Consider the following 57,539-nt stretch of genomic DNA (forward strand, 5'->3'; position numbering starts at 1 on the left):
TTACGCCGAGCACGCCCTGCGGGCCGCCCTCGATGACAATCTCGCGAACGAACCGGCGATTATTACTATCAAAGAGTCCGGCGAGAGCACCGAGATCACCTGGCGTGAACTGCGCCGTCAAGTCGGATCCGTTGCCGCCTGGCTGCGCGATCAAGGCGTCGGTCAGGGCGACCGCGTCGTCGGCTACCTGCCGAACACTCACCACTCGCTCATCGCCTTCCTCGCCACCGCCTCTATCGGAGCCGTCTGGTCCGCCTGTGCCCAGGACTACGCCGCCGAAGGTGCCGCGACGAAGCTCGGCCAGCTCGAACCGACAGTGCTCTTCGCCGCCGACGGCTACCTGTGGAACGGTCAGGCCTTCGACCGCCGCGACCAAGTCGCGGACTTGGCCAACCGGATGCCGAGCCTGCGGGCCGTGGTCGGGATGGGCAACCTCGGCGAGGAATTCATCGATGAACAAGGTCAGATCACGAACCTCGCCACCTGGGATGATGTCGCCTCCGGGGATACGGAGCCCGAGTTCGCGCGCGTCGATTTCGATACCCCGCTGTGGGTGCTGTACTCCTCTGGCACGACGGGGATTCCCAAGGGGATCGTGCACAGCCACGGAGGCGTCGTCATCGATCACCTGCGCCTGCTGGGTCTCCACCTCGACATCCGGCCGGGTGACCGGTTCTTCTGGTACACGAATACGAACTGGATGATGTGGAACCTCGTCGCCTCGGCGCTGGTGGGCGGTGCGACCACGGTGTGCTTCGACGGCAGCCCTCTCTATCCGGGGCCGGGCAGGCTGTGGGAGATCGCCGCGGATACCAAGGCCAATGTGATCGGGGTCAGTCCTGGGATCTTCCTGGCCGGGATGAAGGCTGGGATTGAGCCCGGCAAGGAGTTCGACCTCTCCGCGCTGCGGACGATCGGCGCCACGGGTGCCCCGGTGCCCGCCCACTGTTTCCCGTGGGTGCGCGATGCTGTCGGCGAGCGCGTGCAGCTGGCCTCGACGAGCGGCGGCACGGACGTCGTCAGCGGCTTCGCCGGGTCCGCTCCGAACTGTCCGATATGGGCTGGTGAACTCTCACGGCCCGTCCTCGGCGTGGCGTTGGAGTCGTGGGACGATGACGCTCAGCCGCTGGTCGACGAGGTCGGGGAGATGGTCATCACCGAGCCGATGCCGTCGATGCCGGTGAAGTTCTGGAACGATCCCGACGGTGAGCGCTACCGGGAGACGTACTTCTCGATGTTCCCCGGGGTCTGGCGCCACGGCGACTGGATCACGATCACCGACCACGGCAGCGTGGTCATCTCCGGCCGCTCGGATGCCACCCTCAACCGACAGGGCGTGCGCCTGGGCAGCGCCGATATCTACGACGTCGTCGACGGCATCCCCGAGGTGGCCGAATCCTTGGTCATCGGCGCCGAGCAGCCGGACGGCGGGTACTGGATGCCGCTGTTCGTGGTGTTGGCGTCTGGGGTTTCGTTGGATGCTGGTCTGCGGTCAAGGATTGCTGGGGAGCTGCGGTCGAAGGCGTCTCCGCGGCATGTGCCCGATGACATCATCGCGGTCCCTGCTATTCCTCATACTCGCACGGGGAAGAAGCTTGAGGTGCCGGTGAAGCGGCTCATCCAGGGGCACTCTCTGGAGAAGGTGGCGAATCCGGATGCTGTGGATTCGTTTGAGGCGCTGGCGTACTTTGCGCGGTTTGCGGAGGTCGGCGAGGGCTGAGGCGGAGCCGGAATACCAGACCCGTGTGGTCCGACTGCAGAGGGCAGATCACCTCGGCAAGCGTGACGACAATGGGTCCTGCTCATTCATAGTCGATAAGCGGAATAGCAGAAGCGTGAGGCTTCAAAGCAACATTGTAGCGACGCGCGTGCCGAGTGTTAGTCTTCCAACTGGGCAGCGATATGCAGGGGCCGAGGCTCGGGCAGTTGATTGTTGAGCCCACGCTCGATCAACAGCCGAGTGGCTTCTCTTAATTCCGGTATGACGGCGGCCATATTCTCCGAGTCTCGAGGGTCAAGCATACGTGCCCACCCACGGCTCCAATTCACTTCCGTCGAATGTAGAGAACCCTGGTGAACGGTAGTCGAGCGCCACCCGTACACGCGATTGAGTCTTTGGGCAACGGAGTCTGACACTACAAGTCGAACAGTCTCCCTGTATCTTTTCGTCGCTCCCGGTAACGAGTTGCAGCATGTGCAAACCTCAGAAGTGAAAAGGGTGTTGCCAATCGCTTCGATGGCCGCAACATAGGCTACGGCGGACACGGATGGATGACGGGCAGAGACGTACTCCGCTTCGAGAAACATGTCGAGGGCGGCAGTGAGTTCCTCCCCTTCAGCTTGGTGGTAAGCATCATCAGTCCACCTTGGCACCGGATGCGCCTCCCACTTCTCCACAGGCGATGCTTCTTGGACGAGGCAGATTCCAGGTCGAACTTTGTGTTGAGGCGGCCCCTGATCGTATTGCGGCATCGGAGCGACCGCTATTTCATAGGGAACGCCCCAGGCAACAGCAAGCAATCCACACACGCGGCGTAGCTCTCGCCCTGCTTTGCTGACCGCGCTTTCCATTGACGACGCATTTGTACGACCCACCACCCAGATCGGTCGAGAAACTTGCATCTTGTAGCCCGATGACATCGAATTTCCGGAATCGTGATGATAAACAAGATCCGTGAAATCAGTGTCCGTAGCGCGCAACGTCATTGACCCTATGTGAAGAGTTCCCTCCAGACGGCACGGATAGCTGAGCATTCTCGGGGTTTGCACCAGTAACGCCGACCATTCGAAGTCAGCCGCAACCGCAACGACAAGTTGGACTGCTCGCTGCACTGCTTTCGACAAGGATTTGAGAAGGCCCCCGTCGATCGGGTCGTCGTCGACCGCATAAAACTGACTGCGAGTATCGTCCTGCTCCACTAACAGTCCGAGCCCGCTATTGAATTCTCGACCGGAATCGATGGTGCCAAGGTCGATGAACGTCCCTCCGAAATCACTGGAGCGACTACTCGAACAGATAGAGACATTCGGGTAGGTTTTCGACAGCTCGATCTGCAATTGGGCAATCCACCCATCGGCATGTTCAGTGAAGTTCAGCCGTGACGAGAACAGCTTGTGCTTGTGGGCGAAGACGGTCATGGATTGATTCTCAGCTAGTTCCACACCCGCTCGCAATGGAGCCGAACGATCGTGTCAGAAACGATAGCTGCAACTGCGGTAGTGTCGACCCCGCTTACACCGCCGCCCGGTAGATGGCCTAAATGTCCTAGTTGTGCAATTCCCCGGTTCCGCGAACCTACCGCTAACGACCGAGCCTGCACCCAATCCCACGACGGACGAACCCGACCCCGTACGCCACTGACGCGGATGTGCAGGGTCGGGCCGCCTCGGCGAGGGTGAGGGTTTGTTTCACTCTCCGTCGATGTGTTCGGCGCTGGTCTCCTTGGTGTTCTCGACGTTGGCGATGACTTCCTCCGATTTCAGGCGGGTCTTGATGCCGACGTAGAAGACGATGATGGTGAAGATGGCACAGATCAGCTCGCCCCATCCGAACGTGAGCACGCCGATGGCGCCCTCGCCATAGTTGCTCAGCAGGCTGAGCACGGCCAGGCCGCCGAGCCACAGGATCATCCACCAGCCGGATTTGAACTGCAGCGGCGGGATCTTGCTGCGGTCGCTGAACACATAGTGCAGTCCGAGGACCACGTAGCCGAGCACCATCGCCAGGAACAGTTTCCAGTTCGTGTCCCAACCGGTCCAGAACACGATGAGGTTCGCGGCAAGGAACCCGAGGAATGGCAGGATGTCTCCGCCGGGCAGGCGGAACGGGCGCTCCTGATCGGGCAGCTGACGGCGCAGGGCCGCCACCGTGACCGGGCCGGAGCCGAAGGAGATGACGGTGCCGGAGGTGATGAACCCGACCATCTTCGCCCACGACGGGAACGGGAAGAACAGGAAGCAGGCGACGATGAACGTCACCACCAGCCCGAACCACGGAATGCCCTTCTTGTTCAGCTTCGTCATGGCACTCGGGGCATTGCCCACGCGAGCTTGCGAATACGACAGTCGCGGGGTGAGCGCGGTGAAGATCAGGCCGGTGTCAGCCGGGGAGACGACGGCGTCGATGTAGAGGATGATCGCCAGCCACATCGCACCGAGCATGATCGCGATCTCTGCCCACGGTCCTGCCGAGTTCGAGAACGACAGTCCGCCCCAACCGTCCTTGAGCAGGTCGGTGGGGATGGCGCCGATGAATGCGACCTGCAGGAGGATGTAGATGATGCCGGTGAGCACGATCGAACCGATGACAGCGAAGGGCACATTCTTCTGCGGGTTCTTCGTCTCGCCGGCGAACTCCACGCCCTGACGGAACCCGAGGTAGGAGAACACGATGCCCGCCGCCGGCAGGGAGGCGAATATCGGTGCCAGGCCGTTCGGGGCGAAGCCGCCGAACTCAGCCATGTGGAAATGTCCGGGGTTGAACGCGAGGATCGCCAGGACGACGAACACGAGGACGATGACGGCGAGCTTCCACCACACGAGCACATTGTTGAACTGAGCGAAGAACTTCACTCCGAACATGTTGATGACGCAGAAGACCGCGACCATCGCGATGCTCACGAAGATGCCGGGAACGGTGAGGACGAGGACGCCCTCCTTCGTCTCCATCAGCCATGGCATATAGCTCGAGGCGTACTGCACGGCTGCGAGCACCTCGATGCCGACGGTTCCCGCCGCCGACAGCCACGTGATCCATCCGCTGGTGTAGCTGGCGAACGAACCGAAAGCATAGTGCGGGTAGCGCACGACACCGCCGGCGACGGGGAACATGACACCGAGCTCGGAGTAGTTCAGCGCCACGAAGATGATGAGGATCGCGCCGAGAGCCCACGACAGGATCGCGGCGGGGCCGGCCATGCTCGCGGCGTCGAAGGCACCGAAGAGCCACCCGGAGCCGATGATCGACCCGACTCCGGTGAAGAGCAGCCCGGTCTTGCCGATATCGCGTTTGAGTCCTTTGTCGTGGACGACTGTCACGCTCGTATGCGAGCCCGATGACAGGGGACTGTGTGAGGGCACCTTTGCCTCCCAGGGTTGACGTCAGATTCTCGGCGGCCAGTTTTCTCCTGTCGATTCGTGATGTCAATTACATAACCGGGTTATCTCTCGAGGTCATGGACGCAGACGACCACGAACACGGTTTTTCCGTGTGCGGGGTCGAATGGTGGACCTTTTCGGGTCACTATGTGAGGTTTGCGTTCCAGAGCACCGTCTCAGGCCGTCGATCGGGCCACCGGCAGTCGGTTCTGTGAGCGTGAACCTAAACACCACATGACCATAGGGTCGGCGCGGAACTGCGTACACGCAGACCAAAAGAGCAGTGCACGACGCGAAAGTGACAAAATGCCGGCTTCGCCGAGGGGGGGGGACAGTCAATACGCGTGTACATCAGTCGCGCAGAGCCATCGGACTAGTCCAAGGTGAACGTTCAACCGCACGTTTCCCATCGAGGAGCTTCCACACAAATCGCCGGCCTGGTTTCAAACCCGACAGTATATTTTGCCCACAGCCATTACCATGTTCATTCTCCGTGTGAGCACAGTCGGCACCAAGACTTATGCAGCGATTGGAGACATCTGGGCGAACGATCTCATGTGGCTTCATAGATACCAAGCCTCATGACTTCTCGACTTCCAGGCAACAGCTGCGATCGTCTACCGTCGCTGACTTTGGAATAGCTCATCTAGAATGAGTCAAGAGGGCAGGCTCCCATTACATCGGTCGAGAGTCTGCTGGACAGATGATCTTCAACTTCCAGGATTCCAGGTAATCACATGTCGAAACCCTCGCAGCCGCATATCAGGGCTGTCGAACGATCCGTCGCGATTCTGCAAGCTCTGGAAAGAACTCAGCGACCTCTACGTCTCAAAGAGATCAGCGAAGCGGTCAAGCTGCACAGTGCAACTGTGTCGCGGGTCCTGGCTACCCTACAGGCCTCGAACTATGTCGTCGAAGAGGATCAGCGCTACCGCCTCGGTGCGGCGGTACTTCGACTCACGCACGGCTACTTGGTCAATGACCCTCTTAGCCAGTTCGCCCGGCCTGTCATGCAGAGCCTGACCAGACTGACCGGGCTGACATCGACCCTGCACCTGCTCAGCGGACTAGAGCGACTACTCTCGGTTCGAGTCGATGGCTTCGAACCGATGCAGTACCAGCAGCCGATCGGACGCTGGCTGCCTCTGTTTATCGGATCGGGTAAGACAATTGCTGCTTTCATGCCAGCACAACAACAGAAAGAAGTGGCGGCACTCGGTCACGGTCATGAGACGACCTCGCAACATGTGCTGACAGCCGCAGAGATCCTCAAGGACTTTGAGAGAATTCGACAGGATCGCCATCTGGTCTCCATCGGTGAACGCGATATCAGCATCGCGTCCATCTCTGTGCCCCTTTTCACAGACGAGACTGTCGCTGGCTCCCTGTCATTGACGGGACCCAGCGACAGCACGACGCAGGAACAGTTAGAAAAGATTCTGCCTTCCCTAATCTCAGCTGGCCACGAGATCAGCCGAATGAAAAGTTACAGCTGAGGCCTGGCAACACCCGCGCGTCGCAGAATAGTCTCCGCCCGAGTCACGAACGGCCGATCGACGAACTGCCCATCGGACAGCATCACTGCCCCGCTCCCCTGCGCTGAGATTCTCTCGGCGGCCTCGACGACTCTGTGTGCCCAGTCGACCTCCTCACTGTCGGGACGGAATGCGTCTCGCACGGTCTCCAGTTGCATGGGATGCAGGACGGTCCGGCCGAAGAAGCCCATCCCCCGCAGTCTGATCGAATCCGCTCGCAGACCGTCGAGGTCCTTGATTCGCGGATAGACGGAGCCTGTGGGTGCCTCTTTTCCTGCGGCGGCCAACGCCATGACCAGGCGGATACGGATCTGGTCGAGAACAGTTTCACCTTCAAGGTTGAGCGCCGCCCGCAGGTCGTTATCGCCTAAGGACACACTCGACGTTTCGTCTGCCTGGCAAAGTTCCTCGAGCGCAGCCAGACCAAGTGGTGACTCCAGCAGGATCTGGATCTTCTTTCCCGCGCTGACTACGGATTCGATTCGCCGAAGATCGGTCAACGATTCGACCTTGGGGACGCGAATCCCTTCAACAGCAGGCAGCTCAGCGATCGCGGTCAGATCATCGATTCCCCAGTGCGAATCCAAAGCGTTCACACGCACATAGATCCGTGAAATTGCTACGCGGCTGTCCGGTGGCTCGCTCGCGGGACGCTCGCTCACCGACGACAGAAACTCGACAAGCTCGGCTCTGGCGCTGATCTTCCGATCGACGTGGACAGCATCTTCGAGGTCGAAGATGACGGCATCGGCACCACGGTGCAGAGCTTTGTCCAACTTGCCGCCGCTCGATGCCGGAGTATAGAGCCAGGTGCAGATCTCGCTCATGAGACCACTCCTCGCGATCGCAGATCAGCAATCGTCTCCGCGTCCACGCCGAGTCCGGACAACACCTCGTCTGTGTCCTGCCCATGACCTCGCCCTGTCCATTCGACACGGCCTGGCGTGTGCGACATGCGGAACGGAACATTGAGCATCTTCATCGAGCCGAGATCCTGGTCGTCTATATCGATGACGGACCCCAGCGCCCTGTACTGTTCGTCCTCGATGATGTCCCCAGCGTTGTAGACTAAGGAGGCCGCGGCGTGCGCCTCCCGGAATGCCGCCAATGCGTCATGTGACGATTTCGTTCTCACCCAGTTGGCGACGGCATCGTCGAGTTCATCGGCGTGCTCGACCCGGCCCTTGGCCGACTTGAACCACTCCTGCTCGACATATTCACCGTGCCCGACAAGTTCGATGACCCGTTCGGCGATCGACTGTGACGAGGTCGATACCGCCAGCCACCGACCGTCGGCCGTTTCGTAGAGATTGCGTGGAGCATTGTTTTCCGATCGATTGCCCAACCGTTTGGGCACCAGGCCCAACTGGTCGAAGACGCTCACCTGTGGGCCCAGTGCCGAGAGCATGGGTTCGATGAGTGACATATCGATGTGCTGCCCCTGGCCGTCAGACAGGCGCGAATGCACCGCCGTCATCGCAGCGAAGGCCCCCATGATTCCGGCTATGGAATCGGCTAGCGCCAAGGGCGGCAGGGTGGGTGGACCATCGGGTTGGCCTGTCATCGACGCGAACCCGCTCATCGCCTCGGCGAGGGTGCCAAATCCCGGCTCACTGGATTTGGGGCCGAACTGCCCGAACCCGGTGACGCTGATGACGATCAGGCCCGGATTGATCTCCGAGAGAGCCTCGTATCCCAGCCCCCATTTGGCCATGACACCGGGGCGAAAGTTCTCCACGATGATGTCGACGTCCGTGACGAGGCTGCGAATAAGATCTGCGCCGGCAGCCTCTTTGAGATTGACTGCGACAGTCTTCTTATTGCGTCCAAGGGTCTTCCACCACAGCCCGGTTCCGTCCTTTTGAAAACCGTGCCCGCGTGCCGCATCCGGCTGCTTCGGGTTCTCGATCTTGACAACCTCGGCCCCGTAGTCGCCCAGGAGAGTCGCACACATCGGGCCTGCGAATAGGGTCGACATGTCGAGCACCTTGAGGCCGCTAAGCGCACCTCGTGATGATTCGGCTTCCTTTGGTGAGCTGGTGGGTTGTTGCTTCAAGTCTGTCACTCCTCCTCGTCAGCGGATGTTGCTGACTTGTCCGTGTAGGTATAGATGAAAGCAAGGATCCCGCTGATCGAAGCTAGCACCACTGCAGGGGCGTTAAGCGTGCTCGACGCCCAGGTCACCAGGGTCGGGCTCGTTGCGAACAGACCGATGATCTGGGCGAACACGAGAACGAACCCGGTGATGAGAAACAGGCTGAATACGAAGACGAACAGCGACCGGATGAGGCGCGAGCTCAAAGCTGTGGGCTGAGTCATGAGACTTCTCCTAACCCTGCGTCGGCACGGGGAGAACCCCGATGCCCACCAGCACCGCGATGAGCAGCACCGGCAACAGGTAGTAGATGATCAGGGGGATGAATGTCGATTCCGGTTTCGCCTTGACGATGCCTGATGCGATGAAGATCGGCGCTGAGGCGGGTGGTGAGGACCCTTCTGTCGATGCCGCAACCAAGACCACCGTGATCGCAATGACCGGGTCGATGCCTACGGCGATCATCGACAGCATCGACACTTGCCCGATGGCGGAGACCGTGGCAGTTGACGACAGCGGACCCGCAATGAGGGCCACGAGGATGACGACAAGCGCGACGAGGACCCACTTCGGCACGTCCATGTTGCTGAGGGTGTTCTCGATGTCTCGCGCCAAACCGAGTTCAGTGAGCACCGAGCTCGCAGCGATGGCGAAGAAGAGCAGAACACCGATGGGGGCCAGTCGAGGGATCGAACCGGCGATCAGCTCGTAGAGTCCCCGCCCCGTCTTGGGGATCTTCTTCCACCCGATGAGCACGGCGAAGAGAATGATGAGAATCGGGATCCACGTGATGATCGAGATATCGCCCATGGCGTCTCCGACCTCTGTCGCATTCTCAAAGAAGGCGGCCAGGGGCCCGATGGTGACGGCGATCGGAATGAGTGCGCCGAGGTATATGAGGATCGGCACGCGACCCTGCTTCCAGGCTTGGCTCTTCGAGAGCACGTCGATGCCATCACTAGCCTTGATGTTGTCTCGCCACACGAAGTAGGTGATCAGCAGAAGGCGGTAGAAGACTTGGTAGAGACCGCTGACCAGCAGTGCGAGATAGACGGAGCCGGTCGATGCCAATCCCCCGGCGAAGCCGAGCATGATGACCATGGACGTACTCGGCGGAAGGGCGGCGCCCATCGCCGAGTTGCCCGCGACGACCGTCGCTGCCCGGGACGGCTTCCACCCCTCCTTGACCATCCACGGCCCGGTGATGGCACCGGTTGAGGCGGCGTTGCCCGAGTTCGATCCGGACAGAGCACCCATGACACTGGATGCGAGGGTGTCGACATAGGCAGGTCCACCACGGATCTTGCCGAACACTGAGTTCAGCAGGTCGAGGATCTTCTGCATAATTCCAAGCTGGTCGATCAGATACGTCATGAAGACGAATCCAAGTGCCGCGTAGACGACTTCGTTCTCCGTAGTCGAGGCGATGCCATCCCACGCGACGGTAAGCGCTTGTGGGCCGGCGAACAGACATGTGGCAATGAAGCCTATGATCATGGCTTCACTCATAGAGCGCTTAAAGGCAACGTTCCACACGATCAGAACCGCGATGAACACCAGCAGCGCAATCAACGCAATGGGCATATGTCTCCTTCGTCAAGCCCTACGGTTTGCATCTGGTGCAATTGACATTCGTACTATGCGATTTCAATGCACTAGAGGTACAGTACGTGGCAACGGTCACAAGCGCAAGAGCGAGTGCCGAACAGGGATTTCCCGACAACTTTCGCATCACTGCAACGGAGGAATAATGCGCGTATCTATTCTGGGTCTCGGAGAAGCAGGCCGAGTCTTCTCATCAGCTTTCGCGACAGCCGGGTGGAATGTCTCTGCCTTTGATCCGGCGGACACACCGACCCCGGAGAATGTCGCCCGATTCGACTCTGTAGGCCCGGCAGTCGCTGATGCCGACCTCATCCTCAGCCTCACAACTGCACGCTTCGCGGCCGGCGCCGCCGCGGATGCAGGTCCGCACCTGAAGGACGACGCGGTCTTCATTGACCTCAATGCCGCGTCGCCTGAGCGTAAGCGCAAGGTCGCCGCAGCCCTGGGCAACAAGACTCAGCTAGTCGACGGCGCCGTCCTCGGCTCTGTGATGAAATTCGGCCCGAACGTCACGGTGCTCCTCGCCGGCCCACAGGCACAGTGGGGCGCATCACTGCTGTCTCAGATCGGCGCCGAGTCGATTGCGATCGGTGAGGAGATCGGCTCGGCTTCGCAGCGGAAACTGGTCCGCAGCGTATTCGTCAAGAGCCTCGCCGCGTTGATCGCAGAGTCAATGGATGCCGCACGGGCCTTTGACGGCGAGCAGTGGATGAAGAAACAGATCGCGGAATGGCTCACCGACGGTGATTCGACTATCGATCGCCTCGACCACACGACACGCCTGCACGCCGGCAGGCGCAGCCATGAACTCGAGGACAGCCTCGGCGTGCTGGCTGAGCTCGGGGTCACCTCCACCGTCACCGAGGGCGCCCTGGCCACCCACCTGCGGTATGCGCGGTCGAACACCGCGGATATTGCAACTGCTCTAGCCGAGGTTCCAACTCCCGCCTTGGGCGATGCCAATGAGCGTCGTGGACTCATGCACTCCGCAATCAAACCAACCTGGACATCCCCACGCATCGCTGGGCGCGCATTCACAATCGAGACGAGAGCGGGCGACAACAAGGCGATCCACGACGCAATTGCCGACATCCGCCCGGGCGACATCGTCGTTATCGACGGTCGCGGCGAAACAGAACGCGCCCTAATCGGGGAACTGATCGCCGAGCGTCTCCGCGATGCCGGCGCCGTTGGAGTCGTTTTGGACGCAGCAGTTAGAGATGCCAACGGGATCGCAGAACTCGGCTTTCCAGCATTTGCCCGCTCGGTGACTCCTGCTGGCCCCTACCGCCACGGGCCCGGTCGTTCGCAGATACCGATCTCCATCGGAGGTGTAGTCTGCCAGCCCGAGGACTATATTGTGGCTGATGAAGACGGAGTTATGGTAGTGCCTAAGTTGGAAGCCGAATCAATTCTGCAACGTGGCCGCGCAAAGCTTGAAGCTGAGACGAAGCAGAGCGAGGACCACCGGAAGTTGATTCAACAAGGCATTGACCACATGAGTACAAGATGAGCTACTTGGCTTTAGATCCACCACGAGGACGCCACAAGAACCGGAATAGCTGAGCGTCTCCTGCCTTCAAGTCCAGTACCTTTTACTGCCCCGCGTCGAGATTCTGAAACTAATTCAAGTTCCTCCTTCTGCAATCCCTGTTCAAGTGTCGTCGTCCGCACAAAAGGAGTGCTTGCGCTTGGTTTGGCACTTTTGTTGGAGTGGCGCATTGGCCGAATCTCAGATCCAAAGAACCGTGGCCGGGCCATCCAAAGTGATCATCCGACGATGCGCACAGCCGTCTTCTTACATCCGGCATATGAATTAGTATGCTGGAAATACGAGCCGAGAGACTTGACGGTCTGCGTCTATCGCACGTCTTCCCCTCTCGGACAGAAGATTTAAAGGGGCCTCGCCAACGACGGGGCCCTTTATCTGTGAGGAGAACTCAAGCCGCACAACCACCGACAACAGGCCAATAGAGTGGAAACTGACAAACTGATACTTGTAAACATGCAATTGCAAGTATCAGTTTGAAAGTTTGACCTGCGCGCGGCCCTCAGCTTCCGGCGTTCGATTCCACGGTCAGGTGGGCCCGTGCCTCGGCGAACATGGCCTCACGGATAGAATTGCGCATACGCAATCGGCGGGAGAACGACGCTTGGAAGCATCTGCAATCATCAAGAAGATCCGGACTTCGTCTGGAATCACTCGCAAAGAGCTCGCTCAGTTAGCTAACGTATCGCCATCGACCATCGGTCGCATCGAGCGCGGAGAGATGGACCCGACGTGGGCGACGATGCAGAAGATTCTCTCTGCATCTGGCCGCCAGACTAACGGGACTTCCGTCGTTTCCAGCGGAGACACCTCAGCGATCCGTGCTGCTGCACCTCTCTTCACCGAGCTCTTTCTATGTGCTGAGAAAGCATCTGTACGAGCGGCCACCGCGGCGGCCTCCGCGATGGAAGCCGTCGGCGATCCGTGGGCAGAACGATGGAAGCGGGCGGGATGGCTTAATGACTCGATGGGTCTGGATGACCTGATCGCAATCGCCGTGTCGGCAGGCATCGCCGGTACGATTGCCCGGCGTCCGGCAACTAGATCTTCGGTGGCCATTGAAGGCGGTTGGCGAACACTCGTCGACCGACTGAAGACGAGTGAGTTCGATTATGCCGTGACTGGATTCGTCGCGACACGGCGAGACCGATCCGAACAGACCGCCGGTGCTCCGTACGTCTATGTCAGCGATCCACGAGCAGCGGCTGAACCCATCGGCCTGATTCGAGCACGCGCAGGGCAAGGAATTCTCCTCCTCGAGGCTGAACTCGACGACCTGAATCAGGTTGAAGTCGAAGGAGGAGTCCGCTTCGTCCCGAAGGCACGAGCACTGCTCGACGCTTTCTCCGGTCCAGGCCGCGATCCGGACAAAGCCGAAGACCTGCTCCGCACAATGTGGGAACAGGTCTTCGGATAAGAACCTCGGCCCCCTCAGCTCCCGGCATTCACCTCCGCGGTCAGATGGGCGCGCGCCTCGGCGAGCATGGCCTCGCGGGTCGCGATCTTCACGCGTTCACGCCCTTCGGCCTCGCCGAGCGCCTTCTCCGCGGACTCGAGCCGGTGGTAGCCCTCCCAATCCGTGAAGTCGACGCCCTTTGATTCGAGCAGCTCGACGATCGACCGCTGGCCCGGGTACACGGGTTCGGTCAGCGCACCGGCGTCCTGATCATCAAGGATGTGCCCGATCGTCTCCAGCGCATCGCCCTTCGTATGCCCGATGAGCCCGACGGGTCCGCGCTTGATCCACCCGGTCGCGTACACGCCGGGGATGACGTCCGCCTCGGCGGCCTGGCTCTGATCATCGGCATCGACGACACGGCCCTCGTGATTGGGAATGACCCGCTTGGCCTCGTCGAAGGGCAGCTGCGGCAGCTGCGTGCCCGCATACCCGATCGCCCGGTACACGGCATCGATGTCCCAGTCGTGGAACTCTCCCGTCCCCGTGACCCCACCAGTTCCGTCGAGTTCCTGACGTTCCGTGCGCAGCCCGGTCACCCGATCCTCGCCGAGGATGGCCACCGGTGCATGGAGGAAGTGCAGGTGCAGACGGCGCTTCGCCCCGGTCTCCTCCCGCATCGCGAAGTCCGTGAGCGTCTTCGTCACCTGCTTGACCTGGTTGCTCGACTCGATGGCCTCGAGCGAGCCCTGGTCGAACTCGTAGTCCTCGGCGTAGACGATGATGTCGACATCGGCGACCTGCCCGAGTTCACGCAGCTCCAGCGGAGTGAACTTCGCCTGCGCGGGACCCCTGCGACCGAACACGTGGACATCGGTGACCTGCGAGGACTTCAGTCCCTCATAGACATGGTCGGGGATCTCCGTGGTGTGCAGGTCATCGGCCTGCTTCGCGAGCACCCGGGCCACGTCGAGGGCGACGTTTCCGTTGCCCAGAACCGCGACCTTCTCCGCCTCCAGCGGCCACGTCTGCGGAACGTCGGGATGCGAGTCGTACCAGTTGACGAAGTCGGCAGCCCCGTACGATCCGGGCAGGTCGATGCCCGGAAGGTCCAGCGGTGCGTCGACGAAGCAGCCGGTGGAGAAGATCACCGCATCGTAGCGGTCGGTGAGCTCGCCGAGATCGATATCGACTCCGTATTCGACGTTGCCGAACAGGCGGATGTCACCCCGGTCGAGGACCTTGATGAGCGCATTGATGATGCCCTTGATCCGCGGATGGTCGGGGGCGACACCGTAGCGGACGAGCCCGAAGGGTGAGGGCAGGCGTTCGAACAGGTCGATGCTTAAGCTCAGGTCGTGTTCGGCCTTGGTCAGCAGGTCAGCGGCGTAGATGCCGGCAGGTCCGGCGCCGATGATGGCCACTCTGAAAGGGGTAGCTGGCATGAGATTCCTTGATCAGTCGTCGTAGTTCTGCGAGGAGTCGCTGGTGTTCAGTCGTCGGCGTTCTGCGGCGCCAGAGCAGCGATGAAGGGATGGTCTTTGTCGATGACCCCGTGGGCGGCTGCCCCGCCCGGGGAGCCGATGTCGTCGAAGAATTCGACGTTGGCCGCGTAGTAGGCCTCCCATTCGTCGGGCACATCGTCTTCGTAGAAGATCGCCTCGACGGGGCACACTGGCTCGCAGGCCCCACAGTCGACGCATTCATCGGGATGGATATAGAGGGAGCGGGTGCCTTCGTAGATGCAGTCGACCGGGCATTCTTCGATGCAGGCTCGGTCCTTCAGGTCCACGCACGGCTGGGCGATGATGTAGGTCATGGGTTCCTCACGAGTTCGGATTCGCAAGCTGCAGCAGGCTCGGTCGCCGAGGTGAACGCACCATCGGCGTAGGGGCTCAAGGTCACGACATCACCGGCGACGATGACGGCCGGTGATCGCACGCCTCGGCGAGCGGCTCGAAAGGCGATATCGTCCAGAGTTCCGATGGTCACCCGCTGGTCCTCACCGAATCCGTCCTCGACGATCGCGACCGGGCAGTCGGGTCCGCGTCCGCCTCGGGCGAGCACCATCGCCGTGTTGATCAGCGTCCCCACGCCCATGAGCACGACGACGGTGTGATCGCGTCCCCCGCCGATCTCGGCCAACTGGTCGTGACCTGTCACAACCGTGTACGAGGTGGCCACGCCTCGGTGGGTGAGCGGGATTCCCGCGACCGCGGGAACGGAGTTCGCACTGGTCACGCCGGGTACGACACGGACATCGACTCCGGCGGCCCGGCAGGCGATGACTTCTTCTCCCCCACGTCCGAGGACGAACGGGTCCCCGCCCTTGAGACGCACGACCCTGTGACCGCGCTTCGCCTGTGCGATGAGGATGTCGTTGATCTGCGACTGCGGCACCGGATGATGGCCCGGCTGCTTGCCGACATCGATGATCTGCGCCGCCAGGGGTCCACCCCGTTCGGCTTCGAGCTGATCGATGACCGACCTGGCGCCGAGGCGGTCGGCCACGATGACATCGGCCCTCTCCAATGCGCGCAGACCGGTGACGGTGAGCAGTCCGAGATCGCCGGGTCCAGCCCCGACGAGCAGCACGCTGCCGGGCTGTTGTGGGAGGAATAGTGTCATGAGGTCGGTTCCTCTGCTGATGAGGGCTGATCGGGAGTGTGGATTCCAGCCGCGAGCGTATTTCCCGACTGCGAGTCGATGACGACGAAGGCGCCGGCCGTGCCGTGTTCGCGGAAGTCCGGGACCGGCAGCTCGGCGGACAGCTTCAACTGTGCCAGTCCGATGTCGTTGCCGGCGAGCACCTCGGCGGTCTCGAGTCCGGCGGTCTCGAGGTTGCGTTTGGCCTCGATGGTGACGATGCCCTTCACGGTCGTCGTCCCCGTCTTGATGAGCACCCGGTCACCCGTGCGCAGACCCTCGGCCGTGAAGGGAAAGACCTCGGCACGCAGCTCCCGTCGCGGCGTGGGCAGGGTGCCGGCCGCGGCGATGACGCTGCCGCGGGCGGTATCGACGTCATCGGCCAGCCGCAGCGCCACCGACAGCGGCGCACTCGCAGTCTCGAGCGGACCGCTGGCGGTATCGATTCCGGTCACGGTCGTCCTGATCCCGGCGGGGTGGATCTCGATCTCATCGCCGAGGCTGACCCGCCCGGCCGTGATCTGTCCGGCCACCGCCCGGTAGTCCCGGAATTCCTCGGGGTCGAGTCCCGGAGCCAGTCCCCCTTGCGGACGCAGCACGGTCTGCACATCGAGGCGGAAGGCTTCGAGGTCGGCGGTGTCTTCATCCGCGCTCGGCAGGGTCTCGAGCAGCTCGAGCAGCGCCGGACCCTGATACCAGGGAGTGTTGTCCGAGGTGGCGGCGATATTGTCTCCGGCCAGTGCGGAGATCGGGATGAGGTGCGGGGTCTCGAGGCCGATCTCGTTCGCGAGGGCCCGCACATCGTTCTCCACGGCCTCGACCGCAGACTGGTCGAAGTCGATGAGGTCGATCTTGTTGATGGCGATGATGACGTGGCGGATGCCGAGTCGGGAGACGACGGTGAGGTGCCGGCGGGTCTGCTCGGTCGCTCCGGTGCGGGCGTCGATGAGGACGACGACGGCATCGGCGGTCGAAGCTCCGGTGACCATGTTCCGGGTGTACTGCACGTGCCCGGGGCAGTCGGCGAGGATGAACGACCGGCGGTCGGTGGCGAAGTAGCGGTAGGCGACATCGATGGTGATGCCCTGTTCGCGTTCGGCCCGCAGTCCGTCGGTGAGCAGAGCGAAGTCGAACTCTCCGCCCAGGAACCCGCGTTCCCGACTGGTCGCAGTCACGGCGGCGAGCTGGTCGGCGAGGATCGCCTTCGCATCGTGGAGGAGTCTGCCGACGAGGGTGGATTTGCCGTCGTCGACGGATCCGGCGGTGGCAAACCGCAGCAGCGTCTTCGTCGTCGTGTCCAACGAGGCGGTCGTATCGGTGGTGGTTGTGGTCGTCATCAGAAGTACCCGTCCTTCTTGCGGTCTTCCATCGCCGCGGCCGAGATCCGGTCGTCGGCGCGAGTGGCTCCGCGCTCGGTCACGGTGGTGGCGGCCACCTCGGCGAGGATGGATTCGAGATCGGTCGCCTGCGATTCGACGGCACCGGTGCAGCTCATATCGCCGACGGTGCGGTAGCGGACCTGACGGTGGGTCAGCGTCTCCCCCTCTCGCGGGGTGGAGAATTCGCCGGTGGCCCACCACATGCCGTCGCGGTGGAAGACTTCGCGGTCGTGGGCGAAGTAGAGCTCGGGCAGGTCGATGCCTTCGCGGGCGATGTAGCTCCACACGTCGAGTTCGGTGAAGTTCGAGATCGGGAAGACGCGCACATGTTCGCCGGGCAGGTGGCGGCCGTTGAAGAGATTCCACAGTTCGGGACGCTGGCTGCTGGGGTTCCAGCCGCCGAATTCGTCCCGCAGCGACAGGATCCTCTCCTTCGCCCGGGCCTTGTCTTCATCCCGGCGGGCGCCGCCGAAGACGGCGTCGAAGCGCCCGTTGGTGATCGCGTCGAGCAGCGGCTGGGTCTGCAGGGTGTTGCGTGTTCCGTCGGGGCGTTCGCGCAGACGGCCGTCGTCGATGTAGTCCTGGACCTTCGCCACCGTGAGGTCGAGGCCGTACTTCTCTGCGGTCTCGTCGCGGAAGCGGATGATCTCCGGGAAGTTGTGGCCGGTGTCGACGTGGAGGAGTCCGAACGGGATCTTCGCCGGCCAGAACGCCTTCGCCGCGAGGTGGAGGACGGTCACGGAGTCCTTGCCCCCGGAGAACAGCAGCACGGGGCGTTCGAACTCGGCGGCGACCTCGCGGATGATGTGGATCGCTTCGGATTCGAGGACGTCGAGGGTCGACAGGGTGGTCGGTGCCGCCTCGGTGGTCGGGCTGGTGGTGTGGGTGGTGATGCTCATGTGTGGAGTCCGCATTCTGTTTTGTTCGATCCGGCCCAACGACCGGCGCGGGGGTCTTCCCCTTCTGCGACGGGGCGAGTGCAGGGCTGGCAGCCGATCGACGGGTACCCCTGCGACAGCAGCGGGTTGACCGGGACGTCGAAGGCGCGCGAGTAGTCGAGGAGGTCATCGAAGGACCATGCGGCCAGCGGGTTGACCTTGACGAGTCCGTTCTTCTCATCGAAGGTGATCAGCGGTGTGTTCGTCCGGGTCGGGGCCTCGTCGCGGCGGACGCCGGTGAACCAGAGTTCGTAGCCGTTCAGCGACTTGCTCAAGGGTGCGACCTTGCGGCGGGCGCAACACAGGCCCGGGTCGCGGGCGAAGAGGTTTTGGCCGAATTCGGCGTCCTGCTCTTCCACGGTCTGCTCCGGGAGGACGTCGACGATGTGGACGTCGACACGGTTGGCCACCTCGTTGCGGGTGTCATAGGTCTCCGGGAAGTGGTAGCCGGTGTCGAGGAAGAGGACGTCGACGCCGGGCTGGTACTGGGCGACGTAGTGCGGCAGGGCGGCGTCGGCCATCGAGCAGGCCACGGCGCAGGCTTCGGTGTCGAAGTTCCGGGAGACCCAGCGGATGACGTCGGCAGGGTTGGCCTCGGCCACTCCGTTGTCCGGGTCACCGGCGAGTTCACGGGACCCCGCCTCGGCGAGGGCTTTGAGTTCTGCGACGGGACGCGGTTCCGGGCGCAGGCTCCGTCGGGGTGTGGCGGTGTGGGTCATTTCAGCTCCTCTTCGTCGACGCGGTTGGCCCATTCGGAGAACGTCTCGGTCTCCGCCCGGCCGGCGAGGAAGCGGCGGACGAGGGTTTCGACGTATTCGGTGAGGTTGTCGGCGGTGACCTTGAGGCCGCGGACGGTGCGTCCGAGCCCGGCTTCGTCACGGTCCTTCGAGGCCAGGCCTCCGCCGACGTGGACTTGGAAGCCGGGGACCTGTTCGCCTTCGTCGGTGGTCACGATCTGACCTTTGAGTCCGATGTCGGCGGTCTGGATGCGGGCGCAGGAGTTCGGGCAGCCGTTGAGGTGGAAGCTGATCGGGTGGGGCAGCTCCTCGATGTCGGCGAGGCGTGCTTCGAGCTTCTCGACGGCATCGGCGGCGGTCTGCTTGGTCTCGACGATGGCGAGCTTGCAGAATTCGATGCCGGTGCATGCGATCGTCGAGCGGCGGAAGAGGTCTTTGCGGCTGGACAGGCCGAGGGCGTCGAGGCCGGCGACGACGTCATCGACATCGGCTTCATCGATGTCGAGCAGCAGGACCTTCTGGTGCGGGGTGGTCCGCAGCCGGGTGGACCCGAACTTCTCGGCGAGGTCGACGAGCTGGCCGAGCAGGGTGCCCGAAGCACGGCCGGCGATGAGCGTGACGCCGATGTAGTAGCGACCGTCGGCCTGTTGGTGCACGCCGACGTGGTCGCCTGCAGTGAGCGGTTTGGCGGGTGCGGGGCCGTCGGCGAGCGTGTAGCCGAGGTACTCGGTCTCAAGGATCTCGCGGAACTTCTCCGGTCCCCAGTCGGCGAGCAGGAATTTCAGGCGGGCCTTGTTGCGCAGGCGGCGGTAGCCGTAGTCGCGGAAGATCTGAGTGACGCCGAGCCAGGTGTCGACGACCTGGTCGGGGGCGACCCAGGTGCCGAGGCGTTCGGCGAAGCGGGGGACGACGGACAGGGCGCCGCCGACCCACAGGTCGTAGCCGATGCCGTGTTCGGGGTGCTCGACGGCGACGAAGGAGCAGTCGTTGATCTCGTGGACGACGTCCTGGCTGGGGTGGCCGGTGATCGCGGTCTTGTATTTGCGCGGCAGGTTCGACAGTGACTGGTCGCCGATGTAGCGGCGTGAGATCTCTTCGATCGCCGGGGTCGGGTCGATGAGCTCGTCGGCGGCGATGCCGGCTACGGGTGAGCCGAGGATGACGCGGGGGACGTCGCCGCAGGCCTCGGTGGTCTGCAGGCCGACGTCTTCGAGGCGGCGCCAGATCTCGGGCATGCTCTCGATCTCGACCCAATGGAGTTGGATGTTCTGGCGGTCGGTGAGGTCGGCGGTGCCGCGGGCGAACTCGTTGGAGATGTCTGCGATGACCCGCAGCTGTTCGGTGGTCAGCTTGCCGCCGTCGATGCGGATGCGGAGCATGAAGTATTCGTCTTCGAGTTCATGCGGTTCGAGCTTCGCGGTGCGGCCGCCGTCGATTCCGGGCTTGCGCTGCGTGTACAGCCCCCACCAGCGAAAGCGTCCGTGCAGGTCATCGGAGTCGATCGAGGAGAATCCGCGCTTGGCGTAGATGGTTTCGATGCGGTCGCGAACGTTGAGGCCGTTGTCTTCGGCCTTGTCGATCTCGTTTTTGTTCAACGGTTCATGACCGTCGATCTTCCACTGCCCATTGGACTTCTTCGGGCGGGCGGGGCGCTTTGATGTGCGTTTACCTGCCGTTTCCTTGTTCTCTTCCACCTGAGTGGACATTGCTGTCTCCAAACGCTGAGGGGAACCAGTGACGAATCACGCTACATGAATGCCGAATTGCTCAACAAATAAGTAGAGGCTTTGTGTCATGGAATGACATAAGACGACACAGACCGGCGGTGAGCGCGGCGCTGTGCGCTTAGGCGTTGAGCATCTGCGGGGCGGAGCCGTGAGGGTGGGCGGCGTCATGAGCGTGGGCGGTGTCATGAGCGTGGGCGCGGGCGTACTCGTGGGCGCCGTCTTGGGCGTGAGGGCCGTGAGCGCCGCTGTCGGTGCGCGTTCCGCCGAGGTTGCCATCGTGGCAACAGGCGCGGACACCAACCTGAGTGTGAGTGCCGTTGGGGTCGCCATCGTGGCCGCAGGCGTGGACGCCTTCGCGGACTTGGCCGCGGGCGTTGACGCCCTCGTGAACTCGGTCGCAGCCGTGGATGCCTTCGCGAACTCTGTCGCGGACAATATCGACGAGTCGGTACGGCACCGCGGCACTCCTGCCGCCGCCGGAGAGCAGGGGCGGAGCGAGAACGCCGGACGAGTCACTGCCGCCCGCGGCCACGAGTTTGCGTGCGAGATCGTCAAAGAAGCCCGGGGCCAGCAGATAATTCGCGAGCACAGGTTGGGCGCCGCGGCTCCGACTCTCTTCGACGATGTCCTTCAACGGCACCCCTCCACCGGCGAGGAATCCGACCTCAACGGGACGCTCGAGCTCTGCGGCCAGCAGCCTGCCCACCTCACGGCAGGACTCGTTCGCCCGCTCGTCGCTCGATCCTGCCGCGGCAAGGATCACGTCATCACCTTCACGCAGGGGCGGGAGGCGGTCGGCGAGAATTGCTGCCAGCCGCGGGTCGGGCCCGAGAGTGGGGGCAAGCCGAACGTCGCGGCCGGCGGCTTCGGCACGGCTGACTGCCTCGGCGAGGTCGACATGGACGTGATACCCCGGCGAGAGCAGCAGAGGCACGAGGACGACGGGACGGTCGGCAGGAAGACGGGCGATCACCTCGTCGACGTCGGGCGCCTGGACGTCCACATGGCCGAGCATCACCTCGCCTGCAAGCCCACGGATGCGCAGGTCCGTGGCGACTTCTGCCGCGAGCACCTCGATGAGGACCTGACCGGTCGGCGATGAGGTTCCGTGGGAGATCAGACCCACCGACGGCAGCCCCGTCACTGCCCACGCCCCTGGGCCGGATCCGTCGATTGCTCAACGACAGTGAGCGTCGCACTGGCGGCGATCATTGTGTTTCCATGCATCCGTACAGCGTAACCGAAGAGTTTCGATGTCGCGTACAGGCTTGTCATCAGCGAAATATTGCCATTCGGCGTCATTTTTCGACACATGGCGACTGAATTCGTACGATTTCAATGCTCGTTCTGTTCTGCTCAACAGTTTCGATAGTGTGTGCTGTCAACGCGCTTCTGTACTCCTGACACCGTTCGCATCGTCGACGTCGTCCGTACCGTCCGCGCCTCCCCCATCCTTCGCGTCATCCACGAAAGGCAAGCACATGCGTCAGCTCATCATCCTCGGAATAGTCGGCCTCATCGCGCAGCTCATCGACGGCTCCCTGGGCATGGCCTATGGGGTCACCTCAACCACGCTGCTGCTTGCGGCAGGTACGGCACCGGCGGCAGCCTCGGCGGCGGTGCACTTCTCTGAACTGGGCACGACTCTGGTCTCGGGGATCTCCCATCACCGGTTCGGCAATGTCGACTGGCGGACAGTCGGGATCCTCGCCGGGCCCGGGTTCGTCGGGGCGATCGCCGGATCGACGTTCCTCGCCAGCCTCGACGGGGAGGCCGTGACCCCATGGATCTCCGGAATTCTGCTGGCGCTCGGGGTCTATGTCATCTGGCGGTTCCTCGCTCTGGGCGGCAGGCGTCCGGAGTTCCGGTCGCGGCCGAGTGCGGGGATGCTCGTGCCGGTCGGGTTCGTCGGCGGGGCGCTCGATTCCATCGGCGGTGGCGGCTGGGGCCCGGTCGGCACGACGACGCTGCTGTCATCGGGACGACTGGAGCCGCGAAAGGTCATCGGATCGATCGATACGAGCGAGTTCGTCGTCGCCGTCGGCGGTTCGCTCGGATTCCTCATCGCGCTCGGGGCGCAGGGCATCGAGTGGCATATCGTGGGGGCGCTGCTCGTCGGCGGTGTCATCGCAGCGCCGTTCGCCGCATGGCTGGTCAAGCTGCTGCCGGCGAAGGTGCTGGCGGTCGCCGCGGGGGGCATCATCATCCTCACGAACGTCCGCACCATCCTGCTCACCTTCGGCATCGGCAGCTCGTCGGTGTGGCTGGTGCTCGGAGTCTTGGCTCTCGTCTGGTTCGCACTGCTCGCTCACGTCGTGCGGATCGAGCGAGCTGCGGCAAAGGCCCGCAAGGCCGAAGAAGCTGCGGCAGAAGCCGGATCCGAAGCCCCCGTCGGCGGCTGAGCGGCCGGGGCCGTCAGCGGCTGAGCGGCCGGCGACCAGTGAGCGCCCTTCCTTCCGCCGCCCAGCCGCCCAACCGCCTCAAGTAACGCGAAACTCGAAAAACACGCCACCAGCGACGCGAAAAACGAACTTCGCGTTACCTGACGCCGATCCCGAGCCACTGCAACGCCAACCGCCCTCGAACAATAGTCACCGAACAGCTTCCGAAATGGCAGCAGCCCCACCTCGGCGCTTCTGAAATGGCAACGGACCCGACTCTGCGAACGTGCAGCGTCGGGTCCGTTATCTGCCGGGGCGGAATGATGTGTTCGACGGGCCAACTAGGCGGGGGAAAATTGAGCTGCTCAGATAGCAACCTTCATCGGTCATCAGGGAACTTCACCGTCTCAGCTTCAGACATCGCAAGGCTTTCGAAGTATCTATGCCAACTGTCAGCTAGAAGAACTCCGGTCCGCCGTCGCGCTTATGACATCTCGGAAGCGAGCGCCTTGTTTTACTCCAGATCCTCCGTATCTCTGGCACTCGAAAGGGCAGACAACGGCAGGTACCGATGCCCCTGCACGAACGCACTCCCTCGCCCCGTTCGGCCATGGGGTATCGATCCCACCAGCCTTTGCGTCTCCTCGTCTTTGGGACCGGACAGCAGGAAAACCTGATACACCGGAGCATCCCATCCGAGCTTCTTCGAGGCGCGAATGACAGATGCAAGTTTCTGCTGCTCCGGATCGCTCGATTTAGCTAATCGATTGGCGTTTGCATTGTTCCAATCGACTGCGTCGAACCAGTTGAGGATCCGTGGAACGTCCTGTTTGATCTCTTTGTCAGCATAGAAGGCCAAATGATCCACGACCTTGATTGAGCGGCCAGCCTGAAAAACATAGGCGTTCTGTCGACGAACATGATAAAGATCCCAGGCATTGGTTGCAGACACGACGACGACATTGCGGGGAGCATCGATTGGTCGTTGCTCCCCGATCATGCGGACCTTCTCTATAGACCGCAGCCATTTCTCGGCATCTTTGTTGATCCAACTGGTCAACCGGAAGATCTTTTGAGCTTCAACTTCCACGTCAAGCTCGATCAGACTCCCATGATGTGCGATTCGGTTGCGAAGCTGATTGAGAGATTCCAGATATGTCGCTATGACAGATCGATCCGCTTTTGACCCGCGGAACACATACTGGAGTGAATGCCGCCAAAGCTCCTCGTAGTCGTTACCGAACATTGACTGCCAGAACCCAAAAGTGAGGCCCGAATAAATACGCCCAGCCGTAACATCTTTGCCTCGCTTCCTGAGACGCGACGCCACCTCTTCGATGCTCTTCGCCCCCTGGGTCCACGGCGTACCCGGCAGCATCGCTGGAGATTGTCCGTCGGTCTGGAGCTGAGAGATGATTGCGTTACGCAGAAGCACCTCAAAATGGTGGATGATCTCGAAGAGAGCTGCGGAAGCTTCAGCGTTCCACTCGTACAGTCTGCTTGCCAAGTCGTGATCACCACTTGCTGCGGCGCTATACTCGTTGAACCTCTCAACCGACACCCATTTTGGATCTATACGCATACTTTTCGATGTTACACTTTTTGCGTGGCCCCAGGTCGGCCTCTGTCGGTATCTTCGGATTACGCGGCAAGCCCCTGGGGCTTAGTCATGCCCGTCAATTCTCCCTCACTTCAATCACGGCTCAGTATCAAGATTGCTGTTTGAACCCTCCCTTCGTGGTTGATCGCCAAGGCAAGGATCACGTTTAGTGCTCTACGCACTGGCTGTCTCTCCGGTTCCTCAGCAAATCCGGGAGCGTCATTGTGCGGTTCGATTCGAGCTCCAGGTGGGCCGCCCGGCCGCCTCGGCGGGGTGAACCGAACGGTCAGCGCTGGCTGTAGAGCTTCCGGGCCATGATCACGCCGATAAGGGAGAGCAGGGACAGTCCGGCGTAGTAGAAGCCGGGTACGGTCAGCAGGCCAGTCGCGCCGAGCAGGGCGGTGAGGATGAGCGGAGCGAAGCCGCCGAAGATCGCGACACCGAAGCTGTAGGCGATGGTCATACCCGAGCTGCGCACCTTGACGGGGAACAGTTCCGACAGCAGGGCCGGCATCGGGCCGAAGTAGAAGACCATGAACAGGCCGACGATCGCCTCGCACAGGGTGAGGACAGGGATTGACGGGTTTGCTGCCAGGAGGATGAACATCGGCCAGGCGACGATGATGCCGACGATCGTCGTCGGGATCATCACGGTCGTCGCGCCCACTCGGTCGGCGAGACGGCCGGCGAATGGAGCACCGATAAGAGTGATGAGGCCCGCGACGACGGCACCGGGGAACGCCGCCCAAGCGTCGAGGCCGAGGTTGGTGACGGCGAACTGCGGCAGGTACGTGATGAGGTAGACCGAGATGGTCGCCATCGCGATGATGAGGAACGCGGCGAACAGGCGGCCGAAGTACTCACCGAGCAGGACGCGCAGCGGGTTGTCGGTCTTCTCGGCAGCCTGGAACTCAGGTGTGTCGTCCATCTTCGAACGGATGTACCAGCCGACAGGTCCGATGAGCAGGCCGATGGCGAAGGCCACTCGCCAACCCCACGAATGCAGTGCCTCTTCGCTCAGGGTCGAGCTGAGGAGCCATGAGATTCCGGCGGCCAGGAACATCGAGATGCCCTGGGTCGCGGTCTGGAAGGAGGCGTAGTAGGCCTTGCCGCGTTTGGCGTTCTCGGTGAGGAAGGCTGTGGCGGATCCGAATTCGCCACCGGCGGAGATGCCCTGGATGATGCGGGCGATGATAAGGCCGATAGCGCCCCAGATTCCGATCGTCGCCTCGCCGGGCAGGACGACGATGATGAACACACCGAGCGTCATCAGACCGATCGTCAGCGACAGGGCCGACTTGCGGCCGTGCTTGTCGGAGTAGCGGCCGATGAGGATGGCGCCCAGCGGACGGACGACGAAGGTGATGGCGAAGGTCGCCCAGGTCATCAGCTGCGCTGACAGGCCCTCGCCCGGGTGGAAGACCGCGGTGATCGAGGTGGCCATGAACCCGAACAGGATGATGTCATACCACTCGAGGGCATTGCCCAGTCCGGCCGCAACTACGGCTTTGCGGGCGCGGGCCTTCTCTTCGCGGGATTCGACGGGTGTCTCAGTCATCGTGTGCCTCTTCTTGTAGGTGCCCGGGTGCCGTGGTTGGCGAAGCCGGTGGTGGATCGTGGGCTTGCAGGATGCAGGCACCGTTGCTCGTCACCCGGGGCGGATGTTGCTTATTCACAGACCCGGTTGGAGTCTCTGATCTGACAAGTATGCTCCTGTTCTCGTCAGCGAGACGATTGTAGTCCCGTAGTATCCGGCCGCAAAGGCAATCTCAGCAGGTGACGAGTCACGTCAGTGCCGTTTTCATTGCCCGGGGACTCTACTCACGGTAGCCTCAAGCACACTTCACCACTGATCCGTACGCCCGCGAGTCGGCCTTCCTCCCCTACTCAGGCCGGCTCTATGACCTGTCGAAGCAGAAGGACACCGCAATGGCGAGATTCGTACTTGTTCCGGGAGCCTGGATGGGCGGCTGGGCATGGCAGGAAGTCGCCGACCATCTTGTTACCCAAGGGCATGCTGCTGCACCTATCACCTACTCCTCCATGGACCGTGGCATCGGACTCGACGATCACGTCGCTGACGTCGTTCACGCCATCGACGTTGTCGACGGAGAGGAATCGGGCGAGCGCGCACCGGTCGTGCTTGTCGGACACAGCTATGGCGGCCTAGTCGCGGGGCTCGCAGTCGATCGCGCTCGGCGTCGGCCCGATCACACCATCTACGTCGATTCTCCTGTTCCGATGGGGATATCAATGCTCGACGCGATGCCAGCAGACGTCGGTGCCGCTGTCGCAGACCAGGTTGCTGCGACTGGTTTCTGGATGCCCCCATCGTCGGAAGTCCTTGTCGATGACGGAGTAGGCGCGGCCACTGCGGAGGCCGCTGTCGGCATCTGCGTACCGCATCCGGGGAAGACACTGCAGACGCCTGCCAACACCTCGGTCCCTCCTTCGGAGAAAGCCGCCACATATATCCGATGCGTCTCCGCGTCTGGGGACTACCTGTCGTTCGCCGGTGTCGACGAGTTCAAGAACTCGTCGAAGTGGGACTTTCTCACCATCGAGTCTGGTCACTGGCCGATGCTGTCTGCACCGAGCGCGCTGGGGGCTCTGCTGGTCAGGAGAGTAGAGAACTAACAGCAACAGTCCCGAGAGTTCATTGTCGGCCACCCGCGGTCGATAATCCATCTCGCTTCTAGAAGACGCGAACGGACTGCCGAACTGAACAGATTGCAGGTTCTCCGCCGCCTCGCCGCTTTCGGTGCGCAGGGAGATCCCGAAGATTCAGGGCGCAGACCTGACCTGCGTCCATGTCACCACCGGTTGTTACGATCACGATATGTCGACCGAAGCCCGGAATGCTGCCCCTGCCACAGCGGTCGAAGTCCGCGGTGCCCGCGTGCACAACCTGCGCGACGTCGACGTCGATGTGCCGCTGAACACCCTCGTCGCCATCGCCGGCGTCTCCGGGTCGGGCAAGTCCTCACTGGCCATGGGTGTCCTCTATGCCGAAGGCTCCCGCCGCTATATCGAGGCCCTGTCGACCTACACTCGCCGTCGCATGGCCCAAGCCGCCCGCGCCGACGTCGACACCGTCCGCCACATTCCCGCCGCCCTCGCTCTGCGCCAACGCCCCGGAGTCCCCGGCGTGCGCTCGACCTTCGGCACCTCCACCGAGCTGCTCAACGTCATCCGCCTGATGTTCTCTCGGCTGGCCTCCCATCTCTGCCCGAACGGACACCGACAGGAACCGACACTGAACGTCGCCGCCGAGGAGCCGTTCGACTGCCCCGAATGCGGTGAGACCGTGCAGGCTCCCGGCGCCGAGGCGCTGGCCTTCAACTCCGGTGGCGCCTGTCCCCGCTGCGAGGGCATCGGCACGATCAGAGAAGTCGACGACGCCTCCCTCATCCGGGACCCGGATATGTCGATCGACGACGGCACCGTCATCCCCTGGCAGATGTTCGGCTTCAACGTCCAACCGCAGATCGCCCGCGAATTCGGTGTTCGCACCGACGTGCCCTGGCGCGAACTCGAAGAGTGGGAACGCGAGATCGTCTTCGCCGGTCCCGAGGAGAAGAAGCACATCACCGTCACCTCGAAGAAGGGGCTGCACGACCTCGACTTCACCTTCCGCAACGCTCGCCTGACGGTGACGGAGGAACTCAAACGCGCCGACAATGAGAAGCGCTTCGCCCGGGTCAGCCGGTTCCTCTCCGAACAGGTCTGCCCCGACTGCGCAGGCACGCGCCTCTCCCCCGCCGCCCGGGCACCGCGCATCGGTGAGCTCAACCTCGCCGAGGCGACCGCGATGACCCTCGACGAACTCGTCGACTGGGCCGACGATGTTCCTGCCCGGCTCCCGACACCGATGCAGCCCATGGCCCGATCGTTGGTAGACACCCTGCTCGGCATGACCCGCCGACTGCTCGACCTAGGCCTGGGCTACCTCGCCCTCGACCGGGCCGGATCCTCCCTGTCGACCGGTGAACGCCAACGCGTCCAACTCGCCCGTGCCGTACGCAATGAGACCACCGGAGTCCTCTACGTCCTCGACGAACCCTCGATCGGGCTCCACCCCTCGAACATCAAGGGCCTCCAGGGTGTCATCACCGACCTCCTCGACGAGGGCAACTCCGTCGTCATGGTCGACCACGACCCGCTCGTCCTCCGCGAAGCCGACCACCTCATCGAAATCGGCCCCGGGTCCGGCCGCGACGGCGGCACGGTCGTGGCCACCGGCACCGTCGCCGACCTCGACAGCCACCACGAATCCCGCATCGGCGCCTACCTCACCGGACGATCCGAGACCCTCGTGCGCACCCCGGCCGCCGCCTCGGCGACCTTCGACCACGGTCGGATCCACATGCGCACCGCACCGATCCACACAGTCCACGCCCTCGACGCGGAGATCCCGAGGCAGCGACTGACCGTCGTCACGGGAGTGTCCGGATCGGGCAAGACGACCCTCGTCCTCGACAGCCTCGTTCCCGCGCTCAAAGCCGCCGACGAGCGTTCGCGGCCCGATCATGTGCATGAGATCGACGCCGACGGGATCGACCGCGTCAACGTCGTCGACGCCACCCCGATCGGCATCAACGTCCGCTCCACCGTGGCCACCTATTCCGGTGTCCTCGACGACCTCCGGCGTGCGTATGCCCGCCTCGATTCGGCGAAGAACGCCAGGCTCAAGGCCGGGGACTTCTCATACAACACCGGTTCGCTGCGCTGCCCGAAATGCGAGGGAACCGGCGAGATCACCCTCGACGTGCAGTTCCTTCCCGACGTCGACATTCCCTGCCCCGACTGCGAGGGCCGACGGTTCAGCCCCGATGCGGATGAGTACTGTCGCGCCTCGGACGCCGATGGTCAGCCGCTGTCACTGCCGGACCTGTTGGCGATGACCGTCGCCGAGGCGCTTCCCCACCTCGTCGAGATGCGCAAGGTCCACTCGCGGTTGTGGGCACTGCAGGATGTGGGGCTCGGATACCTCACCCTCCACGAGGCGACGCCGGCACTGTCCGGAGGTGAGGCGCAGCGGCTCAAGCTCGCCACGGAGCTCGGGAAGTCTCAGCAGCACACGCTCTTCGTCTTCGACGAACCGACCGTGGGCCTGCACCCCGAGGATGTACGTGTGCTCGTGCGCGTCTTCCAGCAGCTGCTCGACCAGGGTGGAACGGTCCTCGTCATCGAACACGACCTCGACATGATCGCCAACGCTGACCACATCATCGACCTCGGCCCCGGCGGGGGTCAGGACGGCGGAAGGATCGTGGCGACCGGCACCCCAGAGCAGGTCGCCGGCAGCTCACATAGTGTGACCGGTGAGTACCTCAGGGGGCATATGGAGCCGAACTCTGCCGAGTAGAGACACAGCCGACCCATGCGCTTGAGTGCACTTCCCTGGTTATCTGAGCGGCTTCAAGCTCCGCTTGCGGCAGCGCCCACACACAGGACGAGCCCGATGAGCGAGGCAACAGCCATGCCGATCATTGCTCCGGCCATAACCCACAGACGCACTCTGCCTGGTCGAAAGGCGAAGCGGGCAATGAGGAGGATCAGGTAGAGCACCGCTGCTACGACGATCGTGGTGATCGCTGTGGGCACCGCCGTGCTGCCCGAGACGATGATCGCCGCGAGCACGCCCGCGATGACGACGAGGAAGATCCCACCGGCGACAATCCAGATGGTGCCCGAGGAACTGCGCAGCGCAGGCTGATCACTGATGCGACGTGACTCGATCGGCTCGCGTGAACTGTTGTCCATGTCGTCGAATGTACCCAGCGAACCGCGCCTCGGCTAGAGGGGGCAGAGACTCAGCCCTTAGGCTTCTTCCTCCTGCTCCTGCTCTTTCGCCTTCTCGGCCCTGGTGAACGCCTGGTATTCCCGGATCACCTCAAGGGCCGGGCCATCGGCACGCAGTTCGCCCTTCTCGATCCACAGCGCACGGTTACACGTGTCCTTGATCGAACGCATCGAGTGCGAGACGAGGAAGACGGTACCCGCGTTCTCACGGATGGAGCGGATGCGCCCCTCGGAACGGTCACGGAACTTCTTATCGCCCACGTTGAGAGCCTCGTCGACGATGAGGATCTCATGCTGAATCGAGGTCGCAATCGCGAACTTCAGCCGCTGGGACATGCCCGAGGAATACGTGCGCATCGGCAGGTCGATGAAGTCTTCGAGCCCGGTGAACTCGACGATATCGTCGAACTTCTCGTCCACCTCGGCGCGGGTGAGACCCAACGCCAGGGAACCGAGGACGATGTTGCGGGCACCGGAGAGATCCGGGATCAGAGCGGCACCGACACCGAGGAGGTTCGGCCGTGACTTCGCATAGATCGCTCCCTCCGTGGTGGGAGTCAACCCAGTGATCGAACGCATGAGCGTGGACTTGCCTGAGCCGTTGCTGCCGATGATGCCGATCGACTCATTCTTGTGCGCCACGAAGCTCACACCTTTGAGGGCATGGACTTCCTGGATGCCGCGCTGGCGTTTGAGCACTCCGCCCCCCGCGCCGAGCTTGAGCTTCTTGCCGGTGGCAAGCGTCTTGTAGCGGACGTGGACGTTGTCGCAGACGACGACGGGCTCATTATTTTGGGCGACCTCGGGAACGCTGCCCGTGTCGTGTTCGGTGTTCTCACTCATTGCGACCGTACCTTTCCTCGGCCTGCCAGAAGAAGATGAAGCCGAAGATGAAGATGCCGAAGGCCCAGATGGCCAAGTGCCAGAAGTAGTCGTAGGGAACGACTCCATCCTTCATGAGGATGCCGCGGGCGATGGCGAGCACATTGTTGATCGGCTGCCAGTCGGCGAAGGGCTGCAGGCTCGGATTGATCTTGTCGACCATGACCTTGAGGTCGAAGAAGACGCCCGAGGTGTAGAAGATCATGCGGGAGATGAACGGAGTGACCTGTGACAGGTCCCGGAAATGCACGGTGACGCGCGCGAAGATGAACGCCACACCCTGGTTGAAGACCCAGAACAGGAAGACCAACGGAATGAAGAGGAACCAGTCCCAGTCCGGTCTGCCGCCCCACATCATCGCCAACAGCGCCATGAAGATGAAGGTGGGGATGAAGTTGAGCAGGTTCTGGAACACGATGGCGATCGGCAGAACGATGCGCGGGAACGGCAGCGACTGGACGAGCGAGGCGTTGTTGATGATCGACTTCGCGCCGCCGTTCATCGAGGTGTTGAAGAACTCGAGGACGAAGACACCGATGACGACGAAGGGGGCGAAGTCGTCGGGACGTGCGGTGGCGCCCTTCATAATGACGCCGAAGACCGTGCCGTAGATCAGAGCTGAGAATGACGGTCGCAGCAGCACCCAGAGCATGCCGAGACGGTTGCGTTCGTTCTCCGACTGCAGCCGATACTTCGCCAGCGTGTACGTGAAGTCGCTGCGGCTGATCAGATGCTTGACGTACTGGGGCAGAGACGGCCGTCCACCCACTCTCTCGAGTCCGTGCTCGGCAGCAAGCCTGGCCATATCCATGAACAGTAGATTCTCTCGTCGGCAACTGGGGATAGAACAAATGAAAAGTCTACGTGATGAGACTAGCGTAGGTTCACAGTCGGCTGTGAGCCTTGAAGTCGAAGTTCGGGTCCTCTAATCGGGCTCTCGTGGGGATGTGGTTACCTCCGAGTACACGTCGGGCAGCCGCCTGCATCGGCGGCCAGTTGAGCGTTTCGACTCCGACGAGCTTCGACTCGGGGTCGGGCCCGTCGAAGTGGAAGACCTGGAACTTCGCGCCGGTGGGGTCGTGCCGGATGATCGTGTCGTCGGCGTCTGGGCTCGTCAGCCCCGCCGTGAACACCTTTTCCGGGCCTTGGAAGCTCCAGTGCCAGGGGACGTCCGACCAGACTTTAGGCTCGGCTTCTGACCCATTTCCCGGGTTGAGTTCAGACGTTCTCTCACCATCATCCCCGGTTTCCTCCGGCACCTCGGCGAGGAGTTCGGCGAGGAACTTCCCGTGGCTTTCAGCCACCGGTTCACATGCCCACGGGTGATCGAGAGCATAGGGACCGGCGGTGACGATGGCGCAGTCACCGGCAGCGAAGACACCCGGATGGGATGTTGCCAAACTCTCATCCACGTCCCAGGCAGAAGCAGGTCGGTGACCGTCGATCGGGATCAGCCGAGGACGCGCTCCGACGCTGGTGATGAAGAGGTCGTGAACATCGGCGCGAATGTCGTCCGGGCTCGCCGTGTGGGTGACGAACTCGACGCCGGCGGCCCTGTGCTTCTCGAACAGCGCCTGTCGCACGGGAGCGGAGAGCTGTTTGCGCAGGGGCTCGCCCCCGCGCAGGTAGACCGTGGCGTGGTGTCCGGCAACCACCGCCGAGGTGGCCACTTCCATTCCGAGATAACCGGAGCCCAGCACCCCGACGTTGAGGGCTTCGCTTGCGTTGTTCACGCGGTCGAGGATCCATTCGGCGTCAGCGAGGTCATAGACCGGCAGGGCGTCCGGATAGGCGGGGATCTGCGGGCGGTTGGCTTCCATCCCGGTGGCGAGGATGCAGTGGGTGAAGTCGATGGACTCTCCAGTGGCCAGGTGGATGGTGCCGACGGTCGCGTGGTGGTCGGCAAGCCGATGGGGGTGTCGCTGGGTCTCGGAGGTGTAGCGTGTCTCGGCGGCCGCCTCGGCGAAGGTGATCTCCTCTGCCCAATCCCGGACGAAGGTGATGTTCTCGGTCGATTCAAGGTGGTAGGGCAGATGGTGACGGGAGCCGTCGAAGAGGTGTTTCGACAGAGGCGGACGCTCGCAGGTCTCGCCGGCGTGCGGGTCGATGATGGCGACCGATTGGCCGCGCGCGTCCAACTCTCGGGCCGCAGTCGTGCCAGCCAGTCCCCCACCGATGATGACGATCCGCTTGCTCATGTCTCCATGCTAATCCTCGCCGAGGCGTGCTCACGCGAGGTCAGGAGGGCACAGAACGATTCTTCAAAGGAGTGCCATCACAGTAGCGTTGCAAGTTGTCGATGAACAGAGCAGTGAAGTTGTCGTGACGTTCCACCGTCTCTCCTGCCATATGCGGGCTGATAACGACGTTGCGGGCGCTGAGGAGTGGATGGCCGTCAGGCAGTGGCTCCGGTGCGGTCACATCCAGCACCGCCAAAGAATCGGGTCTCGCCGCAAGTGCGTCGGCCAGAGCAACCTGGTCAACCGTGCTGCCACGACCGACGTTGACAAAGACTGCCGCGCGTCCGAGCCTGTCCAACAACGTCCTATTGATAAAACCTTCAGTGGACGGTGTCGCAGGCAGACACGCCACGACGGCATCAAAGTCGCCGATTCTTGCGGGAAGGTCGTCGGCACTCACATATTCGTCGAAGATCGGGTCCAATCGCAGCGGGTGACGACGGAAGCCGGCAACTGCTCCGAATCCCGCCTTTTTGAGTGTTCTTGCGCACTCTGTCCCAATGCCTCCAGCTCCCAGAACCAAGGTCGTCATTGATCGGTTAGCAAGAGGCTCCCGCGGCATCCAGCGTCCCTGCTGAGTGTCAAGTACAGATACGTGTAGACCCTTCGACCACTGGAGGACGGCACCCAAGACGAATTCGGCGATCGCTGCGTCAAGAACTCCTCTTGAATTTGTAAGCATCACACCGCGGTCCTTGAGAAGCTGAAGGTCGACATGATCGAGACCTGCCATATTCAGGTGGATCCATTTCAGGTCGGGAGCAAGCCCAAGCAGAGATTCCATGTCAGTCCAGAAGCCGCCGCGTACGAGCATGACCTCGGTACGGTGGTCCAAGGTATTGATCGCAGCCGGAAGCAGACGTTGCACCTCCACGTGGGACGGAAGGTTAGCAAACAGCGGGGAGTCCGCTCCCCCTGGCCGATCGAGGATGGCGACTTTGAGCTCGGCAGCTCTTACCATCGGCCTTCGCCTCCCTCTAACAGGCGCGTATCGGCAGTTTCGGGTGGACTGTCAGATGATGACAAAGTCGACCCAGGCGGCTTGAAGAGCCAGTCCGGGCCCGAAATCCCGACATAGGAACTACAGGAAACCATGTTCCATACACGCTTGTACGTCTCCGTCTGCATCATGATCTCCGATTTCTTGATGCCGTCGATCGCTCCGAGAACATCTGTCATGAATGCGTGCATATCGGTGTGGTACCTCAGCACGAACTGTCCGACGAGGTTGTACCGTCCGGCCGTCGCAAAGAGAGTCTTGGTCTCCTTCATTGCCGCGAGTTCCGTACCGATGGCTGACAAACGAGAAGGTTCGACATTGAGCCACGCCCAAAAGGAGGTCTGAAAGCCCAACAGCTCAGGTTCGACAAGCACTCGGAAGGACACGACGTCCCGACTGATAAGGGACTCCAGGATTCGCCTTGCGGTACTCTCGGACTTCCCGATCGGCTCTGCCAAATCGCTCAGCGAGGTCCGTCCGTCTTCCAGCAGCAGTCCGAGCACAATCAATTCTTCACGGGACAGCCGTGAACCCATTCTCTCCTGTCGGACGTCTATTTCGCGGTTCACTGTGTCAGGGAGCCAATCCTGGCCCGAAGTGTAAGTGTGGGTGACGACGAACAGTTCCGCTTCAACGTCAAACTGCAGGGTGACCTCGTGGATTATGCGTTGCACTCCGACGAGTGACGGCATGACGATCTCGGCGACGCATCCCGCAGACCCTGCAACAGCAGCAACGTACCGCACATCCTGACGGGCCTGCAGCGATTTGAGGAAGTCCGGCCGCGATGAATCCCTCCCGCGGAATTGGACCATGACGGGGACAGCGAGATCCAAGCCGGCGACATCCACTCGGCCGGTCACACGCAGACGCCCGTCACTGTGGAGCGATTCGAATCGCCGTCGGACAGTGCTCGTCGAACTGTTCGCCATTGCAGCAATGCTCGACCACGCTGCGCGCCCGTTCTTGTGGAGGGCGCGGACGATCTCCTGGTCGAGATCATCCAAGACCGACAAACCTGACCCTTCAAGTGATGAACCCATTTGGTCATTTCCTTCATTTAGAACTACCTCTATGAACAAATATAGCGCACAAGCTCTTGACATGGCATAGATGCTCATAGTTGTATTTAGAGACAACGCCTCACGCCGAGTGCACCTGATGACTGATCGACCAATCAAAGACGATCCCGACCACAATCGAGGTAACCCATGGCTGTATCCGCATTCGCGACGAAGGCAGTGTCTCGGACTGCTAAGATCGTCGCTCTCGCAGCATCTCTGGCTCTTGTCATGTCCGGCTGCTCAGCGGGTGACGAGAAGAGTACGGTCGCTGAAGACTGTGAGCCCACCGCTGAAGTCGACACGCTGCACAAGGGGAAACTCACAGTTCTCGTGGCCGAACATCCTCCTTTCGTCACCACCGAGAACGGAAACCTCACCGGCATCGAGGGTGAGCTCATCAACGAGGTCGCCTCAGATCTCTGCCTCGAAGTGGATTCCTCGACTACGTCGTTCTCTGCGGTCATCGAGGGCCTCCAGTCCGGCCGAGCTGATCTGTCAGCCGGAAACTGGACCGTCAACGACGAACGCAGAGAGCTCTTCGAAGTCAGTGATGGGCTGTACGAGGGAGGAATGGGGATCGTCACGCGCGGCGAAGAACTCACCGAAGTCGACTCGCTCAAGGGGAAGTCGCTGGGGACGCCGCAGGGATACCTATGGATCGATCAGCTGCACAAGCTCTACGGCGATGACACCGTCCGAGAGTACCAGTCTGACAACGCAGTCCTCGACGATGTCAAAGCGAAGCGAATCGACGTCGGAGTGGTCAGCATCCTCGCTAATACGTGGAGGCTCACACAGGACCAGTACTCCGATCTCAAGATCAACAAAATGCAGAACTCGCCCGATCTGCCATACACCCAAGCGCCACCCCTCTCGGTCGTCCTCGTCCAAAAGGGCAATACTGCCCTCAAGGACGCCACGAACCAGTCGATTGCTGACTATAAGGATTCGGGCGATATCGACAAGAGCTTCGAGAAATATGGCCTTGATCCAGCACTCGTGACACCCAACGACGGCTCAGACTCCAACTGATCCAAGAGCAGACAGAGAGGAGTTCCGAGAATGTCTGAGTCCCGAGTGTTGCTCGACGCAGAGTCTATCGAGAAGTCGTTCAAGGACAACGAGGTCCTAAAGGGGATCACCTTGGAGGTACATGCCGGCGAAGTGATAGCTCTCATCGGGCCAAGTGGAGCTGGCAAGAGCACGTTTCTCAGATGCCTCAACTATCTCGAGCGCCCGACCGGCGGAAGCCTGAGTCTTGACGGAGAGCCGGCGTTTACAGACCCGCTCAGGCCCTCGAAAGCGGAACTGCTCCGACTTCGGCGCCGAGTGGGAATGGTCTTCCAGACCTTCAACCTGTTTCCGCACTTAAGCGTCCTAAAGAACATTGTGCTTGCCCAGAAGCTCAATGGGCTGAGGAGCACTGGAGAAGCCGAAGAGTATGCACACGATCTACTTAGGCAAGTCGGGCTAGTCGACAAGGCACATGCCAAACCCGCAGAGTGCTCGGGCGGACAACAACAACGAATAGCTATTGCCCGGGCATTGTCTCTCGATCCCGAGCTCATGCTGTTCGACGAGCCCACATCTGCGCTTGACCCTGAAGTCGGAAACGATGTCCTCAAGGTCATGCGTGATCTGGCCGATCGCGGCACCACCATGATCGTCGTCACGCACGAGATGAAGTTCGCGGAGCGCGTTGCCGATCGGGTCCTCCTGCTCGACCGCGGGAGCATCCTCGAAGAAGGTCCCCCGGAACAAGTATTCCGCAACCCTTCCCACGAGCGGACCCGTGACTTCCTCCAGGCGGTGCTCGACAGATGAGTGACTTCTCGTTCGTCTCTCTCCTGCAGACTCTGTTTGCGGGATTGGGAATCACGATCCTCATGACTGTCGTCTCCTTCGCAGCCGGAACATTGCTCGGGATCCCCCTAGCGATCATGCGAACGTCGAAACGATGGACGGTGCGGGCTCCGGCAATGGCTGTCATCGACATCTCGCGTGGGATTCCTCCTCTCGTCTGGCTGCTCATCATCTACTACGGCGTCAGCCCGGTCCTGCCGCTCGAACCACTTCCGGCCGCCCTCATCGGCCTAAGTGTTATCTCAGCCGGCTATCTGGCAGAGAACTTCAGAGCGGGCATCGATAACGTCCATACAGGTCAGAAAGAAGCAGCTGCAGCACTGGGGCTCACTCCGAGCAATCAGTTCTGGCGGATTGTGGCACCGCAAGCGCTCAATATCTCGATCCCACCCTCCGCCTCGTATGCGGTCGCCCTGCTCAAAGACACTGCCATCGCGTCGATCATCGGTGTCGCCGACATCATCTTCCTGGCGCAGAACGAGGTTTCGCGCGGCGGTTCGGCAGTCTTCGTGTTCGCTGTCGCGGCCGTGTTGTACCTCCTGGTAGGAATTCCCCTGTCGTACTTCTCACGTTTCATCGACGGCGTCGTACGCTCAAAGGTGGTCTCGGTCTGATGTTCGATCACTGGCTCGAATGGCTGCCTCAGCTACTCAGCGGACTGGGGACCTCGCTACTTCTCACGGCATGCGTCGCCGTCATCGGCTTTCCGCTCGGCCTCATTCTTGGGCTCCTCAGCACTGCACCTAACCGCGCGGTCCGAGCGTTCTTTATCGCCTTCATCGAAGTGTTCCGGGGTATACCACTTCTCGCCGTAATCTATCTTCTGTACTTCGGGCTTCCTGCCGCAAACGTGACGATGACAGCCTTCGCCACAATAATCGTCGGGCACTCTCTTAACCTCGGTGCTTACTCCAGCGAAGTGTTCCGTGCTGGCGTCCTTCATGTCGGCAGCGGACAGCGTGAGGCCGCAGCGAGTCTGGGAATCACAGGGCGGAAGGCCTTCTTCCACGTCGTACTGCCTCAAGCCATGCGCGCCATTCCGGGACCGCTCATGTCGATGCTCATCATGGTGTTCCAATCGACATCGCTCGCATTCGCAATCGGTGTTTCGGAGATGACAAGCACAGCGTTCTCGATCGGCTCGATGACGTTCGAATATTTCAATGTGCTCGTTTTGGCGGGCCTGATCTACGCCGTGCTCTGCATAGTCTCTGCACGCATCGTTGCTCGAGTAGAGGAGAAACTGAATTGAGCACGGACCCTGGCACACCCAACATGGACAGTGTCCTCTTCACCCCGTTCTCGGTCGGCGGCGTGGAAGTCAAAAACCGAATAGTCAGCACCGCGCACTCGAATCGCTACACTCTCGGAGGACTGCCCACCTCACGCTATCGCCGATACCAGGAGGAGAAAGCAAAAGGTGGTGTCGGGCTCATCACTATCGGCGGCTCCGCTGTCGTCAGCCGAGACAGCGCCCCCGCCTTCGGAAACATCACGATGTATCGCGATGATGTCATCACACCTCTCAAGGAGATCGCTAGTGCCTGCCAGCAGCACGGAAGCAAAGTCTTCATTCAGCTCACTCACCTAGGCCGCAGGACCGGCGACCATGACTCCGACTGGCTACCTACAGTGTCCTCCGCTTCGATGAGGGAACCGGCCCATCGCTCATACCCGAAAGCAGCCGAGGCCTGGGACCTCGATCGCATCGTCGATGACTTCGTATCTGCCGCTCAGAGAGCTCGCGCTGCCGGTATCGATGGGATCGAACTCGAACACTATGGACATCTGCTCGATGCCTTCGCCTCCCCCTGGCACTTGTCACGACTTGGCCCTGACTCGCAGAAATTCGCTCGCGAGTTCCCCGGGCGAGTCATCAGGGCGGTCAAGAAGGTCACTGGGCTTGATATGGCTCTCGGTATAAGAATGTCGGTCGACGAACTGCGTGTGGACGGCCTCGAGCAAGAATCCGCTATAGCACTTCTGAATCAGTACATCGCCGACGGAATCGACTTCGTCAATGTCATAGTCGGCACCATCGAGTCTCAAGGGAAAATGACCGACGTCATTCCGGGATCAGGAAAATTGTCGGCACCTTTTCTCGACATTGTCGCAAATGTGAAGAGAACAGTGGACATCCCAGTCATCCATGCTGCGAAGATCGACGATTTTGCTACAGCGGAATACGCTGTCCAAGAAGGCAAACTCGATCTAGTGGGCATGACTCGAGCCAACATCGCCGATCCATATCTAGTCACGAAGGTCCAACAAGGTAAAGCAGACCAGATTCGGCCGTGCATCGGAGCAAGGCTCTGCTTGGAAGCCGGAAGCACCGGCGGAATGGTCTGCCTGCACAATCCAGCGGTCGGTCGCGAAGATATTCTGAAACACGAAATCGACCGCAACGCCGAGAATCCCAAGAACGTCATCATCGTAGGAGCAGGTCCGGCAGGACTGGAAGCAGCACATGTCGCTGCCAAACGTGGACACCGCGTCACAGTCCTCGAGGCTGCAGCCGAACCCGGGGGACAGATGGCGATGATCGCCCGCCTCCCGCGCAAACGGGAGTTCGGCGGAGCGGTCGACTGGCGCCTCTCCCAAGCTCTACAGCACGGTGCTGAGTTCAGATTCGATGTCTATGCCGAAGAGACCGATGTCCTCGACCTCTCGCCGGACACAGTCATCATCGCCACAGGGGGCATACCCCGCTCCGCTGCTGATGTCGGCATCAAGGGCGGGCACCTCATTCGCGACACTTGGGAGGCATTCGAAGCTTCCAGCAAGCAACTCGGCCACACCATCCTGTTCGACGATGAAGGTCGCTACTCCTCACTGGATGCTCTTGAGCACCTCGCCAACAATTCTGAACGGGTAACGTACGTGACACCGGAACGCACCCTTGGAATCGACGTCGGCACGCTGAATTTCGCCGATTACCAATCGGTCTTCGACACTCATCGAATCGATGTGAAGCTTGCCCGCTACGTAATTTCGTCGGAGAGGAATCCTGACCGTACGTTTCGAATCGAGTTAGCCGGAGAATCGACAGACGTCCTAGAAACACTCGTTTGCGATGCTGTCTATTATTCGGGTGGGACCTGGCCGAACGACGAGCTCTATACCGCTCTCAGAGAGCATTCGTGCAACGACGGGCGGATCGACATCGAAGCCTTCGTCGGGGCGAAGCCGCAACCCAATACGGGGGCCTCCGGTTTCAGACTCTTCAGGGTCGGTGATGCTGTCTCCAGTAGAACCATCCATTCCGCGATACTCGACGCCCACCGCATCGCCCTGACTATCTGAACTCGAGGCCATGCTATGAAGATTGCAGTCATCGGACTCGGCGCAATAGGTGCCCAGATCTTTTGGAATCTCGCAAGAACTTCCGGGATCGACGTTACCGGTTTCGAATCCGCTTATGTGGGGCACCCCTTTGCAGGGGCAGGCGGAGAAAGCCGGCTCTACCGGAATCTCGAGGTCGGTGACCTCGAATATGTTCCCGTCATCCGCCGCGCACAGCAGCTCTGGAACGAACTAGCTACCGAGTCGGACCGAAGTCTGCGCCGACTCACCGGCGTTCTGTTCATTGGCGAACCCGACAATCCTCAAGTGATCAACGCACTGGAGTCTGCGGCGATGCTCGATGCACCCCACGAGACACTCAACACTCGAGACATCGCCGAGCGTTTTCCACAGTTGTCCCCAGGCTACGAGGAGATCGGAATCTGGGATACCGAGGCTGGGGTCATCGATCCGGCAGCGACGGTCACCGCCGCAGTATCGCGCGGCGTTGCGCATGGCGGTGACGTTCGTGAGTACACACGTATCGATCGCCTCGAATCACGCGAGGCAGGGGTGCGACTGCATACCTCTCGAGGTTTCTTAGACTTCGACCGAGCAGTCGTCGCCTGCGGCGGATGGACGACGAAGCTCATACCCGACCTTCGAGATTCCGTCGTGTCGAAAAGGCTGACCTCTGCGTGGTTCGCAGGAACTGCTGACACTGCATTGTATGGTCTCCCACCCTTCATGCGTGCTGCGCCGCACTACTGCTACGGGATTCCGACGCCGGACGGGCTGACAGTCAAGCTCGGTCTTGGATTCAACGATCATTTGTCGACGGCAGACCCGGATACGGTCGAGCGTGACCTGCGAGGAAACGCCGCACGAATCGAAATCGACCGGTTCAATCGCAAAATCGCCGACCTTCTGCCCGTTCTGCAACCAAACCCGGTGCGTCTTGACACGTATATCGAAAGCTATACGCGAACAATGCACGAACACATCCGACTGCACCCGGACGACTCAAACATTGCCGTGTTGACCGGGTTCTCCGGGCATGGTTTCAAGATCAGTCCTGCAATCGGAGAGGCCGGTGCCCAGCTCATCACCACGGGGCGCACAGATCTGGATCTGGAATTCCTCACAAGAGCTTCTCCACTCTTCGACATTGAAGATGCCTCCACCGGGATAACTACTCATAATCCACTCACTTCAAGCACACCCGTTTGAATAGACGCCGCGTTCGAACCAAACGAAATCCAGTAAGCCGCTCAATCTCTACTGAAACTAGGAGCATCTCTTGACCATTCAGACGCCGATCGCCACATTCGACTGCTATCGCACGCTGGTCGACTTCGACCTGAACCGAGCGGCGCTGCCGATCGTTCAACACAGTTTGGACGAAGTCGGAGTCGACCACAATGAATTTCTCGACAACTTGCGCGTCGCACGCTTCTACGCTGTCGCGCAGGGTCCTTATACCCGGTATCAGGATCTCATACGGAAGACGCTGGAGACGACGATGCTTCAGCACGGGGCACCGTATGACAACGCCTACGGTGACCAATTGGTGGAGGATGCGAAGAGCTTTCCCGTCTTTCCCGAGGTGCCCTCGGCGCTGCGCGCGCTCAAAGAGAAGGGAGTCGAGTTGGCTATCATCTCCAACTCGGACCGAGACTTCATTTCCCATCACGTCGCGACCATCGGTGTGGAGTTTGATTTCGTCATCACTGCCGAGGACGCGGGCTGGTACAAGCCCCGAGACGGTGCCTTCAACCATCTCTTCCGGACCATCGATCGAGATCCTGCATTTATCACCCACGTCGCTCAAGGCTGGGAATACGACATCATGCCGGCTAAGAAGTACGACGTCCGGCGAATCTGGGTAAACAGGTACAACAGGCCCGGAAGCAACTTCTATCAGCCGTATGTCGAAATTCCTGACCTTTCTGAGCTTCCGGATCATTTCTGAGAACAACGAATCTGACTCGTCGTACACGACTGCGGGCTGTTCCCGTTAAGGCGGTATCACGCAGGTTTGCTCAACTCACCGCAGAGTTTGAGCATCTCGGTCTCGTGATTGTGAGTCCCTCCGGCACCTACATGTTTGACGCCAGACTGAGCCTCATCTTGATGACGAGAACGTGGACTATGCCGTGTTCGCGGCCGAGGCCGAAGTCGGTCTTGATCCAATCGAAAAATTCGGCAGCTTTGACCGAGTCAGCGTACTTGTCGCACTGCATAGCCATATAGATGGACTCGCATGGAGTATGGCCTGTCTTGTCTTCAAACGTGTCGAGAGAGGTCCCGAACGACATCGGGGGTCCTTTCGGATGAAGATGCTGGTCGACCTTGCGCGAGACCGAAAGGTACTGAGTCGAGCCCTCCTGGAAGAGAGGATAGTCACTTCGGCATGCCCGTTCCGAAGCTACGTGGTCCTGTGCAGTATCAGATGTGGCAGGCGCCTAAGCTACTCGACGCTCTGAAACCTCGTGCCGCTCAGAGTTCTGTGGTCTGAGTGCCTCCGGCTGGTCTGTCCCCGGTGATTTTGGACTTGACCATGCGGAACAGGCCTGCGGCCTTTCCGCCGGGCAGGCCCCAGTGCTGGGCGGAGTGGGTGACGACCTTGATGAGCCCGAGATTCGGGTCCCGGCGGTCATCGAACCACGCTGTAGCGGAATCCGACCAAAGCTCATCGACCTTGGTCTCATCGTCGACGAACTCGACTCGCCCGGCCACCGACAGCCAGTTGCCTGCCTCGGCGATGCTGATATTGACCTCGGGGTTCGTCTGCAGTGCCTTCGCCTGGTCGCCGTCGAGGGCGAGGAAGAACCAGACATCGGCGTCCTCGGTGACCTCCTGCGGTGCCATCGGGTGGGCGAGGATCTTGCCGTCGGCGAGCGCGGTCGCGAGCATGACGGAATCGCCGCCGCGCAGGATCTTGACGACATCGGCCTGATCGAGCTCATCCGTCGCAGCCTCACCTGCGGGAGCTGGTCCGTCGCCGATGGTGGAGACCTGGCCGGCTTCAGTGTCGTCGGTGGCGGCGGTGCGAGCCGGGGCTGGGCTCTCGGAATACTTGGATTCGGAGCTCGAGGTCGCCTCGGCGACTTTCGAATCGTCGACCGCCGTATGCGAGCCGTCGGGATTGCGGTGCAGCGTCACGCCTTCTTCTTCGGCGGCGTTCTGGGCGCGTGCCTCGACGTTCTGCTCGGTGTATCCGACCTCGGCGTGAGAGTTCATGTTCGACGTCCCGGCCAGCGGCTCTGCCGCCTCGTCCAGTTTCGCTGCGACGTCACGGGCTTTCGCCTCGGCCGACGACTCGTCACTCTTGTCTCTGTTGTTCATGACCATTTCCCTTCGCAGACGGTTCCTGGCGCTGCAGTCGTTGGTGCGAGCCGTGACCGTTGCACGCGAGCCGTGAACGGCCGGCGCATCAAACGCCTGCACGGTCATTCTCACACGCCTCTCCGGTCGACAACAGCCCCCTTGGAGTGGGGAGACGGGCTTGGATTCGGACTCTTCGGCCGGGTGCGAGCACCTGGCTTGCGTGCCTAGACTGAGGTCATGGATGAAGAAACGACCGTCACTGTCAACGACATCCCCGAAGGGGCCGCCATCGTCGACGTCCGCGAGGACGATGAGTGGGAGGCCGGGCACATCGAGGGCGCGATCCACATGCCGCTGGGCGAGCTGCCGACGCGCCTCGACGACCTTCCCCTCGATGACGATATGTACGTCATCTGCCGCACAGGCGGACGTTCGAACCGAGCCGTGGCGTGGCTCAACCAGAATGGCTTCGACGCCTTCGACGTCGCCGGCGGCATGGGGTCGTGGAACCTCGACAACGGCAAGCCGATCGTCTCCGAGACCGGCGAGGAGCCTTGGGTGAAGTGACGGGTTCGGGCCGCTGACCGTATGCGGCTGAGGACGCCCGCTCTCGAGACAGGAGTCTCGACACGACAGCGAGCGCCAGGCTGCGGGCGTGCAGACCATCGCTCGTCTGTTTGCTTTCGCGTCAGAGTTCGGTTGTGTCGCTTCCGCCGCCCGCGCGCTGACCGGTCACCTTGGACTTGACGATCCGGGCCACGGCGGAGAGCTTTTAGCCCGTGAGGCCCCGTGCTGCGCGGAGTCGCTCGTGACCTTATAAGGCGAGGTTCGGGTCGTTGCGTCCCTGTTCAAACCACGCGACGACGGAATCGTCCCAGAGTTCGTCGACCTTGGAACCGTCGTCGACGAATTCGACGCGGTCGGCGACCGAGAGCCAATTGCCCGCCTCGGCGACGGCGCTGTTGACAAACGGATTCGTCCGCAATGCTGTCGCCTGGTCGCCGTGCAGGTCGAGGAAGCACCACAGCATCGGCACATGCCCTCAGTTCCACAACAAGAGTTGTTTCATGAGGGACGTTATCCCAGTTCTCACAGGAGCCGCAGCGCCTTGCCATCGGCTGCGGATATCGAGACGGCCCCTCCACGCACCGAGGTCAGAGTCGAATATCTCTAAGCCGTGGAAGACTGGACCAGATGCTGGCCGTGTAGTTCGGGTCGAAGATCGCGTGGTAGCCGCCGGTGTGCCAGAAGAGCACCGGCCCCTCAAGCGTGCGCCGGCGCGCCATATCGATGATTGCCGCGACTGCTTTCGCCGTGTAGACAGGGTCGACGACAATTCCCTCGAGCCTGGACATCAGATCGATGGCTTCGCTGACGCCGGCAGCGGGCTCTCCGTAACCTTCGCCGAGATAATCCTCTGTCGTCTCCAAGTCCGACGGAGCGATAGTGACTTCCGGCGCGACGAGCGCTGCGGCCTCGTTGGCCAGCCGGAGGTAGTTACCGGGGACATCATCGTAGACCTCACCGGCGACGATGACACCGAGGATGCGGGTCGTTGACTGGCTGATTGCTCGGCCGAGGGTGAGGCCGGCATGCGTGCTTCCGGCGGAGCTCGCGTGCACAATGGTGGAAAATTGCGAACCCTGTGCTCGAATCTGCTCATCGGCTTCGATGTAGGCGCGGGCAAAGCTGGTCGCACCGCGGCCGGTCGCTGAGCCTATGGGAAGCCGATAGACACTCTCGCCGGTGTCTTCCAACTCCCTGACAACATCCTCGGTACGGCGGGCAAGCTCCACCCACGAGATATCGCCGACAAGGCGGAGGTCGGCTCCGAAGAGCGCGTCGAGAAGCAGATTTCCGACGGGTTCTTTCGGCTCATCGTGGCACAGCACCAGCGTGCACTTCATCCCGATCGCGGCTGCCGCAGCCGCGGCAGCCCGGGTGGCGTTGGAATGACGGGAGCCTTCTGTGACGATATGGGTCGCACCCAGGGACTGCGCATGAGCGAGCTCCATCTCGAGCTTGCGAACCTTATTTCCCGCAAGCCCCACTGAACCCAGGTCGTCGCGCTTCGCCCACACCTCGATGTCGAGCTCTTCGCTGAGCCGGGACAGGAACTGCACGGGCGAGGTGAATCCGCGGAGGTCGATGCGCGGCAGGTCGTTCATCTGTGATCCAGTCATACCGCCAGACAGTAGACACAAGTTTCCACCTGCACAACCAATACAACTTCGAGTGTGCATCTGCTCAGTCCGACTAGACCATAGGCATGTACTGTTGATCATATGTATAGCCTTGACGCGACTGACGCTCGAATACTGCTAGCCAGGGACAGCTCCCTGGATTCTCCTCTGGTCGAATTGAGCAACCGCTTGGGACTGTCGCGGAACACCGTGCACGCTCGCTTGAAACGCCTCCGCCGCACCGGCGCCCTCGGATCACCCAGCGCCACACTCTCGCCATCGAGTCTCGAGCGACCGCTCATCGCCTTTGTCACGCTCTCGGTGTCACAGCAGCTCATCGACTCCGTCTACGAAGCAATCGCTGGAATTCCCGAAGTCATCGAGGCCCACACCACCACCGGTGAAGCCGACCTCATGCTTCGTGTGATCGCTCGGGACACAGTCGATCTTCACCGGATCACTCAGAGCATTCAGCTGGCGCCTGGGGTCCAGCGAAGCAGCACATGTGTAGCGACGACGGAAGTAATCTCCTACCGGATGTCACCGCTGCTCGACCAACTCGCAACAGGGAACTGAACGCCGGGCGGAATCCAAACGCCCCCGGGTTGCTCCGCGCGATCACTCGCCTGTGTAGCCCTCCTCGGCGGGGTCCGGGATCTCATCGGGCCGATACTTCGGCAGCCGAGAAGCCGGCACTGCCGCGACCAGGCTGATCCCGGCAAGGATGAGGAACCCGAGCTTGAGCGTGCGCAGGGGCTGCTGAGAGTTCAGCTCGACGGCATTTTCGACCTGCTCCGGCGTCGCCGTCGTCTCCGAGACCGGCGAAGAGCCCTGGGTGAAGTGACGACTTGGGGCCGCTGACCGTGTGAGGTTCGTCGACCTCTACCCACCCCGGCTCGACTGTCTGTAGCGTCGCGATGGCCAACAGGCAGTCGAGCCGATTTCGTTGCGGCTGCCGTCTCCAACACCGGAACGGGGTCAGCTCACGCGTGGCGAACTCGCTGTCGAAATCGCTTGGCCGCAGAGAACGGCCAGTTCTTCTCTCTGTCATCGGCGTGCTCATCATCGTCGTCATTGTTCAGGCAGTCGCACCCACGTTGCTCCACGATGAGGATCCGGCACCGACGATGACAATCGGTTCAGCCACACAGCTCGTTGACGAGCTCTCATCTCAAGGATGGGACTGCTTCGATTCGGACGGCGATGCTCAACTGAAACGGTGCTTTGCGAACGACATCCACGAAGCGACTGCCTCGGTGTCGGTCCTATCCAAAGATGATGCGGTGGCCATGATCAAGGCCGAGGCCTCAGGCTCGGACAGTGATGCGATCGACGGCACCCTCGCCACTGCGGTCGAGTCGATGGACAAGGCGCTTCTCCCCTCAGGCGAAGAACCGATCAAGGGGCTGATGAACGGCAAGGCTTTCGAAGCGCAGGAGCTGCCCGGTGGCGTGCTGGTCGAAACCGCCCCGAGCTCCATCAAGATTCTCAACGGCAAGGATGGCGGCGCTTCGGCAAGCACCGTCTACCAACCGAAGGCTCTCCCCCTGCCGGATCAACAGGCATTCGGTCTCGAACAGAATGGCTTCACCTGCCACAGCGAATTCGACACCCGATGCGACGCCGAGCTCGACGGCGTCGACGCCTCGATCAGCCAAGGAGTTCGGCCCATCGACCCGCACATGATCGAGGTGCGCCTCGACCATGTCGACGAGGCCACGACAGGTAGTCAGTCGAAGGCTTCGAATGCCCAGGAACAACTCGGCAAGATTCTCGCTGATGACGCAGTGGGCCTCACCGATACAGCCGGCGCGAAGTTCCTCGCCCATGACGCCGAGACCGGAAACCAAGGAGACTTCGCCGGTTATGAGATGACAGTCATCACCGGCGTCGACGATGACAGCGGTTCGATCACACTCGAGTTCACCTCCATAGTGCCCGAAGCCACGCCCGCTTTCGCTTGGTGAAAAGACATGGTTCTGACCAGCATCAGACATTGATATGGCAACTTACCCGTATCCGATTCAGGCCCTTGGCACTATCGTTGCGGAGCTCGACGATTCGTGTGAGTACTGAACTAAGTTTCTCACGTGCCCAGAGAGCTGTCGTCACGGTCTGTGCCGACAAGGCAGTGGCCAATACAGCATCGCCAGTGACGTCAGAGTCATCCTGTGCGGGAAAGAGCTTGTCCCCGCCTGGAGCTGCCGAGTGTGGGAAATTGATTAACTTAACCTACCCTTACCTAAGTAAGATGTGGTCATGGATTCAATCAAGTCTGCAATTCGGGAAATCGGTCGACAGCGACCGCTGATCACGATGAATCTCGATGTCCTCGACGTCACCGATGTGTCTTTCGGGTTTCGCCGCCTGACCTTGCATGGACATGAAATCGATGAGTATTCCGATCCTCGCGCAGCGGATGCCTTCAAGGTCATGATTCCTCCCCTCGACGCCCTCGACCGCCGATCACATGCTCCTGTGCGGGACGCCCAGGGCCTGCCGACCTGGCCCGGGCAACAGGATCCGCTGCTCCGTGCCCTGACCGTCAGGAGTCTCGATCGTGCCCGACGGCTCATGACCGTCGACGTGTCCAGCCACTCCGATGGCCTGCTCAACCTCTGGCTTTCCGCGCTGTCGCCAGGCGACACCGTGTCTATCAGCGGGATGCGCGCGGAGTGGTACCTGCCGGCGGAGATTGAGCAATTGGTGCTGATTGCCGACGACGCTGGAGCACCTGCGCTGGCATCGATCATCGAAGCGCTGCCCACCGAGACCGCCTCGACTCACACTCACATCATTGCGCCGGAGTCGACGCGTGACTATTTAGGAGCGGCCGGGACAGAAGGGTCGAACTCTGCCGTGACATTCGTGCCGAGTCTGACTGATCTCAAGGCAGAGGGGATCGTGGGCAACGGTGCCCGATCGCAGGTATGGATCGCCGCCGAGACTTCCACTGTCCGCACACTGCGCTCCGTGGCGAAGTACGACTGGAACGTGAACACTCAGGATCTGCTGGCTCGCGCATACTGGCACCGAGGCCTGAGCGGCACCGATGTTGATGCCCGCGACCTCGAGCGCTACCGGAAGGCATTGGACGAGGGTGCAGATATGCACAGCCCGCAGCTTGCAGAGGACATCAGCCTGAACGACTGACAGCCGGGAGAGAACCGAGCATACACGTCGAGTTGGTGGATCGCTTCATACCAAGGGGATCACTTCATACCGTCTGGGGCGATGTCGCCCCCTTCCGGATGGACCGGAACTCTAGCCCTCCTCGGCGGGGTCCGGGATCTCATCGGGCCGATACTTCGGCAGCCGAGAAGCCGGCACTGCCGCGACCAGGCTGATCCCGGCAAGGATGAGGAACCCGAGCTTGAGCGTGCGCAGCCGCTGTTGAGAGTTCAGCTCGACGGCATGCTCGACCTGCTCCGGTGTCGCCGTCGTGCCTGCGAGCACCTCCCGCAGTTCGTCGTTGCTCACGAAGTTCGCGTTGTCGAGGTCGACCTGCTCGACGAGCTCCGGCGGCAGTTCGGGATGATCATCGGCGGCCGACGCCAAGCCGGCCGAAAGCACCGTGACCAGCAGAGCCCCCATCACCGCGGTGCCGACAGCCGAGGCGAGATTCTGCGCGGTGCCGCGAATCGACCCGACATCACCGGCCAGATGCTTCGGCGCGGCCGTGACCAGAACATTGAACACCAGTGTCACCAGCGCACCCTGCCCGATGCCGAAGACGATGAGGCCGAGAATCGTCGGCAGAGTCTCCCAATTGTTCGTCACGACGAACGCGAGCCAGACAAGCGCGGCGGTCGTCAGCCCGAACGAGAACAGTGCGATGGAGCGCGGCGAGTATCGCTTGTAGAAGCGGATGATGAGTGTGGCGGTGACGAACACTGTCAGGTTGAACGGCAGCATCGCCAACGACGTGTCGAAAGGGGTCCTCCCCTGCACGACCTGGATGTAGGTGGGCACGGTGAAGTTCACCGCCGCCTCCATGGCCACGATGACGAACATCGCATAGACCGCCGCCCGTTCGCTCGGCCGACCGAGCACGCTGATGTCGACGAGAGGCACCTTCCCCGCCGCCTTCCGTCGCTTCGTCCACACGAAGAACAGCTGCCCGAGGACGACGCCGACGACGATGAACACCGGCGCCGGGGACAGCCCGGCGATCGAGAACGGCGCCCCATCCTCGGCGCGGATGACACCCCACCCGTTGAGGTTGTTGAACCCCATCGTCAGCAGCACGACCGCCGCACCGATGAGCGCCGAGGCGACGAGGTCGATCCGGATCGCCGCGTCGCCCTTGTCCGACTTCAGCGTGAACGTCAGCGCGAAGACGATGACAGCCAGGCCCAGCGTGATGAAGAAGATCGGCCGCCACCCGACGAACGTGCCCAAGGTGCCGCCGATGAGGAAGGCGCTCATCCCGGAGAAGGCTCGCGCCGAGCCGAGCGAGCCGACCGCCGCGGCCTGCTGGGCGCCGCGGTAGTTCTCCGCGATGAGCGCGACCAGGGCGGGCACGATGATCGCGGCGGCAGCACCGGCGAGCAGCTGACCGGCGATGACCCAGGTCACGGTGCGAGAGAAGATCATGAGCAGCGAGGAGGCCGCGAAGACGACGAGGACGATGCGGAAGATGAGCACCCACCCGATCCGCTGACCCAGCTTCGCACCGGTCATCACGAATGCCGCGACAGCGAGGCCGTAGACGACGATCGTCGACGAGGCGACCGTGGGCGGAACCCCGAAGTCCTCGACCATTCCGCCGAGCGAGATCGGCAGTGCGGCGACGTTGAAGGACATGAGGACCTGAGCGAGGAAGAGCCCGATCATCGGCGCCCAAGATCTGCGCTCCTCGGTGTCGGCAGTCGATCCGGTGGCGGTGTTCATCAGCGTCCCTTCTGTGGGCGTTCGGCGACGGCGTTCGATGCGAAGAGGTTCATGCCCAGTACCCGCGAGATGTGGAAGCACGCACGCTGACCGCGCACGCTGTTGCCCGCGGAGTCCAGCCTCGGCGAGAAGGTGCCCAAAGCTCCCTTGCCCGGGGCGATGGCGACGATGCCGCCGGAGACCCCGGATTTGGCGGGCAGTCCGATCTCGAAGAGCCATTCGCCGCTGTTCTCATACATCCCGCACGAGGCGAGCAGCGCGAGCGTGTCACGGGCCACCTCGGCGGACACGACCTGCCGACCGGTCAGCGGATTGATGCCGCCGTCTGCGAGGGTGGCTCCCATCACCGCGAGGTCGTGCGCGGTGACCAGCAGCGAACACTGCCGGGTATAGATGTCGACAGTGTCGAGCGGGTCGGTGATGATCCGACCGTAGCTCTCGAGCAGACGGGCCAGGGCCTTGTTGCGCTGGTTCGTCTTCATCTCCGATTCGTACACTCGACCGTCGAGGCGAAGCGGCCGCCCGGCGAAGCGGGAGAGCCCGGAGCGGATGTTCTCCCATTTCTCCGCCGAGGTGGCTCCGGGCATGAGCGCGGTCGTGGCGATGGCCCCGGCGTTGACCATCGAGTTCAACGGCTTGCCGTCGTTGAGCTCGATCGCCATCACCGAGTTGAAGGCGAGCCCGGTGTTGTTGACGCCGACGCGTTCGTGGACGAGTTCGGAGCTGCGGGACTGGCAGACGAGCGCGAAGACGAAGGCCTTGGAGATGGATTGGATGGAGAACTCGATGTCGACGTCTCCGGCCTCGTGCACGGTCCCAGCCGACTCGATGAGGCTGAGTCCGAACCACCGGGGATCCGCCTCGGCGAGGATCGGGATATAGTCGGCGACCTCACCGTCGTCGAGTCCGCGGTAGCGTGCGTGGATGTCTGCCAGGGCCGCGTCGATGAAGCTGTCGGAGGGCAGGCCGCCGGTGGAGGCTCGCTGTCTGACCGATTCCGCGTCGGGCCCGACCATATCTGATCCTCGTCCCAATCATGTGGGTTCGCGTGGGGCAGGTCTCAGCGCCTGCCCGCAGAGTGATTTCACTCTATCTCAGCGCTCTCACCTTGCACAGGGCCCCGAGCGTCGGTCCCGACCCCCTTGCCCGCACGCCGTGATGGGTCTACCGTCGGCACCATGGATCACTGCCGTATCTCGCGTGATCCCCGAACCACCGTCGAATGCGGTGATCGTGTTCAACTCCGAAAGGAGCGAAGTCATGAATGACCAGAAGACGAACCTGCCGGAGAACGCAGCGGAACAGCAGACCGACGACGAGCAGGAGATCGAGAGCACTGCCGTCGGAGTCGGTGCCGAGACAGACGCCGAAGGCAGCTCCCAGACTCCTGAAGAGAGGCTCGGGCGCATTGCCGCCGAGCATGACGTTCCGATCGAGCGGGACCCCGAGGCCGCCCAGACCAAAGCCGAAGGGTCCTCCCCCGACAAAGACCGAGATATCAGCGGTGGAGACACCAAGGAAGAAGACGACGACTCCGTGGAGCCGCCGGACTGAGTCTGCGCCTCGGCGGGATCTGCGCTCCGGAAGACACGGCACGTCATCGGACTCCGGGGCGCGATATCTCGCTCCGGCGCGCCCGCAGAGTCCACGATGCAAGAACACCGTGGACACAACTGTGCGCAACCGCAGTCATTTGGTTAGGTAGAAGAATGACAACACGCGCCGGCCAGTTGGCCCAAGACAAGGATCTCGTGGACATCCCTGCCCTTCTCGATTCCTACCACGACTTGGTCCCCGACCCGTCGGTGCCGTCGCAAGCAGTGAGCTTCGGGACTTCGGGCCACCGCGGTTCGAGCTTCAACCGCTCTTTCAACGAGGCGCACATCGCTGCCATCACCGCAGCTATCGTCGACCTCCGTCGAGACAAAGGCATCCGCGGGCCGATCTTCCTCGGCCGTGACACCCACGCACTGAGTGAGCCCGCATTCCTCACCGTCCTCGAGGTGCTCGCCGCCGCCGAGGTGCCCGCGCTCATCGACGAACGCGACGGCTTCACCCCGACCCCTGCCGTCTCCCATGCGATCCTCGGCTTCAACGCGGGGAAGTCCCGCGAGGATGCTCAGGCCGACGGCATCATCGTCACTCCCAGCCACAATCCGCCTGCCGACGGCGGCATCAAATACAACCCGCCGCATGGCGGACCTGCCGGCACCGAAACGACGACATGGATCGCCGAACGCGCGAACACCTACCTCGCCGAGGGGTGGGAGAAGATTCCGCGCACCGCCTTCCAGCGGGCCTTTCACCTGGAGAACACAGAGAACTTCGACTACGTCTCGAACTACGTCGACGATCTCGAGTCGGTCATCGACCTCGATGTCATCCGCACCTCCGGGCTGAAGATCGGAGCCGATCCGCTCGGCGGAGCCAGCGTCGACTTCTGGGCGGCGACCGCCGAGGACTATGACCTCAACCTCGACGTCGTCCATCCGGACGTCGACCCCACCTGGTCGTTCATGACCCTGGATTGGGACGAGAACATCCGCATGGACTGCTCCTCCCCCTACGCGATGGCCGGTCTCATCACCTCTCGCAGCGACTTCGACATCGCCACCGGCAATGACGCCGACGCCGACCGCCACGGCATCGTCACCCCCGACGCGGGCCTGATGAACCCCAACCACTATCTGGCCGCCGCCATCGACTATCTGATCGAGACCCGCACCGAGTGGCCCGCCTCGGCGGCGATCGGCAAGACACTGGTCACCTCGTCGATCATCGACCGGATCGTGACCGCTCACAACCGCACCCTGTTCGAGGTGCCCGTCGGCTTCAAATGGTTCGTACCCGGACTGCTCGATTCGACGCTGTCCTTCGGCGGCGAGGAATCGGCCGGCGCATCGTTCCTGCGCAGGAACGGCAAGGTGTGGTCGACGGACAAGGACGGCATCATCCTCGCCCTCCTCGCCGCCGAGATGACAGCGAAGACGGGCCAGACGCCCTCGCAGCGCTACGCGGGTCTGGCCGCCGAACACGGCACCAGCTCGTACGCCCGCCAGGATGCCCCGGCCACCCGCGAACAGAAGGCACGGCTGGGGACCCTTGATGCCTCTCAGGTGAGCGCGAAGACCGTCGGCGGTGAACCCGTGAAGGCGGTGCTCACCTCGGCGCCGGGCAACAATGCGCCCATCGGCGGACTCAAGGTCACCACGGACAACTCCTGGTTCGCCGTGCGGCCTTCAGGCACAGAAGACGTCTACAAGATCTACGCGGAATCCCTGCGCGACGAAGACCACCTGCGAGCCGTCCAGCACGACGCACGGACCCTCGTCGACGGGGTGCTGGAGTAGGGCGAAGGCAGTTACCGAGGGACCTGCGCCGTCTTCACTGCCGCCCGAGGTAGTCCTGGTTCTGGGGCGGCAGTGCGGCCACCTTCGGGTGGTCGGTGCCGATGTTGCCGAGCTTCGCTGCGCCTCCGGGCGAACCGAGGTCATCGAAGAACTCGACGTTGTAGCTGTAGTAGGCCTCCCACTCGTCGGGGACGTCGTCTTCGTAGAAGATCGCTTCGACGGGGCACACCGGCTCGCAGGCACCGCAGTCGATGCACTCATCGGGATGGATGTAGAGGCTGCGTTCGCCCTCATAGATGCAGTCGACAGGGCATTCGTCGACACAGGCCCTGTCCTTGACATCGACACACGGCTGCGCGATCACATAGGTCATGGGAACCTCGATTCATGGGCTTCGTCTCGCCCCTTCCGCTGTCGCCACATGTCCGTGTGCCGACCGCGGTCGGGGATGTCTCCACCATAGTCAGGCGCCGCAGTTCCGCATATGATCTGCGTCACTATCGCGGTCGTGGATGTTCGCTCCACCCGCAGAGACTTCCCCGCCGAGGCGGTCGTCTGTCATCGCCTGGGCTGTGGTCCAGCCCCTCGCCGGCAAAGCCGGTCATCGAGACGTCGGCGAGATCACGATCGCGTATCGCCACGCAGAAGAATTCGTCGTAAACCCTGTCGGTCCCGATCGCCGACAGAACCGGGAGCTCTCACGAAACGACGTCATCACCACCGGTTTCACAGGCAAGAGCCGTTGCCGTCAACCGATAGTCTGCACACCTGAGACGCCGCTGCCGCACGATTGCAATGTTGCTGTCTTCGTGCTGTTATCCGCTCTGAGTTCGCTCCCAGAGACCGTTGCCGCGACCTCAGAATCGGTCGGAATACTGATCATGCCACCGAGCAGTGGCAGCACCTGAGAAGAAGGGATCGACACCATGAAGACCACCATGCGCAACCGTGCAGCAGCCTTGGGCATCGCCACAGTCGCCGGAGCAGCCGGCCTCGGACTCGCCGGCGGACCGGCCCTGGCCGCCGACACATCCTCTGCGAGCTCATCGAGCCAGTCGGCAGACGCAGGAGTCGGCACACAGTCCGTGTACTACCCGGTCGAAGCTGGGAAGTATGCCGATGAGCTCGTGATCGCCTGGGGCCAGGACAACACTGATCGCGTGGAAGCCTTCGCTTCCGCGGACGTCGCCGACAAGCTGGCCAACCACAGCAATGAGAACGGCTCTCACTGGAGGAACACCGGCGCCGAGGGGGCCGCGGGCACGACGTACATCACCTACCGGAACTCCACGACCGGAGAGAAGATGACGCTCGGCGTCTCCAATGAAGCCATTGCGGACCAGAACGAGTGGGGTGCAGCACCACACGCTGTGCACCAGGTCAGCTTCGAGGGGTGAATCTCCTGCCCCGTCGCGGATCGTGATCGGGTTGTGGTCCAGATGCACCGAGCCCCGCTCCGGGAAACTTCCGGAGCGGGGCTCGGTGTTTGACTCAGCGGAGCTGGGCCGCCGCGTTCGCGGCTGCGGTGAGCCGCCTCGGCGAGGTCTCAGAGGTGGGCCTCCGGGGCGTTCTGCACATAGTCGGCCACGGTGTCGTTCTTGAACGCGTCGCGGACCTTCTTCAGCTCCTCCTCGTCGACGTTGACGATCGACTGACCGTCCGGGGAGGTGCCGACGCCGGCGACGGGAGCGGTGAAGAACTCGATGTCGCCGGGGCGGACGTCGCGCATGTTGAACGCGGTCGATGAGATGTACTTCGCGTCCAGCCCCGAGTCGACGTACATGTACGGCGCGAAGTTCTTGACCATGTCCTGGATCTTCTTCGGGTTCGACAGAGTGTCGGCCGAGATCATCTCGTTCGTCAGCCCGCGGATGAACGCCTGCTGATTGCGCGCACGCTGGAAGTCGCCGTCCTGGAACTGCTTGCGTTCACGCACGAAGGTCAGCGCCTGATCGCCGTCGAGGACGTTCTCGCCCTGGGTGAAGGAGTAGCCGTTCTTCTCGAACGCCTGTTCGGAGTTCACGGTCACCCCGCCGAGGCTGTCGGTCAGCGCCTTGAATCCTTCGAAGTCGATGATCGCCACGTGATCGAGTTCGGTGCCGATGAAGTCCGAGACCGTCGACACTGCCAGCGGCAGACCGCCGTAGGACAGGGCCGCATTGATCTTCGCCTTGCCGTGGCCGTCGATGTCGACATAGGTGTCACGCGGGATCGACATGATCTGCACGTTGCCACCGTCCTCGGGCAGGTGCATGACCATGATCGTGTCCGAGCGCAGTCCACGGGAATCGTTGACATCGACATCGCTCATCGACTCATCCGAGCCCAGCAGCAGGATGTTCGTGCCGTCGCCTTCCTTGCCGCCGGCGCTGTCCTTGCCGAAGACCTGCTCATCACTGAGCTGGTTCGCGTTGTTGTCGAACGACCGGCCGACGTTCCAGACGTAGAGTCCGATGCCGAGCACGCCGAGGATGACGATGATCAGCAGCACGACGAGGACCTTGCGCCACACGCGCTTCTTCTTGCGCGGGCGCTGCTGTTCCTCGTTCTGGTGGTCGAAGAGATCGTCGAAGGTGGTGTTGTCCGTCATCGGCACTCCGGGGTTTGTGCGGTCGGCGCCAGGCGCCGCGGAAAGTGGGCAATCCCGCTCATTGTATAGCGACCGGGGTGACCGATTTCTCAGCCGCGCGCTGGGCCATGCTCGCAAGGGCGGGGACGAGCGGGCGGCCGGGGCCGCCTCGGCGAGGTGTTCTGCCTTGTCAGACGTTGTGATGCCTGATTTCGACTGGGCTGACTGGGACTGATGCCGGTTCGTGACCCGCCGATGATTTCCGACGCCGAGGTGAGGGGACTCACCAGTAATAACGCGGGGTTCGTCTGGCTGTGATCCGGGGCGCTCGGTAGACTTTCCTGGTGTTCAACAACTATCGGGAAATTCTGTCTCTTCCCGGTGCTCTCAAGT

General features: G+C 61.9%; 52 protein-coding genes (2 of these 52 cut by a window edge). 22 read left to right on the top strand and 30 right to left on the bottom strand.

Annotated elements, in window-relative coordinates; all coding sequences use genetic code 11:
* Positions 1 to 1,720: the 3' portion of an acetoacetate--CoA ligase gene (locus EB835_RS10865; protein ID WP_135809490.1), read on the top strand. The gene continues 263 nt to the left of window position 1, outside the view; 1,720 of the gene's 1,983 nt are visible here — the last part of the coding sequence; its start codon lies off the left edge, out of view; its stop codon occupies positions 1,718 to 1,720.
* Positions 1,721 to 1,878: 158 nt separating this feature from the next.
* Here the strand turns inward: EB835_RS10865 and EB835_RS10870 are convergent, their stop codons facing one another.
* Together EB835_RS10870 and EB835_RS10875 are read right to left on the bottom strand one after the other, a co-directional pair.
* Positions 1,879 to 3,138 (bottom strand): hypothetical protein, encoded by a 1,260-nt coding sequence (locus tag EB835_RS10870; protein WP_135809491.1) that lies wholly within the window; start codon positions 3,136 to 3,138, stop codon positions 1,879 to 1,881.
* Between the two features lie 270 nt (positions 3,139 to 3,408).
* Complete coding sequence (locus EB835_RS10875; RefSeq protein WP_135809492.1) at positions 3,409 to 5,037, bottom strand: APC family permease; 1,629 nt, start codon at positions 5,035 to 5,037, stop codon at positions 3,409 to 3,411.
* A 797-nt stretch (positions 5,038 to 5,834) separates the two neighbouring features.
* Between EB835_RS10875 and EB835_RS10880 the strand changes: the two genes are divergently transcribed.
* The gene (locus tag EB835_RS10880) at positions 5,835 to 6,593 is read left to right on the top strand and encodes an IclR family transcriptional regulator (protein WP_135809493.1); all 759 of its coding nucleotides are present in this window, start codon (positions 5,835 to 5,837) and stop codon (positions 6,591 to 6,593) included.
* Here EB835_RS10880 and EB835_RS10885 read toward each other — a convergent pair.
* Genes EB835_RS10885 through EB835_RS10900 form a run of 4 tightly spaced genes read right to left on the bottom strand, consistent with a single transcriptional unit; the run spans position 6,584 to position 10,311 of the window.
* Positions 6,584 to 7,459, bottom strand: a complete 876-nt coding sequence (locus EB835_RS10885; RefSeq protein ID WP_135809494.1) for an HpcH/HpaI aldolase/citrate lyase family protein — start codon at positions 7,457 to 7,459, stop codon at positions 6,584 to 6,586. The genes EB835_RS10880 and EB835_RS10885 overlap by 10 nt on opposite strands.
* A complete protein-coding gene (locus EB835_RS10890; RefSeq protein WP_276605999.1) occupies positions 7,456 to 8,697 on the bottom strand; it encodes a CaiB/BaiF CoA transferase family protein in 1,242 nt (413 codons plus the stop codon). The genes EB835_RS10885 and EB835_RS10890 overlap by 4 nt, the downstream gene beginning before the upstream one ends.
* Complete coding sequence (locus EB835_RS10895) at positions 8,694 to 8,951, bottom strand: hypothetical protein (protein WP_135809496.1); 258 nt, start codon at positions 8,949 to 8,951, stop codon at positions 8,694 to 8,696. The genes EB835_RS10890 and EB835_RS10895 overlap by 4 nt, the downstream gene beginning before the upstream one ends.
* Positions 8,952 to 8,961: 10 nt before the next feature.
* Positions 8,962 to 10,311 (bottom strand): TRAP transporter large permease subunit, encoded by a 1,350-nt coding sequence (locus EB835_RS10900; RefSeq protein WP_135809497.1) that lies wholly within the window; start codon positions 10,309 to 10,311, stop codon positions 8,962 to 8,964.
* Between EB835_RS10900 and EB835_RS10905 the strand changes: the two genes are divergently transcribed.
* Both EB835_RS10905 and EB835_RS10910 read left to right on the top strand, forming a co-directional pair.
* The gene (locus EB835_RS10905; RefSeq protein ID WP_240688682.1) at positions 10,277 to 11,845 is read left to right on the top strand and encodes an RraA family protein; all 1,569 of its coding nucleotides are present in this window, start codon (positions 10,277 to 10,279) and stop codon (positions 11,843 to 11,845) included. The genes EB835_RS10900 and EB835_RS10905 overlap by 35 nt on opposite strands.
* A 568-nt stretch (positions 11,846 to 12,413) precedes the next feature.
* A complete protein-coding gene (locus EB835_RS10910; protein WP_276606000.1) occupies positions 12,414 to 13,298 on the top strand; it encodes a helix-turn-helix transcriptional regulator in 885 nt (294 codons plus the stop codon).
* A gap of 14 nt (positions 13,299 to 13,312) precedes the next feature.
* On the opposite strand, the gene EB835_RS10915 is transcribed toward EB835_RS10910, so the two are convergent.
* The 8 genes from EB835_RS10915 to EB835_RS10950 all read right to left on the bottom strand — a co-directional run bounded on the left by EB835_RS10915 (position 13,313) and on the right by EB835_RS10950 (position 21,848).
* A complete protein-coding gene (locus EB835_RS10915) occupies positions 13,313 to 14,722 on the bottom strand; it encodes an FAD-dependent oxidoreductase (protein ID WP_205749921.1) in 1,410 nt (469 codons plus the stop codon).
* A 47-nt stretch (positions 14,723 to 14,769) separates the two neighbouring features.
* Positions 14,770 to 15,096: a ferredoxin gene (gene fdxA / locus EB835_RS10920; protein WP_135809499.1), complete on the bottom strand. Its 327-nt coding sequence runs from the start codon at positions 15,094 to 15,096 to the stop codon at positions 14,770 to 14,772.
* Positions 15,093 to 15,905 carry a uroporphyrinogen-III C-methyltransferase gene (gene cobA, locus EB835_RS10925; RefSeq protein ID WP_135809500.1) on the bottom strand — a complete coding sequence of 271 codons (813 nt, stop codon included), beginning with the start codon at positions 15,903 to 15,905 and terminating at the stop codon, positions 15,093 to 15,095. Before cobA ends, fdxA (EB835_RS10920) begins: the two co-directional genes overlap by 4 nt.
* Positions 15,902 to 17,260 (bottom strand): sulfate adenylyltransferase subunit 1, encoded by a 1,359-nt coding sequence (locus tag EB835_RS10930; RefSeq protein ID WP_135809501.1) that lies wholly within the window; start codon positions 17,258 to 17,260, stop codon positions 15,902 to 15,904. Before EB835_RS10930 ends, cobA begins: the two co-directional genes overlap by 4 nt.
* Positions 17,260 to 18,201, bottom strand: coding sequence for a sulfate adenylyltransferase subunit CysD (gene cysD, locus EB835_RS10935; RefSeq protein WP_135809502.1), 942 nt, complete (start codon positions 18,199 to 18,201; stop codon positions 17,260 to 17,262). The genes EB835_RS10930 and cysD overlap by 1 nt, the downstream gene beginning before the upstream one ends.
* On the bottom strand, positions 18,198 to 18,959 hold the full coding sequence (locus EB835_RS10940; protein WP_135809503.1) for a phosphoadenylyl-sulfate reductase: 762 nt from the start codon (positions 18,957 to 18,959) through the stop codon (positions 18,198 to 18,200). The genes cysD and EB835_RS10940 overlap by 4 nt, the downstream gene beginning before the upstream one ends.
* A complete protein-coding gene (locus EB835_RS10945; protein WP_135809504.1) occupies positions 18,956 to 20,683 on the bottom strand; it encodes a nitrite/sulfite reductase in 1,728 nt (575 codons plus the stop codon). Before EB835_RS10945 ends, EB835_RS10940 begins: the two co-directional genes overlap by 4 nt.
* A 139-nt stretch (positions 20,684 to 20,822) precedes the next feature.
* Positions 20,823 to 21,848, bottom strand: a complete 1,026-nt coding sequence (locus EB835_RS10950; protein ID WP_205749923.1) for a sirohydrochlorin chelatase — start codon at positions 21,846 to 21,848, stop codon at positions 20,823 to 20,825.
* 337 nt (positions 21,849 to 22,185) lie between these two features.
* Here EB835_RS10950 and EB835_RS10955 point away from each other — a divergent pair, with 337 nt between their 5' ends.
* Positions 22,186 to 23,106 (top strand): sulfite exporter TauE/SafE family protein, encoded by a 921-nt coding sequence (locus EB835_RS10955; protein WP_135809505.1) that lies wholly within the window; start codon positions 22,186 to 22,188, stop codon positions 23,104 to 23,106.
* A gap of 493 nt (positions 23,107 to 23,599) precedes the next feature.
* On the opposite strand, the gene EB835_RS10960 is transcribed toward EB835_RS10955, so the two are convergent.
* Together EB835_RS10960 and EB835_RS10965 are read right to left on the bottom strand one after the other, a co-directional pair.
* Entirely contained in the window at positions 23,600 to 24,667 is a 1,068-nt protein-coding gene (locus EB835_RS10960; RefSeq protein ID WP_135809506.1) for an Abi family protein, read from the bottom strand.
* A gap of 304 nt (positions 24,668 to 24,971) precedes the next feature.
* Positions 24,972 to 26,243 carry an MFS transporter gene (locus tag EB835_RS10965; protein ID WP_135809507.1) on the bottom strand — a complete coding sequence of 424 codons (1,272 nt, stop codon included), beginning with the start codon at positions 26,241 to 26,243 and terminating at the stop codon, positions 24,972 to 24,974.
* Between the two features lie 371 nt (positions 26,244 to 26,614).
* Here EB835_RS10965 and EB835_RS10970 point away from each other — a divergent pair, with 371 nt between their 5' ends.
* The gene (locus EB835_RS10970; protein ID WP_135809508.1) at positions 26,615 to 27,322 is read left to right on the top strand and encodes an alpha/beta hydrolase; all 708 of its coding nucleotides are present in this window, start codon (positions 26,615 to 26,617) and stop codon (positions 27,320 to 27,322) included.
* Positions 27,323 to 27,524: 202 nt separating this feature from the next.
* A complete protein-coding gene (locus EB835_RS10975; protein ID WP_135809509.1) occupies positions 27,525 to 30,053 on the top strand; it encodes an excinuclease ABC subunit UvrA in 2,529 nt (842 codons plus the stop codon).
* Between the two features lie 53 nt (positions 30,054 to 30,106).
* Here EB835_RS10975 and EB835_RS10980 read toward each other — a convergent pair whose 3' ends face one another.
* From EB835_RS10980 to EB835_RS11005, 6 genes are all read right to left on the bottom strand, one after another.
* Positions 30,107 to 30,451, bottom strand: a complete 345-nt coding sequence (locus EB835_RS10980; RefSeq protein ID WP_135809510.1) for a hypothetical protein — start codon at positions 30,449 to 30,451, stop codon at positions 30,107 to 30,109.
* A 57-nt stretch (positions 30,452 to 30,508) separates the two neighbouring features.
* Complete coding sequence (locus tag EB835_RS10985; RefSeq protein ID WP_135809511.1) at positions 30,509 to 31,333, bottom strand: ABC transporter ATP-binding protein; 825 nt, start codon at positions 31,331 to 31,333, stop codon at positions 30,509 to 30,511.
* Positions 31,326 to 32,177, bottom strand: a complete 852-nt coding sequence (locus tag EB835_RS10990; RefSeq protein WP_240688684.1) for an ABC transporter permease — start codon at positions 32,175 to 32,177, stop codon at positions 31,326 to 31,328. Before EB835_RS10990 ends, EB835_RS10985 begins: the two co-directional genes overlap by 8 nt.
* Positions 32,178 to 32,256: 79 nt before the next feature.
* A complete protein-coding gene (locus EB835_RS10995) occupies positions 32,257 to 33,570 on the bottom strand; it encodes an FAD-dependent oxidoreductase (RefSeq protein ID WP_135809513.1) in 1,314 nt (437 codons plus the stop codon).
* A 40-nt stretch (positions 33,571 to 33,610) separates the two neighbouring features.
* Positions 33,611 to 34,480: a D-2-hydroxyacid dehydrogenase gene (locus EB835_RS11000; RefSeq protein ID WP_168216712.1), complete on the bottom strand. Its 870-nt coding sequence runs from the start codon at positions 34,478 to 34,480 to the stop codon at positions 33,611 to 33,613.
* A gap of 86 nt (positions 34,481 to 34,566) precedes the next feature.
* On the bottom strand, positions 34,567 to 35,655 hold the full coding sequence (locus tag EB835_RS11005; protein ID WP_168216713.1) for an Lrp/AsnC family transcriptional regulator: 1,089 nt from the start codon (positions 35,653 to 35,655) through the stop codon (positions 34,567 to 34,569).
* A 168-nt stretch (positions 35,656 to 35,823) separates the two neighbouring features.
* On the opposite strand from EB835_RS11005, the gene EB835_RS11010 reads away from it, so the two are divergent.
* From EB835_RS11010 to EB835_RS11040, 7 genes are all read left to right on the top strand, one after another.
* Complete coding sequence (locus tag EB835_RS11010; protein ID WP_135809516.1) at positions 35,824 to 36,708, top strand: substrate-binding periplasmic protein; 885 nt, start codon at positions 35,824 to 35,826, stop codon at positions 36,706 to 36,708.
* Between the two features lie 30 nt (positions 36,709 to 36,738).
* Entirely contained in the window at positions 36,739 to 37,500 is a 762-nt protein-coding gene (locus EB835_RS11015) for an amino acid ABC transporter ATP-binding protein (RefSeq protein ID WP_135809517.1), read from the top strand.
* Positions 37,497 to 38,153: an amino acid ABC transporter permease gene (locus EB835_RS11020; RefSeq protein ID WP_135809518.1), complete on the top strand. Its 657-nt coding sequence runs from the start codon at positions 37,497 to 37,499 to the stop codon at positions 38,151 to 38,153. The genes EB835_RS11015 and EB835_RS11020 overlap by 4 nt, the downstream gene beginning before the upstream one ends.
* Positions 38,153 to 38,791, top strand: a complete 639-nt coding sequence (locus EB835_RS11025) for an amino acid ABC transporter permease (protein ID WP_135809519.1) — start codon at positions 38,153 to 38,155, stop codon at positions 38,789 to 38,791. The genes EB835_RS11020 and EB835_RS11025 overlap by 1 nt, the downstream gene beginning before the upstream one ends.
* Positions 38,788 to 40,842: an oxidoreductase gene (locus tag EB835_RS11030; protein WP_205749924.1), complete on the top strand. Its 2,055-nt coding sequence runs from the start codon at positions 38,788 to 38,790 to the stop codon at positions 40,840 to 40,842. The genes EB835_RS11025 and EB835_RS11030 overlap by 4 nt, the downstream gene beginning before the upstream one ends.
* A 15-nt stretch (positions 40,843 to 40,857) precedes the next feature.
* Entirely contained in the window at positions 40,858 to 42,051 is a 1,194-nt protein-coding gene (locus tag EB835_RS11035) for an FAD-dependent oxidoreductase (protein WP_135809520.1), read from the top strand.
* Positions 42,052 to 42,121: 70 nt separating this feature from the next.
* A complete protein-coding gene (locus EB835_RS11040; RefSeq protein ID WP_135809521.1) occupies positions 42,122 to 42,793 on the top strand; it encodes an HAD family hydrolase in 672 nt (223 codons plus the stop codon).
* Between the two features lie 127 nt (positions 42,794 to 42,920).
* Here EB835_RS11040 and EB835_RS11045 read toward each other — a convergent pair whose 3' ends face one another.
* The gene (locus EB835_RS11045; protein ID WP_135809522.1) at positions 42,921 to 43,139 is read right to left on the bottom strand and encodes a DUF4287 domain-containing protein; all 219 of its coding nucleotides are present in this window, start codon (positions 43,137 to 43,139) and stop codon (positions 42,921 to 42,923) included.
* Positions 43,140 to 43,320: 181 nt separating this feature from the next.
* Complete coding sequence (locus tag EB835_RS20850; protein WP_346763149.1) at positions 43,321 to 44,169, bottom strand: pyridoxamine 5'-phosphate oxidase family protein; 849 nt, start codon at positions 44,167 to 44,169, stop codon at positions 43,321 to 43,323.
* A gap of 219 nt (positions 44,170 to 44,388) precedes the next feature.
* On the opposite strand from EB835_RS20850, the gene EB835_RS11055 reads away from it, so the two are divergent.
* Positions 44,389 to 44,718, top strand: a complete 330-nt coding sequence (locus EB835_RS11055) for a rhodanese-like domain-containing protein (RefSeq protein ID WP_135809524.1) — start codon at positions 44,389 to 44,391, stop codon at positions 44,716 to 44,718.
* A gap of 247 nt (positions 44,719 to 44,965) precedes the next feature.
* Here the strand turns inward: EB835_RS11055 and EB835_RS11060 are convergent, their stop codons facing one another.
* Complete coding sequence (locus EB835_RS11060; protein WP_240688691.1) at positions 44,966 to 45,181, bottom strand: pyridoxamine 5'-phosphate oxidase family protein; 216 nt, start codon at positions 45,179 to 45,181, stop codon at positions 44,966 to 44,968.
* 124 nt (positions 45,182 to 45,305) lie between these two features.
* The gene (locus EB835_RS11065) at positions 45,306 to 46,334 is read right to left on the bottom strand and encodes a 1-aminocyclopropane-1-carboxylate deaminase/D-cysteine desulfhydrase (RefSeq protein WP_135809526.1); all 1,029 of its coding nucleotides are present in this window, start codon (positions 46,332 to 46,334) and stop codon (positions 45,306 to 45,308) included.
* 177 nt (positions 46,335 to 46,511) lie between these two features.
* On the opposite strand from EB835_RS11065, the gene EB835_RS11070 reads away from it, so the two are divergent.
* From EB835_RS11070 to EB835_RS11085, 3 genes are all read left to right on the top strand, one after another.
* Entirely contained in the window at positions 46,512 to 46,910 is a 399-nt protein-coding gene (locus EB835_RS11070; protein WP_240688685.1) for an Lrp/AsnC family transcriptional regulator, read from the top strand.
* 551 nt (positions 46,911 to 47,461) lie between these two features.
* A complete protein-coding gene (locus tag EB835_RS11080; RefSeq protein WP_135809528.1) occupies positions 47,462 to 48,301 on the top strand; it encodes a hypothetical protein in 840 nt (279 codons plus the stop codon).
* Between the two features lie 292 nt (positions 48,302 to 48,593).
* Complete coding sequence (locus EB835_RS11085; protein WP_135809529.1) at positions 48,594 to 49,487, top strand: siderophore-interacting protein; 894 nt, start codon at positions 48,594 to 48,596, stop codon at positions 49,485 to 49,487.
* A 111-nt stretch (positions 49,488 to 49,598) separates the two neighbouring features.
* Here the strand turns inward: EB835_RS11085 and EB835_RS11090 are convergent, their stop codons facing one another.
* Together EB835_RS11090 and glsA are read right to left on the bottom strand one after the other, a co-directional pair.
* Positions 49,599 to 51,227 carry an MFS transporter gene (locus tag EB835_RS11090; protein WP_240688686.1) on the bottom strand — a complete coding sequence of 543 codons (1,629 nt, stop codon included), beginning with the start codon at positions 51,225 to 51,227 and terminating at the stop codon, positions 49,599 to 49,601.
* Positions 51,227 to 52,243 (bottom strand): glutaminase A, encoded by a 1,017-nt coding sequence (glsA, locus tag EB835_RS11095; protein ID WP_135809530.1) that lies wholly within the window; start codon positions 52,241 to 52,243, stop codon positions 51,227 to 51,229. Before glsA ends, EB835_RS11090 begins: the two co-directional genes overlap by 1 nt.
* A 244-nt stretch (positions 52,244 to 52,487) precedes the next feature.
* On the opposite strand from glsA, the gene EB835_RS11100 reads away from it, so the two are divergent.
* Positions 52,488 to 52,781 (top strand): hypothetical protein, encoded by a 294-nt coding sequence (locus EB835_RS11100; RefSeq protein WP_135809531.1) that lies wholly within the window; start codon positions 52,488 to 52,490, stop codon positions 52,779 to 52,781.
* 155 nt (positions 52,782 to 52,936) lie between these two features.
* A complete protein-coding gene (gene pgm, locus EB835_RS11105; RefSeq protein ID WP_135809532.1) occupies positions 52,937 to 54,577 on the top strand; it encodes a phosphoglucomutase (alpha-D-glucose-1,6-bisphosphate-dependent) in 1,641 nt (546 codons plus the stop codon).
* Positions 54,578 to 54,611: 34 nt separating this feature from the next.
* Here the strand turns inward: pgm and fdxA (EB835_RS11110) are convergent, their stop codons facing one another.
* Positions 54,612 to 54,950: a ferredoxin gene (fdxA, locus tag EB835_RS11110; RefSeq protein ID WP_135809533.1), complete on the bottom strand. Its 339-nt coding sequence runs from the start codon at positions 54,948 to 54,950 to the stop codon at positions 54,612 to 54,614.
* Between the two features lie 553 nt (positions 54,951 to 55,503).
* Between fdxA (EB835_RS11110) and EB835_RS11115 the strand changes: the two genes are divergently transcribed.
* Positions 55,504 to 55,974 (top strand): hypothetical protein, encoded by a 471-nt coding sequence (locus EB835_RS11115; RefSeq protein WP_135809534.1) that lies wholly within the window; start codon positions 55,504 to 55,506, stop codon positions 55,972 to 55,974.
* A gap of 149 nt (positions 55,975 to 56,123) precedes the next feature.
* Here the strand turns inward: EB835_RS11115 and EB835_RS11120 are convergent, their stop codons facing one another.
* Positions 56,124 to 57,167 (bottom strand): LCP family protein, encoded by a 1,044-nt coding sequence (locus EB835_RS11120; RefSeq protein ID WP_135809535.1) that lies wholly within the window; start codon positions 57,165 to 57,167, stop codon positions 56,124 to 56,126.
* 323 nt (positions 57,168 to 57,490) lie between these two features.
* On the opposite strand from EB835_RS11120, the gene EB835_RS11125 reads away from it, so the two are divergent.
* On the top strand, positions 57,491 to 57,539 hold the beginning of the coding sequence (locus EB835_RS11125; protein ID WP_135809536.1) for an MFS transporter. Its footprint extends 1,193 nt past the window's final position; only the first 49 of its 1,242 coding nucleotides appear in the window; it begins with the start codon at positions 57,491 to 57,493; its stop codon lies beyond the right edge, outside the window.

The organism is Brevibacterium sp. S22 (assembly GCF_004745485.1).
Classification (GTDB): Bacteria; Actinomycetota; Actinomycetes; order Actinomycetales; family Brevibacteriaceae; genus Brevibacterium.

Bases quoted from the DNA above. Each gene is read 5' to 3' on its own strand.
- EB835_RS10870 (WP_135809491.1), bottom strand. From the start codon at position 3,138: ATGACCGTCTTCGCCCACAAGCACAAGCTGTTCTCGTCACGGCTGAAC.
- EB835_RS10880 (WP_135809493.1), top strand. From the start codon at position 5,835: ATGTCGAAACCCTCGCAGCCGCATATCAGGGCTGTCGAACGATCCGTC.
- EB835_RS10885 (WP_135809494.1), bottom strand. From the start codon at position 7,459: ATGAGCGAGATCTGCACCTGGCTCTATACTCCGGCATCGAGCGGCGGC.
- EB835_RS10895 (WP_135809496.1), bottom strand. From the start codon at position 8,951: ATGACTCAGCCCACAGCTTTGAGCTCGCGCCTCATCCGGTCGCTGTTC.
- EB835_RS10905 (WP_240688682.1), top strand. From the start codon at position 10,277: ATGAACACCAGCAGCGCAATCAACGCAATGGGCATATGTCTCCTTCGT.
- EB835_RS10900 (WP_135809497.1), bottom strand. From the start codon at position 10,311: ATGCCCATTGCGTTGATTGCGCTGCTGGTGTTCATCGCGGTTCTGATC.
- EB835_RS10915 (WP_205749921.1), bottom strand. From the start codon at position 14,722: ATGCCAGCTACCCCTTTCAGAGTGGCCATCATCGGCGCCGGACCTGCC.
- fdxA (WP_135809499.1), bottom strand. From the start codon at position 15,096: ATGACCTACATCATCGCCCAGCCGTGCGTGGACCTGAAGGACCGAGCC.
- cobA (WP_135809500.1), bottom strand. From the start codon at position 15,905: ATGACACTATTCCTCCCACAACAGCCCGGCAGCGTGCTGCTCGTCGGG.
- EB835_RS10930 (WP_135809501.1), bottom strand. From the start codon at position 17,260: ATGACGACCACAACCACCACCGATACGACCGCCTCGTTGGACACGACG.
- cysD (WP_135809502.1), bottom strand. From the start codon at position 18,201: ATGAGCATCACCACCCACACCACCAGCCCGACCACCGAGGCGGCACCG.
- EB835_RS10940 (WP_135809503.1), bottom strand. From the start codon at position 18,959: ATGACCCACACCGCCACACCCCGACGGAGCCTGCGCCCGGAACCGCGT.
- EB835_RS10945 (WP_135809504.1), bottom strand. From the start codon at position 20,683: ATGTCCACTCAGGTGGAAGAGAACAAGGAAACGGCAGGTAAACGCACA.
- EB835_RS10955 (WP_135809505.1), top strand. From the start codon at position 22,186: ATGCGTCAGCTCATCATCCTCGGAATAGTCGGCCTCATCGCGCAGCTC.
- EB835_RS10960 (WP_135809506.1), bottom strand. From the start codon at position 24,667: ATGCGTATAGATCCAAAATGGGTGTCGGTTGAGAGGTTCAACGAGTAT.
- EB835_RS10965 (WP_135809507.1), bottom strand. From the start codon at position 26,243: ATGACTGAGACACCCGTCGAATCCCGCGAAGAGAAGGCCCGCGCCCGC.
- EB835_RS10970 (WP_135809508.1), top strand. From the start codon at position 26,615: ATGGCGAGATTCGTACTTGTTCCGGGAGCCTGGATGGGCGGCTGGGCA.
- EB835_RS10975 (WP_135809509.1), top strand. From the start codon at position 27,525: ATGTCGACCGAAGCCCGGAATGCTGCCCCTGCCACAGCGGTCGAAGTC.
- EB835_RS10980 (WP_135809510.1), bottom strand. From the start codon at position 30,451: ATGGACAACAGTTCACGCGAGCCGATCGAGTCACGTCGCATCAGTGAT.
- EB835_RS10985 (WP_135809511.1), bottom strand. From the start codon at position 31,333: ATGAGTGAGAACACCGAACACGACACGGGCAGCGTTCCCGAGGTCGCC.
- EB835_RS10990 (WP_240688684.1), bottom strand. From the start codon at position 32,177: ATGGCCAGGCTTGCTGCCGAGCACGGACTCGAGAGAGTGGGTGGACGG.
- EB835_RS10995 (WP_135809513.1), bottom strand. From the start codon at position 33,570: ATGAGCAAGCGGATCGTCATCATCGGTGGGGGACTGGCTGGCACGACT.
- EB835_RS11005 (WP_168216713.1), bottom strand. From the start codon at position 35,655: ATGGGTTCATCACTTGAAGGGTCAGGTTTGTCGGTCTTGGATGATCTC.
- EB835_RS11010 (WP_135809516.1), top strand. From the start codon at position 35,824: ATGGCTGTATCCGCATTCGCGACGAAGGCAGTGTCTCGGACTGCTAAG.
- EB835_RS11015 (WP_135809517.1), top strand. From the start codon at position 36,739: ATGTCTGAGTCCCGAGTGTTGCTCGACGCAGAGTCTATCGAGAAGTCG.
- EB835_RS11020 (WP_135809518.1), top strand. From the start codon at position 37,497: ATGAGTGACTTCTCGTTCGTCTCTCTCCTGCAGACTCTGTTTGCGGGA.
- EB835_RS11025 (WP_135809519.1), top strand. From the start codon at position 38,153: ATGTTCGATCACTGGCTCGAATGGCTGCCTCAGCTACTCAGCGGACTG.
- EB835_RS11035 (WP_135809520.1), top strand. From the start codon at position 40,858: ATGAAGATTGCAGTCATCGGACTCGGCGCAATAGGTGCCCAGATCTTT.
- EB835_RS11045 (WP_135809522.1), bottom strand. From the start codon at position 43,139: ATGTCGTTCGGGACCTCTCTCGACACGTTTGAAGACAAGACAGGCCAT.
- EB835_RS20850 (WP_346763149.1), bottom strand. From the start codon at position 44,169: ATGAACAACAGAGACAAGAGTGACGAGTCGTCGGCCGAGGCGAAAGCC.
- EB835_RS11055 (WP_135809524.1), top strand. From the start codon at position 44,389: ATGGATGAAGAAACGACCGTCACTGTCAACGACATCCCCGAAGGGGCC.
- EB835_RS11060 (WP_240688691.1), bottom strand. From the start codon at position 45,181: ATGCTGTGGTGCTTCCTCGACCTGCACGGCGACCAGGCGACAGCATTG.
- EB835_RS11065 (WP_135809526.1), bottom strand. From the start codon at position 46,334: ATGACTGGATCACAGATGAACGACCTGCCGCGCATCGACCTCCGCGGA.
- EB835_RS11080 (WP_135809528.1), top strand. From the start codon at position 47,462: ATGACAATCGGTTCAGCCACACAGCTCGTTGACGAGCTCTCATCTCAA.
- EB835_RS11085 (WP_135809529.1), top strand. From the start codon at position 48,594: ATGGATTCAATCAAGTCTGCAATTCGGGAAATCGGTCGACAGCGACCG.
- EB835_RS11090 (WP_240688686.1), bottom strand. From the start codon at position 51,227: ATGAACACCGCCACCGGATCGACTGCCGACACCGAGGAGCGCAGATCT.
- glsA (WP_135809530.1), bottom strand. From the start codon at position 52,243: ATGGTCGGGCCCGACGCGGAATCGGTCAGACAGCGAGCCTCCACCGGC.
- EB835_RS11100 (WP_135809531.1), top strand. From the start codon at position 52,488: ATGAATGACCAGAAGACGAACCTGCCGGAGAACGCAGCGGAACAGCAG.
- pgm (WP_135809532.1), top strand. From the start codon at position 52,937: ATGACAACACGCGCCGGCCAGTTGGCCCAAGACAAGGATCTCGTGGAC.
- fdxA (WP_135809533.1), bottom strand. From the start codon at position 54,950: ATGACCTATGTGATCGCGCAGCCGTGTGTCGATGTCAAGGACAGGGCC.
- EB835_RS11115 (WP_135809534.1), top strand. From the start codon at position 55,504: ATGAAGACCACCATGCGCAACCGTGCAGCAGCCTTGGGCATCGCCACA.
- EB835_RS11120 (WP_135809535.1), bottom strand. From the start codon at position 57,167: ATGACGGACAACACCACCTTCGACGATCTCTTCGACCACCAGAACGAG.